Genomic DNA, 47,090 nt, shown 5'->3' with positions numbered 1-47,090 from the left:
GTATACATCGAAAAAAGCACCGAATCTCTAAAAATATAGAGATTCGGTGCTTCTTCTGATAGTTTTTCAGTGGCCTCCCAAGAGGAAACGCCTTTTTATTATTTTCCGTAGAACCATTCAGCGTCGAATTCCTGCCAAAACGCTTCAGGCGTGACCGATTGCGGCAATTGTTCGAGTGCCAGTTCACGGCCGATATGCGCTTGGACTTCTTTGAACGTGAATGTTTGGCCTTCTGCTTTCTCGCTGACTGAAACGATGGCAAGACGGCCATCTTTCATCTGCACTGGTTCTGACCATGTACCTTCTTTGAGGGAAGCTGCCGCTTCAGCAATTACCGGGTCCACGGAAGGCTGGCCAGGTGAAATATAGCCGATATCGCCGCCTAGGCTGCCGGAAGCGGTGTCGATGGAACGTTCTCTCGCCAACGCTTCAAACGAGGAACCATTTTCCAGTTCCTTGACCGTTTCTTCCGCCTCTTTTCGGGATCCCACTACGATCATGCGTGTGCGGTAAGCGTCTTCCACGTCATACAAAGAGCGGTTTTCTTCATAGAAGGCTTCAACTTCAGCATCTTCCACAACAATGTCTTTTGTCAGCACTTTTTCCAGGATCAACTGGGCCTCCACTTGCTTCCGGAGGCTTTCGGTGTCTTCAGCAAACAGCGAGCCGTCCGTGCCATCCTGCGCTGTCCGCAGCATCGCTATTTCGAGATCGATTTCTTTATCGGTTACCTTGATTTTATATTCTTTTGCTGCGGTAGCCATCACTTTTTGATTGACCAACCCGAGCAGTGTGTCGCGTCCGTGCTGGTCTTCCATCGCAGCCATCCACTCTTCGCGGGTGATGGCATCGCCTTGGACGGAAGCGACTTCTTCGTTGCCGCCTGAGCCGTTCGGTATAAGCCAAGCAATGAACCAAAGCAAATTGCCGATGAACAAAAGGAGCAATAGGGCCAGTAATGGCCCGGTTTTCAGTTTTCTTCTCGGCCGCCCTGCTTTCGCCGGTGAAGGGACAGGGCGCCGCGGGTCACGCGTGTAGCTCATCGATCAACGCTTCCAACTCTTCTTTTGAATAATGATACGTTTCCAAACAGAAATGGCATTGCGCTTCCGCCATCCCCTGTTCATCGATCATATCACGGATTTCTTTTTCCCCAAGGCCCAGGATTCCTTCTGCAAAACGGTCTTTCGAGCAATTGCATTCAAACTTCACCGGCATTTTGTCCAAAATCTGTACATTTCCTTTTCCAAGAACCTCTTCCAGAACTTCCTCAGGCGATAGGCCGCGCTGAATCATTGTTGAGACGGGTTCGATGCTTCCTAGCTGTTTTTCGATTTTCGCGATGGTTTCTTCGTCGGCATCCGGCATCAGCTGGATAATAAAGCCCCCGGCGGCAAGAATCGAGTTGTCGGTATCGACCAGTACGCCAAGACCGACGGAAGAAGGCACTTGTTCCGAGACAGCAAAATAATAAGTCAGGTCTTCTGCAATTTCCCCAGAGACGATCGGGCTTTGTCCGGTGAAGTTTTCCTTCATTCCCAAATCTTTTACAATCGACAGCATGCCGGTTGTTCCTACTGCGCCTTTGACGTTCAGTTTGCCTTTGATATCCGAGTCGACTTGCGTCTGCGGATTGGTGACGTAGCCGCGGACACGTCCGTCGGCATCGCTGTCCACCAGAATGGCGCCGATCGGGCCGCCGCCTTCAATCTTCAATGTCACTTTGTTGTCGCCTTTCAGCATGGCCCCCAGCATAACGCCGCCAGTCATGGCGCGTCCGAGTGCAGCTGAAGCTGTCGGCCAGGTCCCGTGGCGGCGCTGCGCCTCAGCTACAGTATCCGTCGCATCGACTGCAAAGGCGCGGACATTGCCGCCAAACCCCAAGCCGCGTACTAAATAATCTCCCACATCGATCGTCCCTTTCTTACGCTTGATTGCGTTTGTATATTAAGTAAAGCCCTTTGAGCGTCAAAAACGGGTCTACATGGTCAACTGCCGAAGATTCAGCAGCAATAAAGGAAGCCATGCCTCCGGTTGCAATGACCGTCGGCACCCCTTTGCTCTGCGCTTTCATCCGGGCAATAATGCCTTCCGCTTGCCCCACATAACCATATACGATGCCGGATTGCATGGCTGAAACCGTATTTTTCCCGACAACGCTTGGTGGTCGGGCGATTTCGATGCGCGGCAGTTTGGATGCACGGTCATAGAGCGCTTCCGTAGAAATACCGATGCCCGGCGCAATCGCTCCACCCATATATTGCTCGCGTTCATCGATATAGCAATAGGTGGTCGCCGTACCGAAATCCACAATGATGAGCGGCGCCCCGTATTCATGGATGGCAGCCACTGCATTGACGATCCGGTCCGCTCCGACATCGCGCGGATTGTCATATTTGATGTTCAGGCCGGTTTTAACGCCCGGACCGACTACTTGCGGCTTGATGCGAAAGTATTTTTGGCACATGCGCTCAAGTGCAAACATGATCGGCGGAACAACCGAGGACATGATAATGCCATCAATCGCTTGGAACCCCAGATTGACGTCGTTCAGCAGCATTTTGATCTGCATACCAAACTCGTCCTCGGTTTTATGGCGATCCGTTTCCAGCCGCCAGTGGTGGAGCAGGCGTTCGCTCCCGTAAACGCCCAGGACAATATTCGTGTTGCCGACATCCATTACTAAGATCATACATAAACCCTCTCTTATGAGCATTTTTCCAACACATCATACCATATTCTCAGAGAAATTAGAAAAGGCCCCAGAAATCGGATAATAAAAAAACCAACCGGCCGCTCCGGGTAGGAACGGCCAGTTGGCATGAATACAGCTTATTTGCGGTCTTCCTGGATCGGGCCAGTAGCCTCGCCAGTCCGGCCTTCTTTCGGCAAATCACCGGCTGATGGGTCGTTTGGCGCTCCGATTGCATCAGGAGTCTCGTCTTTTTTCTCTAGATCGACAGCGTCTTTTTCAAAATCGCCGTTCAATGCTTCGTAAGATCGTTCAGGCAATGTTCCATGATCTTTCAAATGAAGGATCTGGCCTGCATCCAACGTTTCCACTTCGAGCAACGTCGTTGCGATCAATGTCAGAAGATCTTTCTTTTCAGTCAGAATTTCTTTTGTGCGCAAGTACTGCTCTTTGATGATGCGCTGGATTTCCTGATCGATTTCAAAAGCGATCGCATCCGAGTAATTCTGGTCTGAGTTAAAGTCGCGGCCAAGGAATACATTTCCGCCTTGTCCTTGTCCGAATTGGATCGGTCCGATCTTATCGCTCATTCCGTACTCGGTCACCATGCTTCGCGCAATAGCTGTCGCACGCTGGAAGTCGTTGTGGGCGCCTGTTGAAACTTCGCCGAACACAAGATCTTCCGCCACACGTCCGCCAAGCAAGCCTGAAATCTTATCAAGCAATTCCGGCTTTGTCATAAAGTAACGGTCTTCTTTCGGAAGCATAACAGCATAGCCGCCTGCTTGTCCGCGAGGGACAATCGTCACTTTATGGACTGTTTCCGCATCATCCAGTATCAAACCGACCACTGTATGGCCCGCTTCATGGAAAGCGACAATGTTGCGTTCTTTTTTCGAGATGACTCGGTTCTTCTTAGCAGGGCCCGCAATAACGCGGTCCGTCGCTTCGTCGATATCGGACATGTCGATTTTGAGTTTATTGCGGCGCGCCGCCACTAGGGCTGCTTCGTTCAATAAGTTTTCAAGATCCGCTCCTGAGAATCCAGGGGTGCGCTGGGCAATCGCTTTAAGGTCGACTGTCGGCTCAAGCGGCTTGTTGCGTGCATGCACGCGCAATACTTCTTCGCGTCCTTTGACATCCGGGCGTCCTACTGTGATCTGGCGGTCAAAACGGCCAGGACGCAGAAGAGCTGGATCCAGAATATCCGGACGGTTAGTTGCAGCGATGATGATGACGCCTTCGTTCGCGCCAAAGCCATCCATTTCAACAAGCAATTGGTTCAATGTCTGTTCACGCTCGTCGTGTCCGCCGCCGAGGCCTGCGCCACGCTGGCGTCCTACTGCATCGATCTCATCGATGAAAATGATACATGGAGAATTTTTCTTGGCATTTTCGAAAAGGTCGCGTACGCGGGATGCCCCGACGCCAACAAACATCTCAACGAAATCCGATCCACTGATCGAGAAGAACGGCACGCCTGCTTCACCGGCAACTGCACGGGCCAGCAAGGTTTTACCGGTACCCGGAGGTCCGACTAGCAAGATCCCTTTCGGAATGCGGGCACCAATGTCCGCAAAACGGCGAGGGTCTTTCAGGAAGTCGACCACTTCGACAAGTTCTTGCTTTTCTTCGTCTGCTCCAGCAACATCGTTGAAGCGGACTTTATGTTTCTGGTCATCATACAGCTTCGCTTTACTTTTGCCGAAGTTCATCACACGGCCGCCTCCGCCGCCTTGTGACTGGTTAAGCAAGAAGAAGAAGAGGATGAAGATGATGATGAAGGGAATGATGCCTGTGAAGAATTGAACCCATCCGCTCGTCTGGGGTGCTTTCATGAAATTGAATTGCACGCCTTCCTGGGATTTCGCAACTTCATCAATCTGCGTCAAAAGCGCTTCATTTTCAAGCGGGATGTTCGTGACAAACGATTCGCCTTCTTCATAGCCGTCCAACGTCCCTGTCACTTCGTAAACGCTTGCGTTCGGCTGGATGGTGACTTCATCGATCGTCCCATTTTCCAGCGCATCCAAAAATTCGTCGTATCCTATATTTTTTGTCGGTTGGCCACTATTGTTGAAAGTACCCAAAATACCGATAATAACTAGGAAGATCAGTAAATAAAATATGGTGTACCGAAATATTCGATTCATCCCAAGCCTCCTCATAATGTTTCCCAAAACTATACTAAATACTAACATACGAGCTTTTGCGCATACAACGAAAAGCCCTTAGGTCCGTGGGTGAATTAGCAGTCTGTGAACGACTTTTGACTATTCTTGATCTTCACTATAAACAGAAGGCTTCAAAATTCCAATATATGGCAAATTGCGGTATTTTTCAGCATAATCCAATCCGTATCCGACAACAAATGCATCCGGCACTTCAAATCCGATATAATCCGCTTTCAGATCCACTTTCCGGCCAGTTGGCTTGTCAAGCAGGGTAACGATTTTGATTGAATTGGCTTTGCGGTATTTGAACAGGTCCACCAAATAGCTGAGCGTCAGTCCGCTGTCGATAATGTCTTCAATGATGAGAAGGTCGCGGCCTTCTACGCTGGCATTCAAATCCTTGATGATTTTTACTTCCCCTGAAGAAACCGTTGCATTGCCGTAGCTGGAAACGTCCATGAAATCCATTTCGATATAGCCGTCAATGCGCTTCATCAAATCGCCCATGAATGGCATTGCGCCTTTTAGTACGCCGATCGCCAACGGGTATTTGTCCTGGTAGTCGCGCGTCAGGATTTCTCCGAGTTCACGCGCTTTCTCTTGCAGTTTTTCTTCAGTGATCAATACTTCTTCAATGTCTTTTTGTAGCATGGTGGACCTCCTAATAATCCGCATTTTGCAATCTATACACGTTGTTCCAATAAAATCCAGTCATCTTCCGCGCGCTTTCGGCGGCTTAAGAAACTGGAAGGGCGCAGCCCGGGAATTAGGACCACTTCATCCGTTTCCGCTGCAATGACCGGCCAATCGTCCCTTTCAGGAACCGGCACTTTTTCATCAATCATCAAGCGCGCCACTTTTTTCGGCTGGTCCATCCCTTTCAGCCGGATGCGGTCGCCCGGCTTGCGGTTCCTTATGACCAGCCTGCCTTCAGCAGGCGCAGAAAAATACCAAAACACTGCATCATCAGTTTGTGGAACTTCAGTTAGAGGGACGGCTTTATACCGGAAACCTTTCACTTTCCTCGACCATTCCTGTGAAATGACCGCTGTCTCCGTGTGCGCAGGGGATTTTTCCGTTTCGCGGGAAAACCGCACCGTGTCGTATTCACGGATCATCCTATAATTTTGCGGCAAATGCAGATGGACAGTTCCTTCCGGATGCAGCAACACTTCCTGCACTTGTTCAGCCAACTGCCTTGTAATCGACACGTGCTGCCCATTATATAGATAGTTTAATAGTATTAGAACCATTCTTTTTTGTAAAGCAAGTGCTTCCCGTCTGAAACTTTTTGCCGATATCCGGATCCCATTTCCTTCCTGCACCACCATTCCGGCGATCTTCTCCGCCGCGAGGGCTTCGATAAAGTGCCGGTCCTGCTGGATTTCATCGGCAAAAGCTGCAAATTGTTCGGCAGCCGCGGAATTTTCTTCTTTCATCAGCGGAATGATGGACTGGCGGATGCGGTTCCGGGTGTAAACCGTTTCTGCATTGCTGGAGTCTTCCCGGTGGACGATGCCGTGCCGTGCTGCATAATCGGCAATGTCGTTTTTGCTGACTCCAAGCTGGGGGCGAATCAGCTCCCCTGTCCCGAACGGGCGTCTGGCCGGCATGCCGACCGTCCCGGATCCCAGCGATCCCCGAAGGCCGGACATCAGGATCGTCTCCAGCTGGTCATCTGCATGATGGGCCGTAGCAACCTTCGACGCTCCGATTCTTTCCATCACTTCTTCAAAATAGGCATAGCGTTCGTTTCGGCAGATCTGCTGCTTGTTGCCGCCGGCCGCTTGCCAGATTTCAGGGATGGGGATGTCCCGGCTGAAGCAGGGCACCTGCCAGCTGCGGCATGTTTCTTCCGTGAACAGCCGGTCTGCCATGGACTCTTCCCCACGCAGCATGTGATTGACATGGACGGCTTCCACTCTGATGCCGAATCGAGTTTCATGCGCTTTCAAATAATGCAGCAGCACGAGCGAGTCGATCCCGCCGGAACATCCGAGAAGGACCCGGTCTCCCGTTTGCAGAAGCGGTTGCTTTTTCAGATAGGCCGCCATTTTTGCTTCGTAGTTTCGCATGAGGCACCCTCCCTTCTGAGTGGCGGTTTTATTTTTTCCGAATTCCATTGACACCATACAGGTTCGGTAGTATTATAGAAAATGTTCGTTTGAACAAGGCGGCGTAGCTCAGCTGGCTAGAGCGTACGGTTCATACCCGTAAGGTCGGGGGTTCGATCCCCTCTGCCGCCATCATTGTGACCAAAAGCAGCATCCTATCCGGGATGCTGCTTTTTTTATGCCAAAAATTTGTCGATCTGCTGTCGGTGATGCGCATCATGGCCGAGCAGGCTGCCTAAATAATCGCTTGCAGCCGTCTCCCGCTCCCCTATATAAATTCGGGCTTTTCATTCTTCGGGAGACAGGGCGTCGACCGCTTTTCGCAGCAATGCCCGCTCGCGCTGTGCATAGGAAATGACTTCCTCAAATTCCATGGAAGCGGCTTTAGCGGCGGCAACTTCGTTGAACCGGCCAACGTCCGGAGCTCCTTCGAGCCGGGCGTTTTCTATCATGCCGGGAAGCCGCTGCTCCCGGATATACCGGTCCCATTCTGCCAGATGCATGACAATTTCAGCGACCGACCACTTTCCTTCTGCTATCGGGGCATGCACATCTTCCACTGGACGGCAGGAAGCCGCCAAAGCGGATAAATACTGTTCATATTCCTTATAAACTTTTACCACTTCGCCTTTTTCCAAGCCGTTCACCCCTCCGGCAGATGATAAAAAAAACGCTCCCCAAATGCGAGAAGCGTTCCAATTTCAATTGTTAAGCTGTATTGAAGCATTTTCCTATGCTATTAAAACAGCTAGCAAGTTAGCCTCTTTTTGCACCGCGGCCGCCACGCTTCGATTCTGTAGCACGTTTCAATGAAGTCATGTTCTCTTCACTTTCCTTCAAGAATTTCGCCATTTTTGTTTCAAAGTTTTCTTTTGGTGCGCGGTCAAACGAGCGGTTGCCGCTTGGACGTGGGCGCTGCGGGCGTTCTGGACGCTGCGGTGCACCTTCCGGCTGCGGTTTCGCTTTGCGGATAGACAGACCGATTTTGCCGTCTGCTTCCACGTTCATCACTTTGACTTCCACCATTTCGCCGACTTTAAGATGGTCGTTGATGTCCTTGACGTAGTTGTCTGCGACTTCACTGATATGCACGAGGCCTGTTGCACCAGTCGGTAGCTGAACGAATGCTCCGAAATTTGTAATACCTGTTACTTTACCTTCTAACTTGCTGCCTACTTCAATCGACATAAAAAAAATGCTCCTCCTTAAAAATTAAGATGACCGCTCTCTGGGCCAAAAAACTCGTTATTGCGGGGTTTTCCCCTAGCGATAAGTATAACACTTTTTATTATAATCAGCAAAAAAAGAGTGTCAACCGACTACTCTTTTTCTGCTGCTTTTTCTTTATTTTCCCCTTCTTCTTTCGGAAGCGTGAAAATGATTTCGCCTTCATCTGATAGGAAGTATTCTTTGCGCGCCAATTTTGCTATGTACTCTTCATCGTTCAATAGCATGATCTGCTCTTGGAGCTGCGCCTGTTCTTTTTCGACTTGTTCGAGGGCCGCGAGCGACTCTGCACGCGCCTGTTCTTTCTCTGCAATGGTCTGCGACTGGTTGTATACCGTTATCCCGATCCAGACGCTCGCCATCAACACCAGCAGCCCGAAAACTGTCAGCCGTCTGAACAGCCGGACTTTATGTGCCTGCTGGCGCTTTTCCTGCCGTTCCACCGAGCGGACGTAGTCATTTCGAATTGAAGTGACTTCGCTAGTCGCCGCTGACTTATCTTTCTTCAAACCCATGACTTTCCCTCCTTCCACTCACTTTGATGCCATTATACACGATATTCTTAAAAGTTTATAAGATTTTTTTACAATTCTTTGCCAACTTTCTTGTTTTACTGGTAAAAATCGAATATTTCATTCATGTAAATTAATAAAAATACTATTGACTTAATTTTTATGCACACTATACTAATAGATACCATAAAGAATTCTTTAATTCCATTGAGTTTTATTGAAATTCAAATTTCCATCATTAATAAATATGCATTAATAGTGAATAAATTAGAAGGAGGCGGAATTATGGCGGGAATGCTGTCATTAGCAAATGGAGATTCTTTTAAAGGGCGTTGGCACGGGGGAACTGCACCGGCGCATGGCGAAATCGTCTTTTTCACCGGCATGACGGGATATGAGGAAGTATTGACCGACCCGTCTTATAAAGGACAGATCATTGTTTTTTCCTATCCACTGATCGGGCAGTACGGCGTCAGAGCGGCGCATGTCCAATCTGACAACATCCAGGCGGCAGGCATTGTGGTCGCCGAGCTCTACGATGGGCCGGTCGGCAAAGGCGCACAGACATTGGCCCAATTTGCAAAAAGCGCAGGTGTGCCTGTGTTGAGCGGCATCGATACCCGCTCCCTGATCCAGGCAATCCGTGAATCGGGCACCATGCAGGCAAGAATGGCCGAGGCCTCTACCCCGCCGGCTCACTTGCCGCCGGCAACAAACGATTTCTTCACAGGCCAATGCGAAGGGGCCGCTGTCGCAACATATGGCGAAGGTGCGCTCCATATCGGCTTGATCGACTTCCATTATAAATCTTCCATCTTATCGGAATTGCTGAAGCGGGAGTGCAAAGTCAGCATCATCCCCTATACATTCTCATCCGAACAATTGGATGCCCTGCAGCTCGACGGCCTGCTTTTCTCCAACGGCCCGGGAGATCCGGCCGCTTTGGCTGAATGGTTTGGAGTCTACCGCGATTGGGCGGAGCGTTATCCGTCATTCGGCATTTGCCTCGGCCACCAGGTGCTCGCTTCCGCATTTGGCGCAAAGACCGCCAAACTGCCGTTTGGGCACCGCGGAGCGAATCATCCGGTCGTCAATTTGAAGACCCGCCGCGTTTCTATGAGCTCGCAGAACCACAGCTATGTGGTCGAAGCGGGGAGCATTGAAGCCACCCCGCTCACTGTCCTTTATCAAAATGTCAATGACGGCAGCATTGAAGGGCTTTACCACCCTGAGCTGCCGATCATGACCGTACAATTCCATCCGGAAGCCGCGCCCGGCCCGGCAGACCATTTGGAGTTGTTCAGCCAGTTCCTGACTGCAGCACTAGAGAAAAAGAAGGTGAAAATCTATGCCTAAACAGCAAAGCATCCAAAAAGTACTGGTCATCGGCTCCGGCGCGATTGTTATCGGCCAAGCTGCAGAATTCGACTATTCCGGCACCCAGGCCTGCCTGGCATTGAAAGAAGAAGGCATCCAGGTTGTCCTCGTCAACAACAATCCAGCAACGATCATGACCGACAAATCGGTTTCCGACACCGTTTATTTTGAACCGCTCACACTTGAAAGCCTCGTGGCGATCATCGAAAAGGAGCGCCCCGACGGCCTGCTGGCAACTGTGGGCGGCCAGACCGGCCTGAATTTGGCGATGGCGCTGTCCGATGCGGGCATCCTTGAAAAATTTGGCATCAAGCTCCTTGGCACGAATATCGCATCAATCAAACAAGCAGAAGACCGCGAACAATTCCGCGCCTTGATGAATCGACTCGGGGAACCGGTGCCGCAGAGCGAAATCGTCTATTCCATTGAAAGTGCACTCCAATTCGCAGCGCTTGCGGGCTACCCGCTGATCGTCCGTCCTGCTTATACGCTCGGCGGCTTCGGAGGCGGCATCGCCCAGAACGAAACAGCTTATGTGTCCCTTGTCGCACAAGGGCTCAGCGCGAGCCCGATCAAGCAATGCCTCGTCGAGAAAAGCATCGCCGGCTACAAGGAGATCGAATACGAAGTGATGCGCGATGCCGCCGGCACCTGCATCACCGTCTGCAATATGGAAAATATGGATCCGGTCGGCGTCCATACCGGCGACTCGATCGTTGTGGCCCCGAGCCAGACGATGGACGACCGGGAGTACCATCTGCTGCGCACCGCTTCGATCAACATCATCGAAGCACTCGGCATCATTGGCGCCTGCAATGTCCAGTTCGCCCTCCATCCGGAAACATCAGCATATTATCTCATTGAAGTGAACCCGCGCGTCAGCCGCTCCTCGGCGCTCGCATCCAAAGCGACCGGCTATCCGATTGCGAAGATCGCGGCGAAGCTTGCCATCGGCTATCTCCTCGCCGAACTGAAAAATCCGGTGACCGGCACGACGTTTGCCAGCTTTGAACCGGCACTTGATTATGCCGTTGTGAAAATTCCGCGCTGGCCGTTCGACCAGTTCCAGGACGCAAACCGCCTGCTCGGCACCCAGATGAAAGCGACCGGAGAAGTGATGGCGATTGAACGGAGCATGGAAGCCGCTTTCCAAAAAGCGGTCCGCTCGCTCGATATCCCGCTCGACGGCTTCCGCCTTCCTGCACTTGCCGGAATGCCGACAGCCGAATTGGAAAAGATGGCGGCAGAAGCGGACGACCGCCGGCTGTTTGTGCTATTCGAATTGCTGATCCGCAAGAAAAGCATCAGCGACTTGCATGAACTGACGGCCATCACGCCCTACTTCCTCTATGTGCTGAAGCGCATCGTCAACGAATGGCAGGAACTCCAGTCCTTATCCTGGCAGAGCATGACGCACGAACGCCTGCTGCAGGCGAAGACGCTCGGCTTCAGCGACCAGCAGCTGGCAGGGCTGTGGAATGTCCCGGCCTCTGAAATCTGGGGACAGCGAAAGAGCTGGAATCTGCTGCCCGCATACCGCGTCATCGATACATGCGCGGCAGAGTTCCGCTCACAGACGAATTATTATTATTCCACCTGGAACGGCGATTCGGATGTGCGGTCGGCGAGCCGCAAGAAAGTGGCCGTGATCGGCTCCGGACCAATCCGCATCGGCCAGGGCATCGAATTTGACTATTGCTGCGTGCACAGCGTCATGGCGCTCCAGAAGCTCGGCTACGAAGCGGTGATGATCAACAACAATCCCGAAACGGTCAGCACGGACTACGAAATTGCCGACGCCCTCTATTTTGAGCCCATGACAGCTGAAGATATCTTGAATGTGCTCGATTTCGAAGGCATTACGGACGTCATCGTCCAGTTCGGCGGCCAGACATCGCTCAATGTGGCAGCTGCGCTTGAGGAAGCCGGCATTACCGTCCTCGGCTCGACGGCTGACCTGCTCGATCAGATGGAAGACCGCGACCGGTTTTATTCGTTCCTGGGGTCGATCGGCCTGCCTGCGATTCCAAGTTTTACAGCCGGCAGCCCTGAAGAAGTGGCGCCGTTGGCCGAGAAGCTCGGCTATCCGGTCCTGCTGCGCCCTTCTTATGTGATCGGCGGCAAAGGGATGGACGTGCTGCACAATGCAAAGGAGCTGGAAGACTGGCTTGCGCAGACCGAAGCCGTATTCCCGGTGCTCGTCGACCATTTCATCACTGGCAAAGAGGTGGAAGCAGATATTCTGACGGACGGCGAAAACGTCTGGGTCTCGGCGATTTTCGAACACATTGAAGGAACCGGCGTCCATTCAGGCGACAGCATTTCCATCACACCGCCCGTTTCCCTGACTGCGGAGGAACTGGACGACGTGGCGGCAACTGCCAAGCACATCGCCCGCCATATGGAATACACCGGCTTGTTCAACATCCAGTTTGTCTACGAGGACGGCCGGTTGTATGTCATGGAAATCAATCCACGGGCATCGCGCACAGCGCCGATCAGCTCGAAAGTGACAGATGTGCCGCTTGTGCAGCTGGCAACGGCGCTCATGCTCGGTACTCCTTACAACGAACTCGGCATCGATGGTCTGTACAACGGACAGCCCGAATACACCGTCAAAGCGCCGGTATTTTCACATATCAAGCTGCCCGGGCTGTCGCCTGTCCTGTCGCCTGAAATGATGTCGACCGGTGAAGTGATCGGCCAAAGCCCCGATGCCGCGATCGCAATGCAAAAAGCCTTGATCGGCGCTTCCCAGCAATTGGCCCGGTTGGACGGCGGGACGATTTTCATTACCGAAGCTTCCTTGCCGCTGATCAACCCCGGATTCTGGCGGTCCCACGGCTTTGTCTTCCATACAGAAAGAACGCTGCCCTTCCCCGAATGGCTGAAAACGGATTCCAAGAAAATCTATATTGATTTGACCCCGGACCCGGACAAGCTCCAAGCGTCACAGGCTGCCATCCACCGGCTGCATGTGTGGACACGTGCTGAAACCGTCAACGCTTTTGAAGAACCGGTGAAATTCATTAAAAACCAAAAAGGAGTGCTTGCGAAATGACCATGACGTTGCCGTATGCCCCGCAAATTGCCCAAAACCATTTATTGTCGCTGAAAGATTACAGCTCTTTGGAAATCCTGGACTTGCTGTCCTTGGCGGCTGAACTGAAAAAACCGGAGAACAAGCACTTGCCGCTGCTCCAGGGAAAAGTCCTCGGCATGATCTTCGAGAAGTCTTCGACCCGCACACGTGTGTCATTTGAAGCCGGCATGCTCCAGCTCGGCGGCCATGCGATGTACCTGAGCACGCGCGACATCCAGATGGGCCGCGGCGAAACCATCGCCGATACCGCCCAAGTGCTGTCAGGCTATCTCGACGGCATCATGATCCGCACGTTCCATCAAGCGACAGTCGAAGAGCTTGCCCTCCACAGCAGCGTGCCGGTCATCAACGGGTTGACCGATGACTTCCACCCTTGCCAGGTGCTGGCGGATCTGCTGACGATCCAAGAGCATTTCGGCACGTTCGCGAGCAAGAAGATGGCTTATATCGGCGATGCCAATAACATGTCGAACTCCTTGATGATCGGCGCAGCGAAAGTCGGAATGGACATCACCATCGCCTGCCCGGCGAAATACGCGCCGAAACCGGAGATGATGGAACTCGCGAAAAGCATTGCAGCCCATACCGGCGCCAACATTCACGTTACTGCAGACCCGGTGGAAGCCGTTTCCGGCTGCGACGTCATTTACACCGATGTCTGGGCAAGCATGGGGCAGGAAGCGGAAGCGCTTGAGCGCATGGAACATTTCAAAGGCTTCCAGGTCAATGAAGGGCTTGTGCAGCATGCCCATCCGAATTATATTTTCATGCATTGCCTGCCGGCCCACCGCGAGGAAGAAGTGACGACCGGGATTCTTGAAGGGCCGAATTCGGTTGTGTTCCAGGAAGCGGAAAACCGCTTGCATGCGCAAAAAGCGCTGCTCGTTGCCTTGATGGGAAACAAAGGCTGAACCGGTGTTCTATAATTCCTTATCCCGATTTCTGCTTCTTTAAAGGTTTCGCGGGATTCACCCATGCAGCTTTTTCAAATCGTTGAGAAATATATAAAATTCTTGTCTTTTAACCGATATTCCGCAAAACAGCTACGCTTGCCGCGGGCGATCGCCAAGCCTCCTCAGTCGCTTACGCGACTTGAGGGGTATCGGCTGTCTCGCTTTCCCGCAGGCGTCTCCGCTGTTTTGCTCCATATCTCAGATAGTACTGTTAAAACGGATAGAATTATCAGCTTTTTATGAACGAAACCAGCGCCGGTGCGTCCAAGGGCTAGGCGAAGCTATGAGACGGGTGCTTTTCCCGGCTCATGGCGGGAGCCATGCCCAAAGCGGCCGAAGCGAGGTAAGAATTTTTTCTTTGATTAACTTATCTAACGAAGGTTTCTCGACACCCTAAAAAAGCTGCACCGGAGCTCTTGGCTCCAGTGCAGCTTTTTTATTTCTAAACCCTCACGCTTCGTCATCGATGAATTGCGGTTCGACTTTATCGAGCTTTTCTTCTTTCAGGATCGTGTACATATTTGCCGTTTCGTCTTTCTTGGCGTTCTCTTTCAATTGGTCCACACGCACAGTCACAACTTTCTGGCCGAAGCGGATCTGCAATTCGTCGTTTTCTTTGATAGTCGAACTGGCTTTCGCTTTTGATCCATTAACGGTAATACGGCCTTGATCGGCCACTTCTTTCGCCAACGTGCGGCGTTTGATCAAACGTGAGACTTTTAAAAATTTATCGAGTCGCATAGTCAATCCCCTTTTCTTGCCATCTTTTTGGCTTCATTCCAAAACTGGTCGAGCTGCCCGAGCGTATAATCGCTGAAATTGCCCGTGCCTTCCTTTACCCGCTTCTCGACATGCGCGAAGCGCTCGCGGAATTTCCGGTTGGCCTGGGCCATGGCCTGCTCCGGCGACAATTCATAGAACCGGGCAATATTCACGAGCGTGAACAGAAGATCCCCCAATTCATCGAGCTGGCTCTCCTTTGACCCTTTCGCCGCCTCTTCCTGGAACTCCTTTAATTCTTCCTGCAGCTTTTCCCACGCACCGTCTGCATCCGCCCAGGTGAACCCGACTTTCGCCGCTTTCTTCTGGTAATTATACGACGTGGTCAAGGAAGAGCTATAGCGTTCCTGGCCGTTCAGGATGGATTCCGTTGCCGGCTTTTCCTGTGCCTTGATGCTTTGCCAGTTCGCCACCACATCGTCCGAACCGCTGACTTCCAAATCCCCAAAGACATGCGGATGGCGGCGGATCATTTTGCTGCTGACAGCAGCCAGAACATCTTCAAGCTGGAAATAGCCATTGTCCTGACCGATCTGTGCGTGCAGGAACACTTGCAATAAAACATCGCCAAGCTCTTCGGCAATCGCTTCATCGTCCTGCTCTTCGATCGCCTGCAACAGTTCGTGCGCTTCTTCCAGCAAGAACGGACGCAGTGATTCATGCGTCTGTTCGCGGTCCCACGGGCAGCCTTCCGGGCTGCGCAGCTGGGCCACGATGCTGCGGAATGTCTGCCATTCCTTCACACGGTCCTTTTGGTCCGTTGCCGGCGGCACATAGATCGTCGTCAGGTTATTCACCTCCGCCGCACGGTCCAGTTCATACAGCGGGACAGTGCGGAGCACTTCATCCCTTGATCCCGCTGCTGTCACGATCGTCACCGGATAATCTTCCGGATACTTCTCCATCAATGTCAGCTTCACTTCGGACGCACTGAAGGAGTCGTAGACCTGGGCAATCAGGACGTGCTGCACCATATTCACGTGGTCGCTGTGCATAGCCGTGCCGTCCAAAAGCTGGAACCCTTCAATCGGATCGATGCGGAGTGCGCCGAAGATGGCATCCAGAAAACTCTGTCCGCCTTCGATCGACAACCGGCATTCGCCGTTCTTTTCCGCTTCGATCAAATTCTGCACGGTTTGTTCGGCAACCAATGGGTGCCCCGGCACTGCGTAGATGACGTCCTGCCGCTCCGCCAATCCAATGAGCGTTGCAGCAATCTCGGCATAGACGGGTTCAAAGCTGTCGTGCTTTTCATAAACCGCATCGAACGATGTATACGTGAGCCCTTCTTCCGCCAATTCCGCCAAGACGGGATGGTCGGCTGTCCGGACATAAAGATCGCTTGCCTGTTTCAATTTTTTATAAACGCCGAACGGCAGCTGGTCCAAATCCCCAGCGCCAAGGCCGATTACATGTATGGTGTTCATCTGCATCACCTTTTCTGTTTTCTGATCAGTAATTGAAGCCCCGCCAGTTTTCGTCCGAACGGGATGATGTACCATTGCTTTTCAGTGATGATGCGGCTTTTCGCAATCACCGCTAAAAACACAGCGGCTCCGAGCGGCACGGCGGTCAACGCCGTCAGCATCGCCCCGATGCGGCTTTCCAAACCGTCGAACAGCACGATGTCCGAAAGCAGCTCCCAGCCCCATACGGCAAGCCCCATAAGAACGGTTGCCGCGAGAATCCAGCCGTAATAGCGGAAGGGCGCAAAGTGCACCGGCCACACGCGCTTGAAATACGCGAACAGGCCGAAGACGATCACCGCCAGGCCGATATTGCCGGCTGCCGCGGCGCCTGTGATTCCCCAAAGCGGAACCAGAAACGCATTGCCGATGATTTTCACCACAAGCCCGAGCGCAAGCAGGATAGCGGTCACTTTCACTTTGCCAAGGCCGTGGAGCATCGCTGCCAGGACGAGGACAAGCGACATCCAGACGACCTGCCAGCTAAAAATAATCAACGCCAAGGAACCTTCCCGTGTCTGGAACAGCATTTCGTTGACGTACGGCATGACGAACGTCAAGCCGGCTGCTGACGCAAACGCAAATAAAAACGAAATGCGGAAAGCAAGCTGGGCATAGACTTCCGCCGAACGGCCGCTGTCTTTTTTCGCCATATGGGCGACCAGCGGCACGATCGTCAGCGCAAGCGATGTCGCAATCAATAGGCCGAACTGGACGAGCGGCTGGCCGCGGTCATAGACGCCTTTTTGCTCCATCGCCTCCATGCGTCCCAACCCGCTGTCGGCAAGCAGCCGGAACACAGTGAACGAATCGGCCAGCTGGAAAAACAGCAGGATCAGCGAGCTCATGCTGACGCTCAAGGAAACTGCCACCAGCGCCTTGACGGCCGGCCATTTGCGGAACCCCGGCGACGGGCTGAACTTGAAGAGCCGCTTCCGGTAAAACGCCACCAGGAGGGCAACGCCCGCCATTTCACCGATAAAGGCGCCAAACATGGCGGTCTGCCCGGCTGCATAAAGCGACAAGCCGCTGGAAACGACGAGCCAGGTGCCAAGAAGGATCACTGATACGCGTACCGCTTGTTCGGCAACTTGGGCATAAGCGACTGGCGCCATATCGTTATAGGACTGGAACAAGCCTTTCAATACCGCAAGGACCGGCATGAGCAGCACAGTGAATGCACCAACCTTGAGAAGCGGTGCAAGCTTTGCGTCGCCCATCCACTCCGCCAAAAGCCCGGAGCCGGCATACAGCAACAGGAAGAACAGCGTAGAGACCACTGCGATAAAAGCGAAAGCGATGCGCAGGATCGAACCATGGTCCCGCTCTTCGGAATCCGCCATCACCTTTGACACCGCTACGGCAAACCCGTACGACGTCCAGGTGCTGAAAATCCCGATGAACGGATAGACCTGCTGGTAGATGTAGAAGCCCTGGTCGCCGACCATGTTCTGGAACGGCACGCGGTAGACGGCGCTCAGCAATTTCACAATGAGCCCCGCCATGGTCAGGAGCACCGCGCCTTTCATAAATGTTTTCATCGTTCCTTCATTGTTCAACGGGTCCACCCATTCCTCGTTAAAATTAACCGACCGGTTTTTCTTCGCGCAGCGATTCCGGCAAGAGTTTCATCATGCCTTCGAGCACATCAAACGGATGGTGTTTGCCGGTTTTATTCGCATCGATGCTCATGACCAGCTGCTGCCCGGCCATGCTGAAGCCGACAGCGCGGCCGAATGCCGCCGATTCTTCCACGAGCTTCCCGCCATTGACGGATGACGTGCCGGTCTCGGAAAGTTTGACGGTCGTGATCTTGCCGGTTTGTTTGATCGATTCCACGCCGGCTGTGCGCCCCCATACTTTCATGCGGGCAATGCGCAGCAGGCGGTCCGTCTCGATCGGCATATCGCCGAAACGGTCGATGAGCTCATCTTGCAGCTCGGCGACTTCCTCCGCTTCGTCAATGCCTTTGACGCGTTTGTACATCTGGATTTTTTGGTAGCCGTCGTGAATATAGCTGTCCGGTATATAGGCATCGACGTCGAGTGAAATTTCGATTTCCGGGATCTCTTCTTTCTTGATGCCGGTGCGCCGCTCTTCAATCGCCTGTTCAAGCATCTGCGAATACAGGTCGAAGCCGACCGAATCGATAAAGCCGTGCTGCTGGGAACCGAGCAGGTTCCCGGCGCCGCGGATCGACAAATCGCGCATGGCGATCTTGAAGCCGGAGCCGAGTTCGGTGAATTCCTTGATGGCCATCAGGCGTTTTTCCGCGACATCCGTCAGTACTTTGTCACGCTGGTACATAAAGTACGCATAGGCTACACGGTTCGACCGGCCGACGCGGCCGCGCAATTGGTACAGCTGCGACAAGCCCATACGGTCCGCGTTGTAGACGATGAGCGTATTGACGTTCGGGATGTCGATGCCGGTCTCGATGATCGTCGTGGTGACGAGCACGTCATACTCCCCGTCGAGGAAGCTCAAGATGACCGACTCGAGTTCGCTCTCCGACATCTGGCCGTGCGCATAACCGACGCGCGCTTCCGGCACGAGCGCCTGGATTTCTTCCACTTTGCGGGTCATGTCGTCCACCCGGTTGTAGAGGTAGAACACCTGGCCGCCCCGCGCCATTTCGCGTTCGATCGCTTCACGGACCAGCGCTCCGTTGTGTTCCATGACGTAACTTTGCACTGGGAAACGGTTGGCCGGCGGCGTTTCGATGACCGACAGATCGCGCACGCCGATCATCGACATGTGGAGCGTCCGCGGAATCGGCGTCGCCGTCAGCGTCAAGACGTCGACATTGGTCTTCATCTGCTTGATTTTCTCTTTATGCGTGACGCCGAATCGCTGTTCTTCGTCAATGATGAGCAAGCCCAAATCTTTATAGGCGATATCTTTCGACAGGATGCGGTGCGTCCCGACAACGATATCGACCGACCCGTTTTTCAGGCCTTTCGCGGTTTCGGTCTGCTGCTTTTTCGAACGGAAGCGGCTCATGAGTCCGACGGTGATCGGGTAATCTTTGAACCGCTCCACCATCGTCTCGTAATGCTGCTGCGCCAAGATTGTCGTCGGCACCAAAAACGCCACTTGCTTGCCGTCGAGCACGGCTTTGAACGCAGCGCGGATGGCCACTTCGGTTTTGCCGTAGCCGACGTCGCCGCAGATCAGGCGGTCCATCGGCCGTTCTTTCTCCATATCGCGCTTCACTTCGTTGATCGAGCGCAGCTGGTCGACCGTCTCTTCGTACTGGAATTCCGCTTCGAACTGGCGCTGCATGTCCTGCTCTTCCGAAAACGCATAGCCTTTCAGCGCTTCGCGCTCCGCATACAATTTGATCAGGTCGTCCGCAATGTCCTGTACGGCAGCCGATACTTTCTTGCGCGTTTTTTTCCATTCCGCGCCGCCCATCTTATGGAGCTTCGGCTCTTTTTCCTCCGAAGCGATGTATTTCTGGATCAGGTCGATCTGGTCGACCGGAACGAATAATTTATCATCCGCCTTGTAGACGATGTGGAGGTAGTCTTTATGGACGCCGCCGATCTCGAGCGTCTCGATGCCGACATAGCGGCCGATGCCGTGATGGACATGGACGACGTAATCGCCGGGCTTGATTTCCGAATAGCTCTTGATGCGTTCCGCGTTCGTCAGTTTCTGCGGGCGCGTCTTTTTCTTGGCCTGCTTTTTGAACATCTCGGCATCCGTGATGATCGCGACCCGCTGCAGCGGCATTTCAAAACCGCCGGACAGGTCCCCGTCCACCAAATACATTTTGCCGCCTTGCGTTTCGGTCTCAGAGGTATGGAGTTCCGCATCCATGCCGTAATCCTCTAGCACCGACTGGACTTTCCGGAGCCGCTCCTCCCCCTCTGCAATGATGTAGACCTTGAATTTCGCAAGCTGCCAGCGTTCCGCTTCCGCCTTCAGCAGATTCATCTGGCCGTGGAACGATTGCATCGGCTTGCAGGAATACGCAATCGACTTCTTGACCTGGACCATCGGGAACGTCCGGACGAATAAAGACAGGAAAGCCACTTTCTGTTTGGTTTTCTGGAGCACTTCCCGGAACGTGTAGGACAGGCGGAGATCTTGCAGGAATTTCCCTTCTTCCAGCAGCGAAACGATCCAGTCCCCTTCTTCGCGCTCCAGCGTCTCCGTCATTTCCTGGATGCGGCCGAGTTCATCGAAAAAGATGAAACCTTCCTTCGGGAAATAATCGGCCAGGAAGGCCGACTGGCTCTCGGCAAGCGCGGCGTATTTTGCCGCCTGGTCCGGCATATTGCCTTCCCGCAGCATTGTGATGTCGTGCTGGATGTGCTGCAGCAGGGCTTCTTTCGTATCATCCGCTTTTATTTTCTTCAACGATTTCGCAAGCTGCTCTTCGATCTTGTCGGCAAGTTCGAGGCGCTGCCCCCTTGACAGCACCAATTCGGTTGCCGGCAGGATGCATAACGAAGTGATTTTCTCGAGCGAGCGCTGGTCATCCGCTGAAAAAAGTCGGATGGAATCCACTTCCGTATCGAACAGTTCGATGCGGACCGGGTGCTCGAAGTTCAACGGGTAAATATCGAGGATTCCGCCGCGCAGCGCGAATTCCCCCGGCGTCGTGACCATCGGCGTACGCGAATAGCCCATTGCCACCAATTTCGACAGCCACTCTTCCGTGTCCAGTTCAGCCCCCGCCTCTGTGCGGAGCGTTGAATACGCCCATTGGGCATGGGAAGGCATCAGTTTGCGCATGCCGGCAATCGGCGTGATATAGATGCCTTTGCCGGTGCCCGCCATATGGTCGAGCGTATCGATGCGGTGGGCCCGAAGCTCAGGACCTGAAAAAGAAACATCCGCGGCGATCAATTCATCCGCTGGATATAGATGGACCAAGTCCTCCCCCATCAGCTTCACCAGATCATCATAGACCCGCTGCGCATGCAGCAAGTTCGGCGTAACAATCAGGAGCGGCGCCTCAGTCTTCGCCCAGACCGTCTGGTAGAAAATCGGCCGTGCGCTCCCGGAAAGGCCGGAGATCAGCTGGTGATCCTGGCCCTTTTGCAAATCTGAAATAAACCCTTGTGTATGCGAATCCTCTGAAAATACCTGCAAAATGGGTTCCATGAAGATTCCTCCTTTCGATGTACGAATATGCCGTTCCTGCAAAACGGAAAAAAGCTCTGGACGCCTTTTGCGCCAAAGCGGATTCTTTTATGTTCCGTTAAAATGGTTCATGACTTCCAAATACGGTTTTGACAGCCACAGCTCGCATGCTTCCGCACTTTTCTCGACGGCCTGCGCCATGTCCGGAATCTCGTCTTCCGAGAAGCGCGACAGCACATAATCCGGAACTTTCATGCCGCTTGGCGGCCGGCTGATGCCGATGCGCATTCGGTTGAATTCCTGCGTCCCGAGGTGCTGGATCAGCGACTTGATGCCGTTATGGCCGCCCGCACTGCCTTTTTGGCGCAGCCGCAGCTGGCCCGTCGGAAGATCCAGGTCATCATAGATGACGACAATATCTTCCACAGCGATGTTGTAATAATCCATCAACGCCCCGACGCTCTCGCCGGACAAGTTCATGAAAGTCAGCGGCTTCAGCAGCATCACTTTGCCTTCCGGCCGGTGGATGACCGAATACATCCCTTTGAACTTCGACTGCGTCAGCGGGGCATTCCATTTCATCGCCAGGTAATCGATCACCTTGAAGCCGATGTTGTGCCGCGTCTGTTCATATGCTTTGCCGGGATTTCCCAAGCCGATAATTAATTTCATCATCCATCTTCCTTTGCAAGTTCACTGTCTTCCATTTTATCATAAAGGGCCCGCGAAACAGAAAAATAGGGGCTGTCAGGTGACAGCCCCTTTAATTCATGGTGCAGTGTTTCTTATGCTTCTTCTGATCCTTCAGACTCTTCTTTGCTGCCGATCACTTCTGGTTCTGCTTCTTCATCCGTTTCTTCAGGTTCTGCTTCTACGGTTGGAGCGGTCACGGAAACCAATAGGAAGTCGTCTTCATCCAAAATTTCATAAGAAACCGTTCCGCGGATATCGCCGACAGAAATATGGTCGCCGATCGCCAACTCAGAAACATCGATGTCCAATGAATCCGGAATATCCGAAGGCTTCACTTTGATCGTCACTTCACGGTTCGGCTGGTTGACCACGCCGCCCTCTTTTTCGCCTGCAGCTTCGCCCGTCGTATGGACAGCCACGGACACTTCAAGTTCTTCAGCCATGTTGACTGCTAAAAAGTCCACATGCTTAAAGCTTCCTTTTAAAGCATCACGCTGGAAGTCGCTCAACACGACGTTCAATGTTTTGCCTTCCACTTCCAAGTTGATGACGCCATTGCGCCCTGATTCGCGCAATGTCTTGATCAAATCGGTTTCAGAAACAGACACAGAGATGGTTTCTGTCTGGTAGCCGTAAACGACTCCCGGTACATCGCCTTTCCCGCGCAAGTTTGTCAATGTCGAGTGTGGTGTTCCAGCTTCTCTTTTTTGTGCAGAAATTTTTGTACTCATATATCCTCATCCTCCAGTTTCAATTTTGCATTTTGCTTCAGGTTCTTCCTACTAAAATATATATGCATAGTTATGGAATACCCTGCTCCTGCAAAATCAAACCTGGAAAACTTATGGGTGCCGACTCTTTATCAATCAAACAAGGTGCTGACGGATTTCTGTTCGTGGACGCGGATGATGGTTTCAGCCAATAACTTCGCAACAGAAAGCTGCTTGATTTTCGGCGAACGCTTTTCATCCGGTAATGCAATCGAATTCGTCACGATCAATTCCTTGATAACTGAATCGTTGATGCGCTGAACCGCCGGGCCCGATAGGACCGGGTGCGTACAGCATGCATAAACTTCTTTTGCACCGCTTTCGATCAATGCGCTTGCAGCGATCGAGATGGTGCCTGCTGTATCGATGATGTCGTCGATGATGATGGCCGTTTTGCCTTCAACGTTCCCGACAATGTTCATGACTTCAGCAACATTCGGCCGCGGACGGCGCTTGTCGATGATGGCAATCGGCGCTTTCAGGCGGTCCGCCATCTTCCGGGCGCGCGTCACGCCGCCGTGGTCAGGAGAAACTACAATCACGTTTTCTAAATCGATGCCGCTCTCTTTCAGGAAATAATCCGAGATAAGAGGCACAGCCAATAAATGATCGATCAGAATGTCAAAGAATCCTTGGATTTGCGGCGCATGAAGATCCAACGCAATGACGCGTGTCGCTCCAGCTGTTTCCAGCAAATTCGCTACCAGTTTTGCAGTGATCGGCTCGCGCGAACGCGCTTTACGGTCCTGGCGTGCATAGCCGTAATAAGGCATCACGACGTTTACCGTACGTGCTGAAGCACGCTTGACCGCATCAATCATGATCAAAAGCTCCATCAAGTTTTCATTGACCGGCTGGGATGTCGATTGAACGATAAAGACGTCATAGCCGCGGATGCTTTCTTCGATATTGATCTGGATTTCGCCGTCGCTGAAATGGGTTACAGAACTTTTGCCGAGCGGCAGGCCGACTTCCTTGGCAATTTCCTCTGCTAATCCCTGGTTGGAATTCAATGCAAAAATCTTCATTTTCGTGGTTGCTGGATCAATTCGATAACTCATTTCGTGTGTAGCCTCCTATTTTTTAAGGTTTAGTTTGTTCACATAGCCTTCTTTGTTTTCTTGGCGGGCACGGGCGATGGCCAGCGAATCTTCCGGCACATCTTTTGAAATTGTCGATCCCGCAGCCACATAAGAGCCTTTTCCAACGGTGACTGGCGCAATCAGATTTGAATTGCACCCGATAAACGAGTCATCTTCAATGGTCGTCAAATGCTTATTTTTGCCGTCGTAATTGACCGTGATCGTGCCGCAGCCAATATTGACGTTTGTTCCGACATGGGCATCTCCGATATAGCTCAAGTGGGAGACTTTGCTGGCATTGCCGATTTCCGCTTTCTTCACTTCGACAAAATTGCCGATCTTCACTTCATGGCCGAGATGCGATTCCGGGCGCAAGTGGGCAAACGGCCCGACTGCTGCATCGTCGCCGACAATGCTGTCGTAGACGTGCGAAGTACGGATATTTGTCCGGTCTCCGATGGTGCTGTTGGAAATTGTCGAGCCGGAAGAAATAAAGCAATCTTCCCCGATCTTCGTATTTCCTTCGATGATGACGTTCGGCTGAAGCACTGTATCGCGTCCGATTTCCGCTTGGGCACTGATATAGGCCGTGGCAGGATCGATGATCGATACACCATTGCGCATATGCTTTTCTGCAATGCGGCGGCGCATTGTCCGTTCCGCTTCGCTCAGAGCGACGCGGTCATTGACGCCCAGCGTTTCATCAAAGCTGTCTGTTGCGTAAGCCGCAACCACTTCGCCTTGTTTCTGCAAAATCTCGATGACGTCCGGCAAATAATATTCGCCTTGGGCATTATTATTGGAGACATTTTTCAGCGCTTCAAAAAGCGCTTCATTGTCAAAGCAATATGTTCCTGTATTGATTTCCTTCACTTGCTGCTCGTGGGCTGATGCATCCTTCTGCTCGACGATTTTCGCGACGCTTCCTTCGCCATCGCGGATGATGCGGCCATAGCCTGTCGGATCAACGGCAATTGCTGTAAGGATGGTCGCTTTCGCTGCAGTTTCGTTATGGTGTGCAAGAAGCGCTTCCATCGTTTCCGGGCGGATCAGCGGCGTATCGCCACAAACGACAAGCGTCGTGCCAGGCAATCCTTCAATCAGCGAGGCGGCCTGCTGGACAGCGTGGGCCGTTCCCAGCTGTTCCTCCTGCAAGGCGTACTCGCTTTTCGAACCAAGCTGTTCCTGTACTTTTTCCGCTCCATGGCCGACGATCGTAACGATCTTTTCAACGCCCACCTGCTGCACATTATTGGCGACATGTTCCACCATCGGCATGCCGCATACCGGGTGCAGCACTTTGTAAAGCTTGGACTTCATGCGCGTCCCTTGCCCGGCTGCTAAAATCACTGCGTATGTACTTGTCATTTAGACGTTCCTCCGTTCCCAAAATTTACTATCTATCATATTTTTTTAGTAGGTCTTTTCACATTTCCTTATTGACTATAGCTGAAAAACCTTGATAATTCAAGGTTTCAAGGCATGACAATACGATGACAAAAAAAGGGGCAAGAAAAAAGAGCCTTATCTGATGAAGAAGGCTCATGAGGTGGCGCGTTTATGCTCCGGCTTCTTCCAAAACCGGTTCATCCTCGCTCTGTGCGTATGCTGTTAAAATCGCTTCTTGCAGTTTATTGCGCGTGCCCGAGTTGATCGGATGCGCAATATCCCGGAACTCGCCGTCCGGCGTCCGTTTGCTTGGCATTGCTACAAAAAGCCCGTCGTTGCCGTCAATCACCCGGATATCATGCACCACAAATTCGTTGTCCAGCGTGATGGAAGCGATCGCCCGCATCCGCCCTTCGGTTTGAACGCGCCGCAGCCTTACATCGGTTACTTCCATTCTCTCACCACCTCTCATCTAGGATGTAATAATTGATGCTATTTATGTAATTCGCTTCCAATCGCGAGACTCCTTCAAAAAATCCGTTATTTATTAGAAAATTAAATCAATGCTCCCTTATTATATCTTTAGTTGCAGAAGTTCTGGGTTTCTTTCAGATTTTCAAGGAAAAAGAGCCTGTATGGAATAGCTGAAACGCGAAAAAACGCCATGGCTCTGTGGCCATGACGTTTTTGGAACTTGGTAAGAAAGCTACAAAGTATCTTCCTTGATTGATTGATCAGCCGATATTCCGCAAAACAGCTCCGTAAAACCCCTGTGCTCCTGCGCGCTATGCGCTCGTCGCTACGCTGCCCCGCTGGCGTCTCCGCTTTTTGCTCCATATCTTAGATAGCACTGCTAAATAGGTGAAATTATCAGCTTGCAGTGAACTGCACCAGCGCAGGCGCGTCCACGGGCTAGGCGACGCTATGAGACGAGTGTCCTTCTCGGCTCATGGCAAGAGCCTTGCCCAGAGCGCCGAAGCGGTATAAAGAGATCGTTTACTCCATCAACTTATTTCTAGATGGTTTCTCAGCGACCTAAAAAAACGCCATGGCTCTTTGGCCATGGCGTTTTTTCCAATTATTCAATTACAGCCTTATTGCGAGATCAAGGCGATAACTTCAATTTCAACTTTTGCATCTTTTGGCAAGCGTGCCACTTCAACAGTCGAACGCGCCGGCTTGTGGTCGCCGAAATACGAAGCATATACTTCATTCAAAGCGGCAAAGTCGTTCATATCTTTGATGAACACGGTCGTCTTGACCACTTGGCCAAGCGAAGAACCCGCTTCTGCGAGGACCGCTTTCAGATTGGCGAAAACTTGGTGCGCCTGCTCTTCAATCGTCCCTTCGACAAGTTCACCGGCAGGAGTCAAAGGGATCTGGCCGGAACTGTAAAACATATTGCCTGCAATGACACCTTGTGAATAAGGCCCGATTGCCGCTGCTGCTTGGTCTGTTGCTACGAATTTCATATCAAAAACCTCCATTAGTAAAGTAGTTTCCTTCTTCTAACGCAATGGTCCGTTCTTTTTCGCTGACTTCATGCAATTTGACAAGAGATAAATATTTTTCGACAAGCCGCTCGTCGGCATGTTCTGCTTCCACAAGCACCGCAACGCCGGCGAGGGTGCAATCGAATTCCTCGAGCAGGTTTTTCATGCCGTTCATGGTTCCGCCGACTTTCATGAAGTCGTCGGTGATCAGCACGCGCTGCCCGCTCTTCATGCTCCGTTTCGACAGCACCATTGTCTGGATGCGGCGCGAGGAGCCCGATACATAATTGATGCTGACTGTAGATCCTTCCGTCACTTTGCTGTCCCGCCGCACAATGACGACCGGTACATTCAGGTGGCGGGCAATGGCATGAGCAATGGGGATCCCTTTGGTGGCGACCGTCATGATGACATCGATCTTCTCATCTGCAAATGCCGTGGCGAATACCTTGCCAACCCGGTTCATCATGCCGGGATTGCCAAGAACGTCCGTCATGTACAGATAGCCGCCCGGCAGCAGCCGGTCGGAATGGCTCAGTTCTTCAATCAATTCGCCCATGATTTCCCTGATTTCATCCTCGTGCAGCTTCGGAACATATTTGACTCCTCCAGCGGCTCCCGGCACAGTCATCAATAACCCGATTCCCCGGTCTTCAAACGTCTCTTTGACAATCCCCAAATCTTCGCTGATGGAAGACTTTGCGGAATCATAGATATCGGCAAAATATGTAAGCGGGATCAGCTTATGTGGATGTTCCAATAAATAATGTGTCATATCAACTAACCGTTCACTGCGCTTCCACTTCATTGTACACTCTCCTAAACACGAATAATTTATAGAAAACTTACCATAAATGTACGCTTTTAGGCAAGCATCTCCCGTTCCCCGATCAGGCGGACCACATAAACTTCTCCGCAGAACCCGCGTAAGCCATTGTAGATCCGGGGAATCCGTGCTTCTTGCTGTACCAGCCCAAAGACGGTCGGGCCGCTGCCGCTCATCAGCACTGCATCCGCCCCGAACTTCTTCATCTGGTCCTTGATCTGTGCCACTTCGGGATGCATCCCCAACGTCACGCTTTCAAGGGCATTCCCCAGATTATCGCACATCGCCTGGTAGTCTCCATCTTCGAGCGCTTTGATCATCCCCGCCGTGTTCGGATGATGCGCTTTAGCAGCATCAAAAGCTCCGTACACATCCGCGGTCGAGACGCCGATGGTCGGCTTTGCCAAAATGACCCAGCAGTTTGGCGGTGCCGGAAGCTCCTCGATGATTTCACCGCGCCCTTTTGCAAGCGCCGTCCCCCCGTATACACAGAAGGATACATCAGAGCCGATTTTCGCGCCGAGCTCGGCCAGTTCATCCAAAGACAGATTCAACTGCCACAGCTGGTTCAAGCCTTTCAAAGTCGCTGCTGCATCGCTGCTCCCTCCGGCAAGCCCTGCGGCCACAGGAATCTGCTTCTCCAATGAAATGATGACCCCGGATTTGATGCCGAAAGTATCTTTCAAGAGCTTGGCCGCCTGATAGGCTAAGTTGCGAGAATCGTTCGGCACGAAACGGTCGGCCGATTCAATATGTATGCCGCTTTCCGTGGCCTTGAGGCCGATGCGGTCGGCCAAGTCCACAGTTGTCATGATCATTTCGATTTCATGATAGTTGTCCGGCCTCTTAAATAAAACATCCAAAGTTAAGTTGATTTTGGCAGGTGCTTTTACGTAGAGCATCCCACTGCCTCCTTTTATAGTCTAATGAAAACTATTTTAACACACGACGGCCGCTGCGGGACGAATGGCGCAATATAAAGAAGAAAAGCGGAAACGGCCGTAAAGGTTCGACAGGCAAGCATTCAAGCAAACACGGCTGCCGTTCTGCAGAAACCAAAAAAACTCACCGTCTGTGGGTACAGGCGGTGAGTTTTTCAACTAAGAATATCAATATAGTTCATTATTTAACAACAAGTGCGTCTTCTGTTCCTTCATACACAGTAATTTCTACTGCTTCTGTTAAGATGTCTGCGTAGCTGTAAGACACGCGTTCAAATGCATGCTCATCTTGGTCAAGCTCGATCACGAACACGGAGTGGTACGTTTCGCGCAGGATTCCGGCACGTTCGACCGTTTTCTTGCGTCCTCCATTTGCCTTCAAAAGCAATCGCTTTCCTAAATGCAGGTCTAACGATTTTTTAATATCCGCCAAAGTTTTGGGCATTTGTCTACACCTCACTATAGACAAAGTTTAACAGAATTTGACCATTTCGTCAAGCAAATTTCTAATTTTATCAGCGTTCTTAGGCTAATGTCAATATTTTTTTATTCGAAATAACAGCGAAACAAAGCAAGATGTGCCACTTTTGTTACAAAAATTGCTTTATTCCTTAAAATAAGGATGCAATTTATCGGACAGCAGCCCGAACTCCTGGATGGACAAGGTCTCGCCGCGTCTTGCCGGATCGATTCCTGCTTCTTCCAGCGCTTTTAAGATCAATTCTTTCTTTTCTTTGCCGTTCGGCATGGCGCTTTGCAGATTATTCAATATGGTTTTCCGCCGCTGGACGAACGACCCGCGCGTGACCGTGAAGAAGAAATCTTCATCGATGACTTTGACGATCGGCTCGGTGCGCTTGATCATGCGGATGACGGCAGAATCGACGTTCGGCTGCGGCATAAAGACTGTCTTCGGTACGGTCAGCGCCATCTCGGCTTCTGTGTAGTACTGGATGGCGATGGACAATGAACCATATGCTTTCGTGCCGGGTTTTGCGGTAATGCGCTCTGCCACTTCCTTCTGCAGCATGACCACCAATCCGCGGATCGGCAGCTTTTCAAGGAGCAGCTTCATGATGATCGGCGTGGTTACGTAATAAGGCAGATTCGCCACGACCATGATATCGTCATAGCCGGCAAGTTCGCTTTCGATGGCTGCCCGTACGTCAGCCTTTAAGATATCCGAATGGATGATTGAAACATTATCGTATGGGGATAAGGTATCGGCCAGGACGGGCAAAAGCCGCTGGTCGATTTCAAAGGCCAGCACTTTTCCGGCATCCCGTGCCAAATGTTCCGTCAAAGCGCCGATTCCCGGGCCGATTTCAATGGCTGCCGACTGCTTGGTCAGGTTCGCTTTGCCGACAATTTTCCTTAATATGTTCGGGTCGATCAAAAAGTTCTGCCCGAGGCTTTTTTTCACCGTCAACCCGTGTTTCGCCATGATCTGCTGTGTGCGGATCGGTGTGGCTATATCCTTGTTCATTGCTGTTCCTCCTGATTTAAAGCCATTACTGCTTCTATGAATTGCTGTTTCGAGATGCCGAACATGTGGAGTCTCTTCTGCAGCTGTTTGCCGTTGGTGTAGCCGATTTGGAGCATTTCGCCCAGGCGGGATCGCCGCTGTTTCGCCTGAGGATGCGCTACAAGCGCTGCATCGATCAAGTCTTCCATCGTAATGTCCACTTCGCGCTCCCTTTGGAGCGGCGTGTAGACGGACGCCAGCGCTTCCCGGATGTCCTCATCTGCTGCATGTTCGATGCCCAGCCCTTTGCCGTTTTTCGCAATCGTTTTTTCTTTCGCCAAAAAGGCATGCTTGACGGCCGGCACATGTTCTTCAATAATAGCACGGATTCGCTGGCCGGGATAATCGGGATCGGTAAAAACAATGACGCCCCGCTTCTGCTGGGCATGGGCGATTTGTTCGAGCGTCGACTTGGATATCGCCGATCCGTTCGTTTCAATCGTATCCGCTTCGACGGCGCGTTTGACTGCCACCGTGTCGTCTTTTCCTTCAACTACTATAATTTCGCTTATTTTCATCTGTCTTCCTCATTTCACGCACTTCTTGTTTCATTCTACACGCCGGGCGGCAAATATGTAAAAGGCTTTCCCGGGAATCCCCAAGAAAGCCTTTCGCGCCTCTTATCAATTAAGAATCTTGACTTTTACTTGTTTGCGTCCGAATGCCAAAGCATCGGATTTATTCGGCATGAACAAATCGATTTTGTTTCCTTTGATAGCCCCGCCAGTGTCTCCGGCTACTGCATAGCCATAACCTTCCACCCATACTTTCGAGCCGAGCGGAATAACGCTTGGATCTACTGCGATGACTTTAAGGCCCGGATTCGCTTTCAAGTTGATGCCGGTTGCTGTAATGCCTGAACAGCCTGCACAGAATGCTGTGTATGCCGTAGCGGACACGTAAAGTTCTCTGCCTGCCGGCTCTCCTGCTGGAGCTGCTGCCTTTTTAGGCGCCGGTGCTGCTTGTTTAGGTGCTGCTGCCTGCTGCGGCGCTGGCGCCGCTTTGCTGGTTGATGCCGTCGCCGCTTTCGGAGCCGGTTGTTTCGCTCCGCGCGATACGCTTGCTACGACTACTTTTGTGCCGACAGCTTTCACTTGTTTTTTCGCTTCTTTAACTGTTTTTTCGCTTTTCAATTCACGTTTTACTTCTTTGCCGTTTTCTTTCACCACTTCGAAAGTTTTGGCAACAACGCCATTTTCACCTTTTTGGACAAGTTTTTCTTTCCCTTTCAGAATCGAAGAATCCTTCTTCGTTACTTCAGCGAATTTTACAGAATCCTCAACTACATCGGTGACCTTTTCTACACGAACCACTTTTACTTCGGAATTTGGAACGACCATTTCATCCATTCCATTTTCAACTCGGTCAAGTTCGCCTAAAGAAATCTTGTTCTGCTTTAAAAAGCCAGCGACCGTAGTCGAAGTGGACCATACCTTTTTCTTTTCCAAACCATCCAAGATTGTTACCTCGTATGCTTTTTCTACAGAAATAGCTGTATCCGCATCTACTTTTTCATCTAATCCAGGTGATACTTTATCATGTTCCGTTGTTTTGATATCCGCTTTGGCCAGAATATCCTTTACTTGATTGTCCGTCGTCCAAGCGGCGGTCTTCTTGCCATCAATATTTATCGTATATTCTTTAGCCTTTTCCCATTCGAGCGCGACATCTTCTTCAATCGCAGCGTCTGCAGGCTGGCTTAGGAAATCATGCTCGGAAACTTCAATTTCCTGCTCTTCCAAAAAGTCTCCGACCGTTTCAGCATGCGTCTTCACTTCGGTCTTTTCTCCATTGGCTGTCATTGTGACGGTATTTTTCGTACCTTCATAAATTGCAAACGTCAAGACCGCTGCGAACATCAATACTGTAGCAATCGTAACAATAATTGACTTTCTATTATTTGTTAATTTTGTCAAAAATAACTCCTCCTCATTCACTTGAGTGATTATAAAGTCTCGAATTCAAGGTGTCAAACCAAACGATTGCGGCTATTTCGCTGCGTTGTCCGTTAACTTGAAAAACTGTTCTGCATTTCGTGTAGTGGCTTCTGCCACTTCTTCCACTGAAACATTTTTCAGCCGAGCAATTTCTTCCGCGACAAGGGGAACATAGGATGGCTCATTGCGTTTGCCCCGGTAAGGATGGGGCGCAAGATAGGGTGCGTCCGTTTCAATCAAAAGGTGTTCAAGGCCGATGGCTTCCGCCACTTCTTTCGGCTTTTTGGCATTCTTGAATGTGACCGGTCCGCCAAGTGAAATCATGAAGTTCATGGCGATGCTTTCACGCGCCGTTTCTACACTGCCGCCAAAGCAATGCATTACGCCGCCGACTTCCTTTGCATCTTCTTCTTTCAAAATGCGGAGGACGTCTTCTGTTGCGTCTCGATTATGTATGATAATCGGCAATTTCACTTTTTTCGCCAAGCGGATCTGCTTGCGGAACACTTCCTGCTGAACTTCTTTCGGCGATTTGTCCCAGTGGTAATCCAATCCGGTTTCCCCGATGGCGACCACTTTCTTATGGGCTGCCAGCTCTTCAATCCATTTCAGGTCTTCCTCTGTGCAATCGATGGCATCCACCGGGTGCCATCCGACCACTGCGTATATAAACTCGTATTTCTCGGCAAGCTCCATGGCCCGTTGGATCGTTTTGCGATCAAACCCAATGACAATCATTTTTGTAACATTGTTTTCCAAAGCTCTGTCGATAACCTCGTTTAAATCTTCATCGTACTGGTCTGCATTTAAATGTACATGGGTATCTATGAACATCACGCATTCTCCTCACATTAATCCTTATTTTAATGTTTTATTCCGTGTCTTTCTTCACACCTACATTACAGTTGCATAACAAAACATGTTTTTTATATATCATTTTTCCTGTATGCGGTCATATTTAGCCCAAAAAAATCCAAATAAAAAACCGTCCTTCCTTAAAAAGGAGGACGGCTAAGGCATTCTATTATTTTATTTTTGCGCCGTTCGGCAATTTTTCATCCACAGCGGCAAGCGTCAGATACCCGTCTTGTTCACCCGCAAGAATCATTCCTTGCGACAATTCCCCGCGCAGCTTGACCGGTTTCAAATTGGCGACAACCACCACTTTCTTTCCGACCAGCTCATCCGGCTTGTAATGCTCGGCAATCCCGGAGACGACTTGCCGCTCCTCATAGCCCATATCCAGCTGGAGCTTCAGCAGCTTCGAGGTTTTCGGCACCGCTTCACATGCAGTTACGGTTGCCACGCGAAGGTCCACGTTCATGAATTCTTCGATGGAGATTTCCGGCACGTCGGGTTTCTCAGGCGCCGCCTTCTCCGCTTTCTCGGTTTCCGCAGGTTCTGGCGTCCCGCGCATCTGATCGCGGATATACGCCACTTCCGGCTCTACTTCCAGGCGAGGGAAAATCGGCGTCCCTTTCGCTGCCACCTTGGTGCCTGCAGGAATCTGGCCGAAGCGCCCGAGCGTCTCCCATGCAAGCGCATCCTGCGTCAGGCCAAGCTGTTCAACAATCTGCTTCGGCGCATTCGGCAAGAACGGCTGGAGCATAACCGCTGTCATGCGGAGGCTTTCTGCCAGATGCCCCATCACGGAAGCCAAGTGGCCTTTCAGTTCTTCGTCTTTTGCAAGCACCCACGGCTGCGTTTCATCGATGTATTTATTGGTCCGTGAAATCAACATCCATAATTCACTCAAGACGATGCTGAACTGCATTTTTTCCATATGCTCTTCGTACACTTCGACTGTTTGCTTCGCCACTTTCTGGAGTGTCTCATCAAATTCAGTCACATATCCGTCAATTTGCGGGATTTCTCCGCCGAAGTATTTATTGATCATCGAAACCGTACGGTTCAATAAATTCCCGAGGTCGTTGGCCAAGTCATAGTTCGTGCGCTCGATAAAGGATTCCGGCGAGAAGACGCCATCTGAACCGAACGGCAGCTCACGCAATAGGAAATAACGTGTCGCATCCAAGCCGTAGCGTTCCACCAGCATTTCCGGATATACGACATTGCCTTTGGATTTCGACATCTTGCCGTCTTTCATCATGATGAACCCGTGCGCGAAGATTTTCTTCGGCAGCGGCAGATCAAGCGCCATTAGGAAAATCGGCCAGTAGATTGTATGGAAGCGGACGATGTCCTTGCCGACGACATGGACATCCGCCGGCCAGTACCGGTTGAACAGCTCTTCGTTTTCCGATCCATACCCGAGGGCCGTGATGTAATTCGACAATGCGTCGACCCACACATAGATGACGTGTTTCGGATCTCCAGGAACCGGGATCCCCCAGTCGAACGAGGTGCGCGATACCGAAAGGTCTTCCAGCCCCGGCTTGATAAAGTTGTTGATCATCTCGTTTTTGCGCGATTCCGGTTCGATGAACTCGGCATGGTTCTCGTAATAATCGAGCAGGCGGCCGGCATATTTCTTCATATTGAAGAAATACGACTCTTCTTTCACTTTATGCACAGGGCGGCCGCAGTCCGGGCAATTGCCGTCTACAAGCTGGCCTTCCGTATAGAACGATTCACAAGGGGTGCAATACCAGCCCTCATACTCCCCTTTGTAGATATCGCCATTGTCCAGAAACGTCTGGAAAATCTTTTCGACGCTCTTTTTATGGCGCTCTTCTGTTGTACGGATAAAATCATCATACGTAATGTCCATGACCGACCAGACGCTTTTCGCAGCTTCTGCCATTTCATCAACATACGCTTGCGGATCCTTTCCGGCTTCCTGCGCTTTTTCCTCGATTTTCTGGCCATGTTCATCCATGCCCGTCAAGAAACGGACATCAAAGCCTTTCAGCCGCTTGTAACGCGCCATCGCATCAGAAGCCACAGTCGTATAAGCCGTTCCGATATGGAATTTTCCGCTTGGATAATAAATCGGAGTCGTTAAATAGAAAGTATTGGTTTTAGCAGTCACGAAAAATTCCTCCAGTTTTTTGGTATAGTTCTTATTTTAACGAAGTCCCCCTTTTTGTACAATCTTTCAATTCACAAGATGGTTTTCGACAAAATCTAATAATTCGGAATAGTTATTTTCTTTATATTCCCTCCCTATTTTTAGTGTCATTGGAAATTAGAAGGAGAAAATCAATATTAATAGCAGATTGATGTCACAAATTCGTAAAAATTATTATGAATGGGATAGTTTTTTATTGACCTAATTGCCAGTACTTGGTATGATTTATGACAGGAAGTGGTAATTGTCGAATTTTGACGAAAACATCCGACAAATTTGAGGGGAGAGAATGAATATGAAATCAACAGGTATTGTCCGTAAAGTCGACGAATTGGGCCGTGTGGTAATTCCAATCGAATTGCGCCGTACATTGGGAATTGCAGAAAAAGATGCATTGGAAATTTACGTAGATGACGATAAAATTATCTTGAAAAAATACTTGCCGAACATGACATGTGCAGTAACCGGAGAAGTTTCGGATGAAAACATGCAGCTTGTCGGCGGTAAATTGATTCTAAGCCCAGAAGGCGCAGAGATGCTTGTAAAAGAAATTCAAAGCAACCTAAAAAAATAAATTCTGATATAGTTTAACCCCGGAACGCCATGGCGTTCCGGGGTTTTTTCTGGCCAGACGCCAGTTCGCAAATTCAACGGGCGCTGCGCTTTTCTTATACATGGTATTCCTGGTAGACGTCGCGTTTCGGCAAGCCGCGCTCTTTCGCCACTTCCTTGATCGCTTCTTTGGAAGACAGGTTCTTTTCTTCCATCACGGCCTCTATGTGCTCGGCAATCGACAGGTGCTCCCACCAGGCTTCGGCTTCTACCGGTTCAGGCGACGCATTCCCTTCCACCACAATGCAAAATTCGCCGCGGATTGTATTGGCGTCTGCCCATTCGGCTGCTTCCTCCACTGTCCCGCGCAGGAATTCTTCGAATTTTTTCGTGACTTCCCGCGCCAGAACGATTTGCCGCTCCGCACCGAACGCTTTTTGCATGTTTTTCAAGCTGTCCTTCAGGCGGTGAGGCGCCTCGTAGAAAATCAGCGTTTCCTGCTTCTGGCTAAGCACTTCAAGTTCGCTCTGCCGCTCTTTCTTTCCGCGCGGCAGAAAGCCGAAAAACAGGAACGGCTGCGGCGTGATTCCCGAAGCAATCAATGCACTCAGAGCGGCATTCGCCCCCGGAATCGGCACGACCGGAAAACCTTCTGCCAGCACCTTCTTGACGATGTCTTCGCCGGGGTCGGAAATGCAGGGCATGCCAGCATCGCTGACAAGCGCTACGGATTTCCCGTCCTGCAGGTACGACAAGATTTTATAGCCTCCGCTTTCCTGATTGTGTTCATGATAGCTGACCAGTTTCGTCTGGATATCGAAATAATTGCAGAGATTTTTTGTATTGCGGGTGTCTTCCGCTGCAATGACATCCACTTCATTCAAGATCCGGATGGCCCGGACGGTCATGTCTTCGAGATTGCCGATCGGCGTTGCCACCAGATACAGCGTCGCTCCTTGTTCCTGAAAGCTTTTTTGCGATTTCATTCGCCATCTTCCTTTCCTTCGGCAATATAGCGGATTTTCTGGGCTTTCGACAATTGTTTGAAAGCATATTCCGCCTTCATTGCTGCGGGTTTCGTGCTGAAGCTTTCCTGATAGATCAATTCAACCGGTCCCCTGGCGCGGGTATACTTCGCGCCTTTCCCGGCGTTATGGGCATCGAGGCGCTTATCGAGATCGTTGGTATATCCGGCGTAAAAAGAGCCGTCTGCGCATTCGAGCACATAGAAGAAATGCTTAGCTGTTTCCATAAAGCAGCGCTCTCACTTCTTCTGTGTATTCCCCGTCCTCGCCGTAGACAATCAGCGGCGGCAGGATTTTCAGATCCGGTTTGCCGTCTTTGATGCCTTCGATCAGCAGCGTATTCGCCTCTTTTCCGGCCTTCGGATAGACAAGGCGGACCCGTTTCGGCTCCAGGCGGTTGGCGCGCATCGCGGTGATGATGTCGATCAGCCGGCCGGCCCGGTGGACAAATGCCGCCTTGCCGCCCTGTTTCAACAGCTTGCTCGCGGCTTCCACTGATTCGTCGAGCGTCAAATGGAGTTCATGCCGGGCAATTGCCATATGTTCGCTGATGTTTTTATCGCTCATTTCATGGGCAGGAAAATAAGGCGGATTGCATGTCACGACATCGTATTTTTCAAAACCGAGCTGCGCCGGGATTTCTTTGACGTCGCCTTGAATGACAGAAATGCGGTCGCTGAGGTTGTTGTATGCAATGCTCCGCGTGGCCATCTGTGCAAGGCGCTCCTGCAGCTCCACCCCGATGATGGGAACTTCGGTGCGGGCACTGAGAAACAGCGGAATGGCGCCGTTTCCTGTACACAAATCGACAATCTTCCCGCGTTTCAGCGGTACATAGGCAAAGCGGGCGAGCAGCACGGCATCCAGTGAAAACGAAAATACCGACGGGCTCTGGATGATCCGCAAATCCTCCGCCAGCAAATAATCCAAACGTTCATCGTCCAATAACATGGTTTCAACTCCTCACACATAACAAAAGGCCGCCGCCACACGGGGTGTCGGAAGCCTTTATTCCTTTAATTGCGGCTGCCGAAATCCCGGCACATCAGACCCTTCCATAAGGCTGGCTGATGGACGGCGAAACGGCCCCGCTGCTTTTCAATTCTGTTTGTTCAGGAATGACAGGCAGAACAGGCAATCGTCGCCTTTTCTCGAGCTGCCGAAATGAACATTGCACACATGATAGCCTTCGTGATACAGGCGCGCCAAGTTGTCATAGCCTTCGCCGATATCCATTACAGCTTTTTTCAGCTTCACCGGATCGGCTGCCACCGCTTCCGGAACTTTCTGATGGAGTTCATCAAGGCGCGCACGCAAATGGTGATTTTCCAACTGGAGCGCATGATGCTCTTCCATCGTATGGGCGACGACCGCTTTCAATTCCCGGAATTGCTCTTGCATGGACTCCAATTGCTGTTCAAAATCCATCACCGTGTCTAAAAAGTTCTTATCCTTCAATTAAACCACCTCACGCTCTCGTTCCTTGGTCCATTATCTCACTTAATGCGTATTCAAGTGTCTGTTCCTGCTCAGCCAGCCGGACTTTCAAGACACGCTCCAGGATATTCATGCTGACGACACGCCCGTCGCCGTCCGGCGTCGATACGCGTGTGCCGACATCCGGCATTTCTTTCTTGGCGGTTTCGTATTCGTCATTCTCGTATTTCAGGCAGCACATGAGCCTTCCGCACAAGCCTGAAATCTTCGAAGGATTCAGCGACAAGTTCTGGTCTTTCGCCATTTTGATCGATACCGGTTCAAAATCGCCTAAAAATGTTGAACAGCAAAGCATGCGTCCGCACGGACCAATGCCGCCGAGCATCTTCGCTTCATCGCGCACGCCGATTTGGCGAAGCTCGATGCGCGTACGGAAAATCGATGCCAAGTCTTTTACCAAGTTACGGAAATCGACGCGCCCTTCCGCCGTGAAATAGAAAATGACTTTATTGCGGTCAAATGTATATTCCACATCCACCAGTTTCATTTCCAACCGGTGTTCTTCGATCTTGTCTGTGCCCATTTCAAAAGCACGTCCGGCTTCAAGCCGGTTTTCTTCCACCTGCTGGCGGTCGCGATCGTTCGCTACACGCAGCACTTGCTTCAGCGGCAGGACGACATCGTTCTCATCGACCGCCTTCACCGGCACAACAACTTTTCCGTATTCGACTCCTCTGGCTGTTTCGACAATGACGTAATCGTCTTTGTTGATCGCAAATTCGCCCGGATCGAAATAATATATTTTACCCGCTTTTTTAAAGCGGACACCTATGACATTATACACTCGTCTACCCCTCCTGCAGATTCAGCATTAACTGCTCCATCAGCAGCGTCCGGTTCATATTGCGGGGCAATTGCTGTTTGGCCTGTAATATCGCCTGCAATTGCTTCGAAAGCACCGCAAAAGAACGATGAAGCGCCATCTGCTTCCAAGTTTGTTCCATATCCGGATACGTTCGTGCAGTCTCAAGACCTGCTTTTGCCGAAGCGATGTCCCGATATGCAAATAATAACATGTCGAGCCCTCTTTCGGCATCTTCTTTTTCTTTAAATATCGGCAGCCACTCGGCTTGGATCAGCAAAAGCGCTTCGTGGACATTGCTGCTGACCGCCTCTACCAATTTTAACACAATTTTGCGCTGTTGAAGAAAAGCTTCATCGGTACTCAACAGCACGGCCTCGTCCACGCTCTGCGTCAGCATGCTGACGGTGTTGGCCATGGAGGCCGTCATGCCTCCGGCTAATAGCGTTTCAATCATTTGCGGACGCGACAGCGGCTGGAAAGACACAATTTGGCAGCGTGAGCGGATGGTCGTCATGATGGCATTGAGCCGTTCCGTCAGCAGGATGGCCGTGACATTGAACTCCGGCTCTTCCAGGAACTTCAGCAATGCATTGGCGGACGAATTGTTCATCCGGTCAGCTTCTTCAATCACATATATTTTCCGGCCTGAACTGAAACCGGTTTTATTCATCGTGAAAATCAACTCGCGGATCTGGTCGATTTTAATGTTCTGGCCATCGGGTTCGATAAAAACGATGCCCGGATGGTTCCCTGTATTATAGAGATGGCAGCTTCGGCATGTTTCACATGGAACATTTTCCGAAGGATTTTCACAGAGCAGCAGCTTGACGAAAAAGTGGGTAATCTCCGTCAGGCCTGCCCCTGCAGGACCTTCAAATAGATATGCATGGGCCAGCCGGTCTTTTTCGAATGCGCCTTGCAGCCGCTTCATGACGACCGGCTGCAGCTCCTGGAGTTGTTGAGTTGTTTTTTGCATGTTTTCACCTTCAATCAGCCTTTGTAAAAAACCCCGTGATCCATAGCGGAACACGGGCAGTTAATGCATCATATGTCTGAGATTGCTGCGTTTATCAGAAATGATGGAATTGCTCGATCGGCAAGACAAAAATCGTCGCGCCGCCGACTTCAACTTCCACCGGATAAGGAATATACGAATCGGCATTGCCGCCCATCGGTGAGACAGGGGCCACCATCTGCTCGCGTGCCCGGCAATTATCACGGATTAAATCCATCAGTTTCGGCACGAGGCCGTCTTCGATCCCGATTAAGAAAGTGGTATTTCCTGAGCGCAAAAACCCTCCCGTACTGGCAAGCTTGGTAGCCCGGAAATCATTTTTTGTTAACGCATTGGATAAACGGTTGCTATCTTGATCCTGCACGACTGCTACGACGAGTTTCATCAGCACTCACTCCCTTTTCATTGTTTCTTCTATATAAGTATACCATGAATAAAGGCGCATATTGTATATCTTTCCAATGCCTCATTTCTTCATTTCTTCAATAAAACCGGTGATTTCGGCCATTGCACTCTCGAACACGGCAGCCAGGCTGTCCGAAGCATCGATGACCCGGATGCGCTCCGGATAGCGGCTGACAAGCAGCTTATAGCCTTCCCGGACGGTTTCATGAAACTTGACCGATTCGATGTCCAAGCGGTTCACTTCCCGCCCGGCATCCTTTTCGATGCGTGAAAGCCCGATTGCCGGTTCCACATCAAAATACAGCGTCAAATCCGGCATATAATGATCGATTGCGAATTTATTGACCGTAAAGATTTCATCAATGCCGAGCCCGCGGGCATGCCCTTGATAAGCCAGGCTGCTGTCGATATAGCGGTCGCATAGCACGATTTCCCCTGCTTCAAGCGCCGGCACGATTTTTTCAACCAAATGCTGGCGGCGGGCTGCCGCGTACAATAGCGCTTCGGTCCGGGGATCCATGTTGGTGTTGCTGCGGTCCAGGATGACTTCCCGGATCTGTTCGGCAATATCAATGCCTCCCGGTTCCCTCGTGCAGACGACGGAATGGCCCTGCTGTTCGAGCGCATCAGCGACCAGTTTCAGGACGCTGGTCTTGCCCGACCCTTCCCCGCCTTCCAATGTAATCAAATAACCCATTTCTCATTCACCTGTTTTCTTAGTGTTGTAAACTCCTTTTACTATACAGGATTCCGGCCCTTTTTGCGCCCGCGAACCCACAATAAAAGCGCCCATCAAGGCGCTTGAGCTTGTAGACAAAAGAATAAATAGTTTTTAATTTTTATGCCTATGCATGAAATGAAAGAAATACTGAATCCTCCACTTCAGGCGGACGCGTTCCGCGGGCTTGCGCCGAACTAACTCGGACTGGCGTCCGAGTGGATTTCGGCACTTCGCTCTCCCGCTGGAGTCGCCGCCTTCAGTTGCGGATCCTGAAGCCAGGAGCTTGTACTTAGCAAGTTAAAGTTGGCACTATTTCTCCTGCCTCATCGATTAGATACAAGGGACGCTCTCACAGAAATTCTCCTGTGAGAGCAGAGATGCAGAGACAGGAGCATAATTTTACAATGACGAGGAGAGCGAAGCCGAGTCCATGGTAAGCGAAGTGGCCAGCCGGCCAAGCTTAAACATCTCTATTCATTCAAATCAGACTTTGTTTACAGATAAAAGCGCCCCTCAGGCGCTTTTATCTAACCTAATCCTCATCTTCGGCCACTTGGTATGCTTCGTTATAAAGCACCAGCTGGCTGTTGATTTCGGGGTCGCCTTCTTTTCTTTTCACGTAATGGTACTGTCCTTTGGCGTCCTGTTCCCTCGCTTTGACGTTGTCTTCGAGTGCCAGCTCCAGCGTGTGCTTCACTTGTTTTTTGATGGCATTGTCGTAAATCGGGAACAGGATCTCGATGCGGTTTTCCATGTTGCGTGTCATCATGTCCGCCGAAGACAAAAATGTCCTTTCCTCGCCGTTATAGTGGAAGTAATAGATCCGGCTGTGTTCGAGCAGCCGCCCGACGATGCTCCGGACGCGTATATTTTCACTGACGTCTTTGATGCCCGGACGCAGGCAGCAGATGCCGCGAACGATCAAATCGATCTGGACGCCGGCAATCGAAGCTTCATAAAGCCGCCGGATAATCGCTTTGTCGGTCAAAGAATTCATTTTGGCAATGATGCGGCCGTTGCCGAACTTTTTCTGGCAGTCGATTTCCGCTTCAATAAGGTTGATGAAATCTCTCCGGATAGTGAAAGGGGCAACGGACAAATGATGGAATTCCGGCTTTTCCGTATAGCCGCTCAAGTAATTGAAGAAATTGGTGGCGTCGACGCCAAATTCCTTTTTGGATGTGAAGAGGCTCATATCCGTATATAGCTTCGCTGTCTGGTCATTGTAATTCCCCGTGCCCAAATGGACGAAGCGGTCGATATGGTCCGCCTTTTTCCGGACAATCAGCGTGATTTTACTGTGGGTTTTCAAGTGGGTCATGCCGTAAATCACGTGGCAGCCGGCCTGTTCCAGCTCTTTTGCCCATTGGACGTTGTTCTCTTCATCGAAACGCGCTTTCAATTCCACCAGCACGGTGACTTGTTTGCCTTTTTCCGCCGCCCGTTTCAGGGCTTTGATGATCGGCGAGTCTCCGCTGACCCTGTAGAGTGTCTGCTTGATGGCCAGTACTTCAGGATCATCTGCCGCTTCGGACACGAATTCGACCACCGGCTCAAAGGATTCGTACGGATGATGCAGGAAGATGTCCTGGTCCATCACTTTCTCGAAAATGTCTTCATGGAACGCTAGGCTCCGCGGCGGCTGAGATATGCGGCTTTCATAAATCAATTTGGCATGTGTTTTGGCCATACGCTTGTAAAAACCGAAAAACAGTGTCAAATCGATTGGGCCTTCGATTTCATAGACATCTTTCTTGAGGACTTCCAGCTCATCCATCAAATACGCGAGCACTTCAGGATCGAGCCCCTCTTTCTGGACCTCGAGGCGGACAGCCGCTCCCCATTTCCGTTTCCTCAGTTCTTTTTCGATTTCCTTCAATAAATCACGGGCACCTTCTTCATGGATCGTCATATCAGCATTGCGAGTGATGCGAAACACCGCCACTGAGACGACGGAAAAGCCGTGGAACAGCTTGCTGATGAAATAACTGATGATGTCCTCGAGCAGAACAATCCGTTCTTTTCCGGACTTCCCTTGCAGCACGAAGAGCCGTTCGAGAACCGACGGCATCTGGACAATGGCCGTCTTGAACGGGTTTTCCGCCTCTTCATCATTATCCCGCAGCACTACTGCCAAATTGATGCTTTTATTGAGCAGCATCGGGAAAGGGCGGTAGGCATCGATAGCCATCGGCGTCAATACGGGAAAAATCTGTTCATCAAAATGCGCTTCCACTTCCTTCAATTCCGCCGAATTCAAATCCTCCATTTTCAAAAATCTGACGCCTTCCTGTTTCATTTGCGGCAGCAATTCGCCTTGCAGCGCCCGGTACTGCTGTTCCACTAATTGGTGGGTCTTGTTGGCGATTTCCTTCAATTGCCGGGCAGGCGTCATCCCGGCTTTGTTTTCCGGCTTGTTGAACCCCACCTTCACCTGATCCTGCAGCCCGGCAACGCGCACCATGAAAAATTCATCCAAATTGGAACTGAAAATCGCCAGGAATTTCATGCGCTCCAGGAGCGGATTGCGTTCATCGAGTGCTTCCTGCAAGACCCGCTCGTTGAACGCGAGCCAGCTCAGTTCCCTATTATTGTAAAAAGAAGGATTATTCAGTTCAATGGCATTCTTCATCTTTGTATTCAACGTTTCCGCCACCCTTTATATGCAATTTCCCATCTCTATTCCTGTTCGATAAAATGGAGCTGGATCGATTTCTTCAATTGCTTTTCGAGATGCTTTTTCTGCTTTTCCGCTTGGTACTGCTCGGGTTTCCAGTCGCCACGGCAATAAATATTGAACTTCAGCGCGTCGCCTTCAAGTTCAAGCCCAATCCAATCAATGACATTCCGTTTTGTTGCATTCAAGCTATAGGCCAATTTGACAATCGCGCCAAACAGGCTGTATTTAGCGATTTCTTCTTTGGTGAACCATTCCTGGTAAAGCGCCGTATTTCGCTTGAACAATTCCTTGTTCTTGAAAGAAGCAATCAGCGCAAGAATCAGGCGCTCCTTGTGCAAAAGCCCGTCAATCGTCCGGTTGGCCAATAGATAGAATGTATGCTGGTGGCTTGCTTCTGCATCGATATAGGTGCCTAGATTATAGACAGCACTCCCCAGCCGGATGAACTTCTCGTCTTTCGGCGTCACATTTAAGATCTGCTGCTTTTCGAGCTCATGCAAAATCATCATGGCATTTGTGCTTACCTGGGCTGCATGGGTCAGATTGATGTCATAGTCGATGGCAAGTTCGTAGAAACTCTCTTCTACGACATTCGGAAACACCGACAGTTCAAAGTCCTTTGTCAGTTCCTCGTAGAATACACCGTCCCGCAAGCCTTTGCGGCTCAATGCAAACACTTCTGTCCCGATAAGGCCCATCAGGCTCGCAAACACTTCAATGGCCGGGATGATGATGTCAGCCCGGTCTTTTGACAATCCTTCAACGCGCTGCACCTCCTGAAAATCCATGGACAGCAGCATCGAATCGATTTCTTTGACGTCGCTCGCAGTCATCTTGTATTGATGGATTCCTGCAAGCGGGTATTCGATGAATTCCTGGTGGATCTGCGCCATGTTCCGGGCACTCCCCCCGATGCCGATGAGCGGCAGCCCCTTGCCTTTCAGCCACGGCAGCGTCTGGAATTGGCTGCTCAAAAAGTTTCGCAGCGTTTTTAACTCTTGTGAAGTCGGCATGTCATTTTTAATGAATTGCTCCTTCAGCGACAATGCCCCGAAAGGGAAACTATGGAAATAAACCAGTTTACGGTCTTCGAAAAGGGTAAGTTCCGTACTCCCTCCCCCGATATCCACCGTAATGCCGCTCGAAAACGGCGTGGAGTTGACGACGGCCAAATAGCCGTAATACGCTTCTTCATATTCCGATAAAATCCGCACTTTGAAATCGGTCTCTTCTGCCACCCGGTCCAAGATCTCCTGCTGGTTATTGGCCTGGCGGATGGCTGCCGTAGCGACGCATTTCACTTCATCAAGCTGATGATGACGCGTGATTTCCTGGAAGCTCTGCAAGGTCTCGACCAACACATTGATCCCTTCGTCCTCGAGCCGCCCCGATGCCGACAAATAACTGCGCAATCGCGCGACCGCTTTCACGTTTTCAGCTTCTGTCAGCCTGCCGCTCTTGTCGCGGCTATAGACTACAAGCCGCATGGTATTGGAGCCGATATCAACAATGGCATATTTCTCCTGGTTCATCATAATTCTCCACATCCTGACACTATAAATTTCAACATACCCCTACCATACCCTTTTTTCCGAAGTTATCTACCCCGAGGCAGCACGCGGACTAATTTTTCGCTCAAGCGATGGTCCCCTTGGATCTGGGCATTCGTGGCGAGGCAGTCCGCCAAGTTCTCCAATTTTTCAAGCGTCCACTTTTCGCCGGGCAATATCAATGGAATTCCCGGAGGATAAGGCACCACCGTGCCGGCAGAAATCCGCCCGTATGCTTTCGGATAAGGCAGCCATTCAAATTCCCCGACTTCCAGCTCTTCAAAGGAGAGTTCAGGCATTTCAATCATTTGCTGCTCTGGCACCTTGATGTCCACTGACAGCCGCTCTTCCTGCAGGACCGCCCGCACCGCTTCTTTGATGCGGCTGCGGATTTCTGCGAAAGGATAGGAATGTACATGCTTCAGCAACGGCAAAATCAGCAGCACTTGATGGGGATCGGCCAATTCGGCATGGATCCCGGTTTCTTCAAGCTGCTTTTTTAATTGCGGGCCGCTGTGATGGCCGACGCGGAGCATCAGCTTCAACGGATCATCCGGTTCGAACACTTCCAGTTTCGGAATGGTCTTCAACCCGCCGAGAAACTGCCTGCGCTTGTCCTCAAAGCTCCGCTTATCGGGCTGGGAATAAGTCTGCACAAATGACCGTGCATCATCAAGCGAGGCCATTATAAGATAGGAAGGGCTGCTCGACTGCAGCATCCGCAAATACTTTCTGATTTTCCCGGCGTCGAGCAGCTGCCCCTGCACATGCAAGAACGACCCCATTGTCATCGCCGGCAGGCTTTTGTGTGCAGACTGCACAACTGCGTCTGCCCCAAGATCCAGCGCAGACGGCGGATACGGGGAGCCCAATACAAAATGGGCGCCGTGCGCTTCATCGACGAGCACAACGATTCCCTTGTCGTGGCAAAATGAAATGATCGCCTCCAGATCGGCGCCTGCCATGCCGTAATAATTAGGGTATGTCATGATCAGCGCTTTCGCTTCCGGATACGCCGCATATGCCGCCTCAACATCTTCCAAGCGCAGTGCCGTTGCCGTCAACGAAGCCCGGTCCCATTCAGGCGCTATGTAGATCGGCCATACTTTGGCCAGTTCAAGGGCATGGAAAATCGACTTATGGGAATTACGCTGGACGAGGACCGCATCTCCTTCCCCGCAAGCAGCCAGAATCATCGCCAGATTTCCTGAAGTCGAGCCATTGACCAAGAAGAAGCTTTCGTCCGCGCCGTACGCTTCAGCCAAGAGCCGCTGCGCTTCCCCGATCACTTCTTCTGGATAATGCAGGTCATCCAGGCCGGAAAGTTCAGTAACGTCATAAGCCATGGCGGATTTGATGGCTTCCGGCAAGGCCGACAGCTGCCCATTCTTATGGCCGGGCACGTGGAACGAAATCGGCTGCTGCTGCTGGAAATGAATCAAGGCATCCACTAAAGGTCTACGGTATGTCATATATTCCACCCTCACATTTTTACTTAATTCCATTATATCGAAATAACCCCTCTTCATGAATAAAGAGCGGCATGCGGTTGCCTGAATTCGGCCGACTTATAAAGAAAACCACAAAAAAGCCGCTACCTTTTCAGGTAACGGCCTTCGATGTGCCCAGCGGCGTCCTACTCTCACAGGGGGAAACCC

At 51.1% G+C, this 47,090-nt stretch carries 42 protein-coding genes and 1 tRNA gene; 5 read left to right on the top strand and 38 right to left on the bottom strand.

All coding sequences use genetic code 11. From position 1 onward, the window contains the following. Positions 1-98: 98 nt before the first annotated feature. The 6 genes from ACTL32_RS18715 to tilS form a co-directional block, all read right to left on the bottom strand. Positions 99-1,043 carry a peptidyl-prolyl cis-trans isomerase gene (locus ACTL32_RS18715; protein ID WP_441342848.1) on the bottom strand — a complete coding sequence of 315 codons (945 nt, stop codon included), beginning with the start codon at positions 1,041-1,043 and terminating at the stop codon, positions 99-101. Beyond that, entirely contained in the window at positions 1,027-1,908 is an 882-nt protein-coding gene (gene hslO, locus ACTL32_RS18710) for an Hsp33 family molecular chaperone HslO (RefSeq protein ID WP_441342847.1), read from the bottom strand. The genes ACTL32_RS18715 and hslO overlap by 17 nt, the downstream gene beginning before the upstream one ends. Before the next feature lie 16 nt (positions 1,909-1,924). Beyond that, positions 1,925-2,692: a type III pantothenate kinase gene (locus tag ACTL32_RS18705; protein WP_441342846.1), complete on the bottom strand. Its 768-nt coding sequence runs from the start codon at positions 2,690-2,692 to the stop codon at positions 1,925-1,927. 140 nt (positions 2,693-2,832) lie between these two features. Then, positions 2,833-4,845: an ATP-dependent zinc metalloprotease FtsH gene (gene ftsH / locus ACTL32_RS18700; protein ID WP_441342845.1), complete on the bottom strand. Its 2,013-nt coding sequence runs from the start codon at positions 4,843-4,845 to the stop codon at positions 2,833-2,835. Between the two features lie 120 nt (positions 4,846-4,965). Beyond that, the gene (gene hpt / locus ACTL32_RS18695; protein WP_204893742.1) at positions 4,966-5,517 is read right to left on the bottom strand and encodes a hypoxanthine phosphoribosyltransferase; all 552 of its coding nucleotides are present in this window, start codon (positions 5,515-5,517) and stop codon (positions 4,966-4,968) included. Between the two features lie 32 nt (positions 5,518-5,549). Continuing rightward, complete coding sequence (gene tilS, locus ACTL32_RS18690; RefSeq protein WP_441342844.1) at positions 5,550-6,941, bottom strand: tRNA lysidine(34) synthetase TilS; 1,392 nt, start codon at positions 6,939-6,941, stop codon at positions 5,550-5,552. 97 nt (positions 6,942-7,038) lie between these two features. Between tilS and ACTL32_RS18685 the strand changes: the two genes are divergently transcribed. Next, a tRNA-Met gene (locus ACTL32_RS18685) sits at positions 7,039-7,112 on the top strand. Positions 7,113-7,267: 155 nt separating this feature from the next. Here the strand turns inward: ACTL32_RS18685 and ACTL32_RS18680 are convergent. From ACTL32_RS18680 to ACTL32_RS18670, 3 genes are all read right to left on the bottom strand, one after another. Next, a complete protein-coding gene (locus tag ACTL32_RS18680; protein WP_441342843.1) occupies positions 7,268-7,618 on the bottom strand; it encodes a DinB family protein in 351 nt (116 codons plus the stop codon). Positions 7,619-7,736: 118 nt separating this feature from the next. Then, positions 7,737-8,168, bottom strand: coding sequence for a S1 domain-containing RNA-binding protein (locus ACTL32_RS18675; RefSeq protein WP_204893745.1), 432 nt, complete (start codon positions 8,166-8,168; stop codon positions 7,737-7,739). 131 nt (positions 8,169-8,299) lie between these two features. After that, the gene (locus ACTL32_RS18670; protein WP_204893746.1) at positions 8,300-8,722 is read right to left on the bottom strand and encodes an FtsB family cell division protein; all 423 of its coding nucleotides are present in this window, start codon (positions 8,720-8,722) and stop codon (positions 8,300-8,302) included. Positions 8,723-9,004: 282 nt separating this feature from the next. Here ACTL32_RS18670 and ACTL32_RS18665 point away from each other — a divergent pair, with 282 nt between their 5' ends. From ACTL32_RS18665 to argF, 3 genes are read left to right on the top strand one after another with little or no spacing between them, the layout of a single operon-like run. Then, positions 9,005-10,075, top strand: coding sequence for a carbamoyl phosphate synthase small subunit (locus ACTL32_RS18665; protein WP_441342842.1), 1,071 nt, complete (start codon positions 9,005-9,007; stop codon positions 10,073-10,075). Next, the gene (gene carB / locus ACTL32_RS18660; protein WP_441342841.1) at positions 10,068-13,157 is read left to right on the top strand and encodes a carbamoyl-phosphate synthase (glutamine-hydrolyzing) large subunit; all 3,090 of its coding nucleotides are present in this window, start codon (positions 10,068-10,070) and stop codon (positions 13,155-13,157) included. The genes ACTL32_RS18665 and carB overlap by 8 nt, the downstream gene beginning before the upstream one ends. After that, positions 13,154-14,110 (top strand): ornithine carbamoyltransferase, encoded by a 957-nt coding sequence (argF, locus tag ACTL32_RS18655; RefSeq protein WP_441342840.1) that lies wholly within the window; start codon positions 13,154-13,156, stop codon positions 14,108-14,110. Before carB ends, argF begins: the two co-directional genes overlap by 4 nt. A 492-nt stretch (positions 14,111-14,602) precedes the next feature. Here the strand turns inward: argF and ACTL32_RS18650 are convergent, their stop codons facing one another. The 18 genes from ACTL32_RS18650 to metG all read right to left on the bottom strand — a co-directional run bounded on the left by ACTL32_RS18650 (position 14,603) and on the right by metG (position 35,143). Next, positions 14,603-14,893 carry an RNA-binding S4 domain-containing protein gene (locus tag ACTL32_RS18650; RefSeq protein WP_204893750.1) on the bottom strand — a complete coding sequence of 97 codons (291 nt, stop codon included), beginning with the start codon at positions 14,891-14,893 and terminating at the stop codon, positions 14,603-14,605. Positions 14,894-14,895: 2 nt separating this feature from the next. Then, positions 14,896-16,359, bottom strand: coding sequence for a nucleoside triphosphate pyrophosphohydrolase (gene mazG / locus ACTL32_RS18645; protein ID WP_441342839.1), 1,464 nt, complete (start codon positions 16,357-16,359; stop codon positions 14,896-14,898). 5 nt (positions 16,360-16,364) lie between these two features. Next, a complete protein-coding gene (locus ACTL32_RS18640) occupies positions 16,365-17,966 on the bottom strand; it encodes a putative polysaccharide biosynthesis protein (RefSeq protein ID WP_441342838.1) in 1,602 nt (533 codons plus the stop codon). Between the two features lie 16 nt (positions 17,967-17,982). After that, positions 17,983-21,516 carry a transcription-repair coupling factor gene (gene mfd, locus ACTL32_RS18635; protein WP_441342837.1) on the bottom strand — a complete coding sequence of 1,178 codons (3,534 nt, stop codon included), beginning with the start codon at positions 21,514-21,516 and terminating at the stop codon, positions 17,983-17,985. Positions 21,517-21,603: 87 nt separating this feature from the next. Further along, on the bottom strand, positions 21,604-22,167 hold the full coding sequence (pth, locus tag ACTL32_RS18630) for an aminoacyl-tRNA hydrolase (protein ID WP_441342836.1): 564 nt from the start codon (positions 22,165-22,167) through the stop codon (positions 21,604-21,606). 113 nt (positions 22,168-22,280) lie between these two features. Next, positions 22,281-22,919: a 50S ribosomal protein L25/general stress protein Ctc gene (locus ACTL32_RS18625; protein ID WP_441342835.1), complete on the bottom strand. Its 639-nt coding sequence runs from the start codon at positions 22,917-22,919 to the stop codon at positions 22,281-22,283. A gap of 131 nt (positions 22,920-23,050) precedes the next feature. Next, positions 23,051-24,019, bottom strand: coding sequence for a ribose-phosphate diphosphokinase (locus ACTL32_RS18620; RefSeq protein WP_441342834.1), 969 nt, complete (start codon positions 24,017-24,019; stop codon positions 23,051-23,053). A 15-nt stretch (positions 24,020-24,034) separates the two neighbouring features. Further along, entirely contained in the window at positions 24,035-25,408 is a 1,374-nt protein-coding gene (gene glmU / locus ACTL32_RS18615; RefSeq protein ID WP_441342833.1) for a bifunctional UDP-N-acetylglucosamine diphosphorylase/glucosamine-1-phosphate N-acetyltransferase GlmU, read from the bottom strand. 190 nt (positions 25,409-25,598) lie between these two features. After that, positions 25,599-25,883, bottom strand: a complete 285-nt coding sequence (spoVG, locus tag ACTL32_RS18610; RefSeq protein WP_204893757.1) for a septation regulator SpoVG — start codon at positions 25,881-25,883, stop codon at positions 25,599-25,601. Between the two features lie 640 nt (positions 25,884-26,523). Then, entirely contained in the window at positions 26,524-26,901 is a 378-nt protein-coding gene (locus ACTL32_RS18605; RefSeq protein ID WP_204893758.1) for a RidA family protein, read from the bottom strand. A gap of 1 nt (position 26,902) precedes the next feature. Then, positions 26,903-27,730, bottom strand: a complete 828-nt coding sequence (gene purR, locus ACTL32_RS18600; protein ID WP_204893759.1) for a pur operon repressor — start codon at positions 27,728-27,730, stop codon at positions 26,903-26,905. Positions 27,731-27,786: 56 nt separating this feature from the next. After that, on the bottom strand, positions 27,787-28,650 hold the full coding sequence (gene ispE / locus ACTL32_RS18595) for a 4-(cytidine 5'-diphospho)-2-C-methyl-D-erythritol kinase (RefSeq protein ID WP_441342832.1): 864 nt from the start codon (positions 28,648-28,650) through the stop codon (positions 27,787-27,789). Positions 28,651-28,870: 220 nt separating this feature from the next. Then, entirely contained in the window at positions 28,871-29,134 is a 264-nt protein-coding gene (gene veg / locus ACTL32_RS18590) for a biofilm formation stimulator Veg (protein WP_071152415.1), read from the bottom strand. Between the two features lie 159 nt (positions 29,135-29,293). Next, positions 29,294-30,175 carry a 16S rRNA (adenine(1518)-N(6)/adenine(1519)-N(6))-dimethyltransferase RsmA gene (gene rsmA, locus ACTL32_RS18585; protein WP_441342831.1) on the bottom strand — a complete coding sequence of 294 codons (882 nt, stop codon included), beginning with the start codon at positions 30,173-30,175 and terminating at the stop codon, positions 29,294-29,296. Further along, positions 30,172-30,732 carry a ribonuclease M5 gene (gene rnmV, locus ACTL32_RS18580; RefSeq protein WP_204893762.1) on the bottom strand — a complete coding sequence of 187 codons (561 nt, stop codon included), beginning with the start codon at positions 30,730-30,732 and terminating at the stop codon, positions 30,172-30,174. Before rnmV ends, rsmA begins: the two co-directional genes overlap by 4 nt. Before the next feature lie 105 nt (positions 30,733-30,837). Further along, positions 30,838-32,160, bottom strand: coding sequence for a ubiquitin-like domain-containing protein (locus tag ACTL32_RS18575; RefSeq protein ID WP_441342851.1), 1,323 nt, complete (start codon positions 32,158-32,160; stop codon positions 30,838-30,840). 42 nt (positions 32,161-32,202) lie between these two features. After that, the gene (locus tag ACTL32_RS18570; protein WP_441342829.1) at positions 32,203-32,985 is read right to left on the bottom strand and encodes a TatD family hydrolase; all 783 of its coding nucleotides are present in this window, start codon (positions 32,983-32,985) and stop codon (positions 32,203-32,205) included. Positions 32,986-33,175: 190 nt separating this feature from the next. After that, positions 33,176-35,143 carry a methionine--tRNA ligase gene (metG, locus tag ACTL32_RS18565; RefSeq protein ID WP_441342828.1) on the bottom strand — a complete coding sequence of 656 codons (1,968 nt, stop codon included), beginning with the start codon at positions 35,141-35,143 and terminating at the stop codon, positions 33,176-33,178. Between the two features lie 334 nt (positions 35,144-35,477). Between metG and ACTL32_RS18560 the strand changes: the two genes are divergently transcribed. Next, the gene (locus ACTL32_RS18560; protein ID WP_377340805.1) at positions 35,478-35,756 is read left to right on the top strand and encodes an AbrB/MazE/SpoVT family DNA-binding domain-containing protein; all 279 of its coding nucleotides are present in this window, start codon (positions 35,478-35,480) and stop codon (positions 35,754-35,756) included. Positions 35,757-35,850: 94 nt separating this feature from the next. Here ACTL32_RS18560 and rsmI read toward each other — a convergent pair whose 3' ends face one another. The 11 genes from rsmI to ACTL32_RS18505 all read right to left on the bottom strand — a co-directional run bounded on the left by rsmI (position 35,851) and on the right by ACTL32_RS18505 (position 46,904). Further along, entirely contained in the window at positions 35,851-36,720 is an 870-nt protein-coding gene (gene rsmI / locus ACTL32_RS18555; protein ID WP_441342827.1) for a 16S rRNA (cytidine(1402)-2'-O)-methyltransferase, read from the bottom strand. Continuing rightward, positions 36,717-36,986 carry a GIY-YIG nuclease family protein gene (locus tag ACTL32_RS18550; RefSeq protein WP_441342826.1) on the bottom strand — a complete coding sequence of 90 codons (270 nt, stop codon included), beginning with the start codon at positions 36,984-36,986 and terminating at the stop codon, positions 36,717-36,719. The genes rsmI and ACTL32_RS18550 overlap by 4 nt, the downstream gene beginning before the upstream one ends. After that, positions 36,973-37,710, bottom strand: a complete 738-nt coding sequence (locus ACTL32_RS18545; RefSeq protein ID WP_441342825.1) for a tRNA1(Val) (adenine(37)-N6)-methyltransferase — start codon at positions 37,708-37,710, stop codon at positions 36,973-36,975. The genes ACTL32_RS18550 and ACTL32_RS18545 overlap by 14 nt, the downstream gene beginning before the upstream one ends. Positions 37,711-37,857: 147 nt before the next feature. Continuing rightward, entirely contained in the window at positions 37,858-38,217 is a 360-nt protein-coding gene (gene yabA, locus ACTL32_RS18540) for a DNA replication initiation control protein YabA (protein ID WP_204893769.1), read from the bottom strand. A 10-nt stretch (positions 38,218-38,227) separates the two neighbouring features. Beyond that, positions 38,228-39,040 carry a PSP1 domain-containing protein gene (locus ACTL32_RS18535; protein WP_441342824.1) on the bottom strand — a complete coding sequence of 271 codons (813 nt, stop codon included), beginning with the start codon at positions 39,038-39,040 and terminating at the stop codon, positions 38,228-38,230. Positions 39,041-39,044: 4 nt separating this feature from the next. After that, a complete protein-coding gene (gene holB, locus ACTL32_RS18530) occupies positions 39,045-40,037 on the bottom strand; it encodes a DNA polymerase III subunit delta' (protein ID WP_441342823.1) in 993 nt (330 codons plus the stop codon). Between the two features lie 94 nt (positions 40,038-40,131). Then, the gene (locus tag ACTL32_RS18525) at positions 40,132-40,461 is read right to left on the bottom strand and encodes a cyclic-di-AMP receptor (protein ID WP_204893772.1); all 330 of its coding nucleotides are present in this window, start codon (positions 40,459-40,461) and stop codon (positions 40,132-40,134) included. Between the two features lie 81 nt (positions 40,462-40,542). Next, positions 40,543-41,178: a dTMP kinase gene (tmk, locus tag ACTL32_RS18520; RefSeq protein WP_441342822.1), complete on the bottom strand. Its 636-nt coding sequence runs from the start codon at positions 41,176-41,178 to the stop codon at positions 40,543-40,545. Positions 41,179-41,734: 556 nt separating this feature from the next. After that, on the bottom strand, positions 41,735-43,834 hold the full coding sequence (locus tag ACTL32_RS18515; RefSeq protein WP_441342850.1) for an RNA degradosome polyphosphate kinase: 2,100 nt from the start codon (positions 43,832-43,834) through the stop codon (positions 41,735-41,737). Positions 43,835-43,881: 47 nt separating this feature from the next. Beyond that, positions 43,882-45,414, bottom strand: a complete 1,533-nt coding sequence (ppx, locus tag ACTL32_RS18510; protein ID WP_441342849.1) for an exopolyphosphatase — start codon at positions 45,412-45,414, stop codon at positions 43,882-43,884. Between the two features lie 65 nt (positions 45,415-45,479). Beyond that, positions 45,480-46,904 carry an aminotransferase class I/II-fold pyridoxal phosphate-dependent enzyme gene (locus tag ACTL32_RS18505; protein ID WP_441342821.1) on the bottom strand — a complete coding sequence of 475 codons (1,425 nt, stop codon included), beginning with the start codon at positions 46,902-46,904 and terminating at the stop codon, positions 45,480-45,482. Between the last annotated feature and the right edge of the window lie 186 nt (positions 46,905-47,090).

Source organism: Planococcus sp. FY231025, assembly GCF_052078085.1.
Classification (GTDB): Bacteria; Bacillota; Bacilli; order Bacillales_A; family Planococcaceae; genus Planococcus.
The sequence above is the reverse complement of the archived record's forward strand: the minus strand, read 5'-3'. Positions and strand labels throughout refer to the sequence as shown.

Coding starts and splice junctions, on each gene's coding strand:
- ACTL32_RS18715 (WP_441342848.1), bottom strand. CDS start 1,043: ATGAGCTACACGCGTGACCCGCGGCGCCCTGTCCCTTCACCGGCGAAA.
- ACTL32_RS18705 (WP_441342846.1), bottom strand. CDS start 2,692: ATGATCTTAGTAATGGATGTCGGCAACACGAATATTGTCCTGGGCGTT.
- ftsH (WP_441342845.1), bottom strand. CDS start 4,845: ATGAATCGAATATTTCGGTACACCATATTTTATTTACTGATCTTCCTA.
- hpt (WP_204893742.1), bottom strand. CDS start 5,517: ATGCTACAAAAAGACATTGAAGAAGTATTGATCACTGAAGAAAAACTG.
- tilS (WP_441342844.1), bottom strand. CDS start 6,941: ATGCGAAACTACGAAGCAAAAATGGCGGCCTATCTGAAAAAGCAACCG.
- ACTL32_RS18675 (WP_204893745.1), bottom strand. CDS start 8,168: ATGTCGATTGAAGTAGGCAGCAAGTTAGAAGGTAAAGTAACAGGTATT.
- ACTL32_RS18670 (WP_204893746.1), bottom strand. CDS start 8,722: ATGGGTTTGAAGAAAGATAAGTCAGCGGCGACTAGCGAAGTCACTTCA.
- ACTL32_RS18665 (WP_441342842.1), top strand. CDS start 9,005: ATGGCGGGAATGCTGTCATTAGCAAATGGAGATTCTTTTAAAGGGCGT.
- carB (WP_441342841.1), top strand. CDS start 10,068: ATGCCTAAACAGCAAAGCATCCAAAAAGTACTGGTCATCGGCTCCGGC.
- argF (WP_441342840.1), top strand. CDS start 13,154: ATGACCATGACGTTGCCGTATGCCCCGCAAATTGCCCAAAACCATTTA.
- ACTL32_RS18650 (WP_204893750.1), bottom strand. CDS start 14,893: ATGCGACTCGATAAATTTTTAAAAGTCTCACGTTTGATCAAACGCCGC.
- mazG (WP_441342839.1), bottom strand. CDS start 16,359: ATGAACACCATACATGTAATCGGCCTTGGCGCTGGGGATTTGGACCAG.
- mfd (WP_441342837.1), bottom strand. CDS start 21,516: ATGGAACCCATTTTGCAGGTATTTTCAGAGGATTCGCATACACAAGGG.
- pth (WP_441342836.1), bottom strand. CDS start 22,167: ATGAAATTAATTATCGGCTTGGGAAATCCCGGCAAAGCATATGAACAG.
- ACTL32_RS18625 (WP_441342835.1), bottom strand. CDS start 22,919: ATGAGTACAAAAATTTCTGCACAAAAAAGAGAAGCTGGAACACCACAC.
- ACTL32_RS18620 (WP_441342834.1), bottom strand. CDS start 24,019: ATGAGTTATCGAATTGATCCAGCAACCACGAAAATGAAGATTTTTGCA.
- glmU (WP_441342833.1), bottom strand. CDS start 25,408: ATGACAAGTACATACGCAGTGATTTTAGCAGCCGGGCAAGGGACGCGC.
- spoVG (WP_204893757.1), bottom strand. CDS start 25,883: ATGGAAGTAACCGATGTAAGGCTGCGGCGCGTTCAAACCGAAGGGCGG.
- ACTL32_RS18605 (WP_204893758.1), bottom strand. CDS start 26,901: ATGAAATTCGTAGCAACAGACCAAGCAGCAGCGGCAATCGGGCCTTAT.
- purR (WP_204893759.1), bottom strand. CDS start 27,730: ATGAAGTGGAAGCGCAGTGAACGGTTAGTTGATATGACACATTATTTA.
- ispE (WP_441342832.1), bottom strand. CDS start 28,650: ATGCTCTACGTAAAAGCACCTGCCAAAATCAACTTAACTTTGGATGTT.
- veg (WP_071152415.1), bottom strand. CDS start 29,134: ATGCCCAAAACTTTGGCGGATATTAAAAAATCGTTAGACCTGCATTTA.
- rsmA (WP_441342831.1), bottom strand. CDS start 30,175: ATGAACAAGGATATAGCCACACCGATCCGCACACAGCAGATCATGGCG.
- rnmV (WP_204893762.1), bottom strand. CDS start 30,732: ATGAAAATAAGCGAAATTATAGTAGTTGAAGGAAAAGACGACACGGTG.
- ACTL32_RS18570 (WP_441342829.1), bottom strand. CDS start 32,985: ATGTTCATAGATACCCATGTACATTTAAATGCAGACCAGTACGATGAA.
- ACTL32_RS18560 (WP_377340805.1), top strand. CDS start 35,478: ATGAAATCAACAGGTATTGTCCGTAAAGTCGACGAATTGGGCCGTGTG.
- rsmI (WP_441342827.1), bottom strand. CDS start 36,720: ATGAAATCGCAAAAAAGCTTTCAGGAACAAGGAGCGACGCTGTATCTG.
- ACTL32_RS18550 (WP_441342826.1), bottom strand. CDS start 36,986: ATGGAAACAGCTAAGCATTTCTTCTATGTGCTCGAATGCGCAGACGGC.
- ACTL32_RS18545 (WP_441342825.1), bottom strand. CDS start 37,710: ATGTTATTGGACGATGAACGTTTGGATTATTTGCTGGCGGAGGATTTG.
- holB (WP_441342823.1), bottom strand. CDS start 40,037: ATGCAAAAAACAACTCAACAACTCCAGGAGCTGCAGCCGGTCGTCATG.
- ACTL32_RS18525 (WP_204893772.1), bottom strand. CDS start 40,461: ATGAAACTCGTCGTAGCAGTCGTGCAGGATCAAGATAGCAACCGTTTA.
- tmk (WP_441342822.1), bottom strand. CDS start 41,178: ATGGGTTATTTGATTACATTGGAAGGCGGGGAAGGGTCGGGCAAGACC.
- ACTL32_RS18515 (WP_441342850.1), bottom strand. CDS start 43,834: ATGAAGAATGCCATTGAACTGAATAATCCTTCTTTTTACAATAATAGG.
- ppx (WP_441342849.1), bottom strand. CDS start 45,414: ATGAACCAGGAGAAATATGCCATTGTTGATATCGGCTCCAATACCATG.
- ACTL32_RS18505 (WP_441342821.1), bottom strand. CDS start 46,904: ATGACATACCGTAGACCTTTAGTGGATGCCTTGATTCATTTCCAGCAG.